The 57,671-nt window shown below is 45.1% G+C and carries 44 protein-coding genes; 21 read left to right on the forward strand and 23 right to left on the reverse strand.

Annotated elements, in window-relative coordinates; all coding sequences use genetic code 11:
- Positions 1-682: 682 nt before the first annotated feature.
- The 7 genes from ACLGGO_RS17410 to ACLGGO_RS17440 form a co-directional block, all read right to left on the reverse strand.
- The gene (locus ACLGGO_RS17410) at positions 683-1,216 is read right to left on the reverse strand and encodes a chemotaxis protein CheW (RefSeq protein WP_446337565.1); all 534 of its coding nucleotides are present in this window, start codon (positions 1,214-1,216) and stop codon (positions 683-685) included.
- Between the two features lie 68 nt (positions 1,217-1,284).
- Entirely contained in the window at positions 1,285-4,602 is a 3,318-nt protein-coding gene (locus ACLGGO_RS17415) for a response regulator (protein ID WP_446420254.1), read from the reverse strand.
- Positions 4,603-4,829: 227 nt separating this feature from the next.
- A complete protein-coding gene (locus tag ACLGGO_RS17420) occupies positions 4,830-7,688 on the reverse strand; it encodes a methyl-accepting chemotaxis protein (protein ID WP_446420255.1) in 2,859 nt (952 codons plus the stop codon).
- Between the two features lie 354 nt (positions 7,689-8,042).
- Positions 8,043-8,618: a chemotaxis protein CheW gene (locus ACLGGO_RS17425; protein ID WP_446345340.1), complete on the reverse strand. Its 576-nt coding sequence runs from the start codon at positions 8,616-8,618 to the stop codon at positions 8,043-8,045.
- 138 nt (positions 8,619-8,756) lie between these two features.
- Positions 8,757-9,122, reverse strand: coding sequence for a response regulator transcription factor (locus ACLGGO_RS17430; protein ID WP_446350164.1), 366 nt, complete (start codon positions 9,120-9,122; stop codon positions 8,757-8,759).
- A gap of 138 nt (positions 9,123-9,260) precedes the next feature.
- The gene (locus tag ACLGGO_RS17435; protein ID WP_446420256.1) at positions 9,261-9,632 is read right to left on the reverse strand and encodes a response regulator transcription factor; all 372 of its coding nucleotides are present in this window, start codon (positions 9,630-9,632) and stop codon (positions 9,261-9,263) included.
- Positions 9,633-9,722: 90 nt separating this feature from the next.
- Positions 9,723-10,922: a response regulator gene (locus ACLGGO_RS17440; protein WP_446420257.1), complete on the reverse strand. Its 1,200-nt coding sequence runs from the start codon at positions 10,920-10,922 to the stop codon at positions 9,723-9,725.
- A 400-nt stretch (positions 10,923-11,322) separates the two neighbouring features.
- Here ACLGGO_RS17440 and ACLGGO_RS17445 point away from each other — a divergent pair, with 400 nt between their 5' ends.
- The 3 genes from ACLGGO_RS17445 to pirA all read left to right on the forward strand — a co-directional run bounded on the left by ACLGGO_RS17445 (position 11,323) and on the right by pirA (position 13,319).
- Entirely contained in the window at positions 11,323-12,177 is an 855-nt protein-coding gene (locus ACLGGO_RS17445; RefSeq protein ID WP_446420285.1) for a lipoate--protein ligase family protein, read from the forward strand.
- Positions 12,178-12,266: 89 nt separating this feature from the next.
- Positions 12,267-12,860: a cysteine hydrolase family protein gene (locus ACLGGO_RS17450; RefSeq protein ID WP_446420258.1), complete on the forward strand. Its 594-nt coding sequence runs from the start codon at positions 12,267-12,269 to the stop codon at positions 12,858-12,860.
- A 297-nt stretch (positions 12,861-13,157) separates the two neighbouring features.
- The gene (gene pirA, locus ACLGGO_RS17455; RefSeq protein ID WP_446334352.1) at positions 13,158-13,319 is read left to right on the forward strand and encodes an arginine synthesis PII-interacting regulator PirA; all 162 of its coding nucleotides are present in this window, start codon (positions 13,158-13,160) and stop codon (positions 13,317-13,319) included.
- Here the strand turns inward: pirA and ACLGGO_RS17460 are convergent.
- Positions 13,311-13,550, reverse strand: a complete 240-nt coding sequence (locus ACLGGO_RS17460) for a hypothetical protein (RefSeq protein WP_446420259.1) — start codon at positions 13,548-13,550, stop codon at positions 13,311-13,313. The genes pirA and ACLGGO_RS17460 overlap by 9 nt on opposite strands.
- Positions 13,551-13,758: 208 nt before the next feature.
- Here ACLGGO_RS17460 and ACLGGO_RS17465 point away from each other — a divergent pair, with 208 nt between their 5' ends.
- The 4 genes from ACLGGO_RS17465 (at position 13,759) to ACLGGO_RS17480 (ending at position 17,363) form a co-directional block, all read left to right on the forward strand.
- Positions 13,759-14,400: a DUF1361 domain-containing protein gene (locus ACLGGO_RS17465; protein ID WP_446334345.1), complete on the forward strand. Its 642-nt coding sequence runs from the start codon at positions 13,759-13,761 to the stop codon at positions 14,398-14,400.
- Between the two features lie 121 nt (positions 14,401-14,521).
- Positions 14,522-15,262, forward strand: a complete 741-nt coding sequence (locus ACLGGO_RS17470; RefSeq protein ID WP_446334344.1) for a cytochrome c biogenesis protein CcdA — start codon at positions 14,522-14,524, stop codon at positions 15,260-15,262.
- A gap of 4 nt (positions 15,263-15,266) precedes the next feature.
- Positions 15,267-16,673, forward strand: coding sequence for a cytochrome c biogenesis protein (locus tag ACLGGO_RS17475; protein ID WP_446420260.1), 1,407 nt, complete (start codon positions 15,267-15,269; stop codon positions 16,671-16,673).
- A 105-nt stretch (positions 16,674-16,778) separates the two neighbouring features.
- A complete protein-coding gene (locus tag ACLGGO_RS17480) occupies positions 16,779-17,363 on the forward strand; it encodes a Uma2 family endonuclease (RefSeq protein ID WP_446420261.1) in 585 nt (194 codons plus the stop codon).
- 333 nt (positions 17,364-17,696) lie between these two features.
- On the opposite strand, the gene ACLGGO_RS17485 is transcribed toward ACLGGO_RS17480, so the two are convergent.
- Complete coding sequence (locus ACLGGO_RS17485) at positions 17,697-22,616, reverse strand: nSTAND1 domain-containing NTPase (RefSeq protein WP_446420262.1); 4,920 nt, start codon at positions 22,614-22,616, stop codon at positions 17,697-17,699.
- 149 nt (positions 22,617-22,765) lie between these two features.
- Between ACLGGO_RS17485 and ACLGGO_RS17490 the strand changes: the two genes are divergently transcribed.
- The gene (locus ACLGGO_RS17490; protein ID WP_446420263.1) at positions 22,766-23,866 is read left to right on the forward strand and encodes a hypothetical protein; all 1,101 of its coding nucleotides are present in this window, start codon (positions 22,766-22,768) and stop codon (positions 23,864-23,866) included.
- Positions 23,867-23,931: 65 nt separating this feature from the next.
- Here the strand turns inward: ACLGGO_RS17490 and ACLGGO_RS17495 are convergent, their stop codons facing one another.
- The 8 genes from ACLGGO_RS17495 to ACLGGO_RS17530 form a co-directional block, all read right to left on the reverse strand.
- Entirely contained in the window at positions 23,932-25,155 is a 1,224-nt protein-coding gene (locus tag ACLGGO_RS17495; protein ID WP_446420264.1) for a DNA cytosine methyltransferase, read from the reverse strand.
- Positions 25,152-26,525 (reverse strand): ATP-binding protein, encoded by a 1,374-nt coding sequence (locus ACLGGO_RS17500; protein ID WP_446420265.1) that lies wholly within the window; start codon positions 26,523-26,525, stop codon positions 25,152-25,154. Before ACLGGO_RS17500 ends, ACLGGO_RS17495 begins: the two co-directional genes overlap by 4 nt.
- Positions 26,526-26,646: 121 nt before the next feature.
- Positions 26,647-27,864 (reverse strand): glycosyltransferase family 4 protein, encoded by a 1,218-nt coding sequence (locus ACLGGO_RS17505; RefSeq protein WP_446334337.1) that lies wholly within the window; start codon positions 27,862-27,864, stop codon positions 26,647-26,649.
- 385 nt (positions 27,865-28,249) lie between these two features.
- Entirely contained in the window at positions 28,250-29,467 is a 1,218-nt protein-coding gene (locus ACLGGO_RS17510) for a glycosyltransferase family 4 protein (RefSeq protein WP_446420266.1), read from the reverse strand.
- A gap of 202 nt (positions 29,468-29,669) precedes the next feature.
- Positions 29,670-30,629 (reverse strand): GDP-mannose 4,6-dehydratase, encoded by a 960-nt coding sequence (locus tag ACLGGO_RS17515; protein WP_446420286.1) that lies wholly within the window; start codon positions 30,627-30,629, stop codon positions 29,670-29,672.
- A gap of 191 nt (positions 30,630-30,820) precedes the next feature.
- Positions 30,821-31,753 carry a glycosyltransferase family 2 protein gene (locus ACLGGO_RS17520; protein ID WP_446334335.1) on the reverse strand — a complete coding sequence of 311 codons (933 nt, stop codon included), beginning with the start codon at positions 31,751-31,753 and terminating at the stop codon, positions 30,821-30,823.
- Positions 31,754-32,270: 517 nt separating this feature from the next.
- Positions 32,271-33,251: a glycosyltransferase gene (locus ACLGGO_RS17525; protein ID WP_446420267.1), complete on the reverse strand. Its 981-nt coding sequence runs from the start codon at positions 33,249-33,251 to the stop codon at positions 32,271-32,273.
- Positions 33,252-33,364: 113 nt separating this feature from the next.
- Complete coding sequence (locus ACLGGO_RS17530) at positions 33,365-33,562, reverse strand: glycosyltransferase (protein ID WP_446420287.1); 198 nt, start codon at positions 33,560-33,562, stop codon at positions 33,365-33,367.
- Positions 33,563-33,730: 168 nt separating this feature from the next.
- On the opposite strand from ACLGGO_RS17530, the gene ACLGGO_RS17535 reads away from it, so the two are divergent.
- The 4 genes from ACLGGO_RS17535 (at position 33,731) to ACLGGO_RS17550 (ending at position 38,222) form a co-directional block, all read left to right on the forward strand.
- Complete coding sequence (locus tag ACLGGO_RS17535) at positions 33,731-34,744, forward strand: Npun_R2821/Npun_R2822 family protein (protein ID WP_446420268.1); 1,014 nt, start codon at positions 33,731-33,733, stop codon at positions 34,742-34,744.
- A gap of 28 nt (positions 34,745-34,772) precedes the next feature.
- Positions 34,773-36,221 (forward strand): Coenzyme F420 hydrogenase/dehydrogenase, beta subunit C-terminal domain, encoded by a 1,449-nt coding sequence (locus tag ACLGGO_RS17540; RefSeq protein WP_446420269.1) that lies wholly within the window; start codon positions 34,773-34,775, stop codon positions 36,219-36,221.
- 45 nt (positions 36,222-36,266) lie between these two features.
- Positions 36,267-36,956, forward strand: a complete 690-nt coding sequence (locus ACLGGO_RS17545) for a class I SAM-dependent methyltransferase (RefSeq protein WP_446420270.1) — start codon at positions 36,267-36,269, stop codon at positions 36,954-36,956.
- 114 nt (positions 36,957-37,070) lie between these two features.
- Positions 37,071-38,222: a polysaccharide pyruvyl transferase family protein gene (locus ACLGGO_RS17550; protein WP_446420271.1), complete on the forward strand. Its 1,152-nt coding sequence runs from the start codon at positions 37,071-37,073 to the stop codon at positions 38,220-38,222.
- A gap of 87 nt (positions 38,223-38,309) precedes the next feature.
- Here ACLGGO_RS17550 and ACLGGO_RS17555 read toward each other — a convergent pair whose 3' ends face one another.
- On the reverse strand, positions 38,310-39,548 hold the full coding sequence (locus ACLGGO_RS17555; RefSeq protein ID WP_446420272.1) for a glycosyltransferase family 4 protein: 1,239 nt from the start codon (positions 39,546-39,548) through the stop codon (positions 38,310-38,312).
- Positions 39,549-39,851: 303 nt separating this feature from the next.
- Between ACLGGO_RS17555 and ACLGGO_RS17560 the strand changes: the two genes are divergently transcribed.
- The 5 genes from ACLGGO_RS17560 (at position 39,852) to ACLGGO_RS17580 (ending at position 47,758) form a co-directional block, all read left to right on the forward strand.
- Positions 39,852-40,811 (forward strand): glycosyltransferase, encoded by a 960-nt coding sequence (locus ACLGGO_RS17560; protein WP_446420273.1) that lies wholly within the window; start codon positions 39,852-39,854, stop codon positions 40,809-40,811.
- A gap of 140 nt (positions 40,812-40,951) precedes the next feature.
- A complete protein-coding gene (locus ACLGGO_RS17565) occupies positions 40,952-41,938 on the forward strand; it encodes a glycosyltransferase family 2 protein (protein WP_446420274.1) in 987 nt (328 codons plus the stop codon).
- Between the two features lie 198 nt (positions 41,939-42,136).
- A complete protein-coding gene (locus tag ACLGGO_RS17570; protein WP_446420275.1) occupies positions 42,137-42,991 on the forward strand; it encodes a hypothetical protein in 855 nt (284 codons plus the stop codon).
- Positions 42,992-43,158: 167 nt separating this feature from the next.
- Positions 43,159-45,198: an AAA family ATPase gene (locus ACLGGO_RS17575; RefSeq protein ID WP_446420276.1), complete on the forward strand. Its 2,040-nt coding sequence runs from the start codon at positions 43,159-43,161 to the stop codon at positions 45,196-45,198.
- Between the two features lie 10 nt (positions 45,199-45,208).
- Complete coding sequence (locus ACLGGO_RS17580; protein WP_446420277.1) at positions 45,209-47,758, forward strand: DNA translocase FtsK; 2,550 nt, start codon at positions 45,209-45,211, stop codon at positions 47,756-47,758.
- 98 nt (positions 47,759-47,856) lie between these two features.
- On the opposite strand, the gene ACLGGO_RS17585 is transcribed toward ACLGGO_RS17580, so the two are convergent.
- Together ACLGGO_RS17585 and ACLGGO_RS17590 are read right to left on the reverse strand one after the other, a co-directional pair.
- Positions 47,857-48,531 carry a DUF4276 family protein gene (locus tag ACLGGO_RS17585; protein ID WP_446420278.1) on the reverse strand — a complete coding sequence of 225 codons (675 nt, stop codon included), beginning with the start codon at positions 48,529-48,531 and terminating at the stop codon, positions 47,857-47,859.
- Entirely contained in the window at positions 48,528-49,631 is a 1,104-nt protein-coding gene (locus tag ACLGGO_RS17590) for an AAA family ATPase (protein WP_446420279.1), read from the reverse strand. The genes ACLGGO_RS17585 and ACLGGO_RS17590 overlap by 4 nt, the downstream gene beginning before the upstream one ends.
- A 298-nt stretch (positions 49,632-49,929) precedes the next feature.
- Between ACLGGO_RS17590 and ACLGGO_RS17595 the strand changes: the two genes are divergently transcribed.
- Positions 49,930-50,793, forward strand: coding sequence for a ParA family protein (locus tag ACLGGO_RS17595; protein ID WP_446420280.1), 864 nt, complete (start codon positions 49,930-49,932; stop codon positions 50,791-50,793).
- Positions 50,794-50,950: 157 nt separating this feature from the next.
- On the forward strand, positions 50,951-51,889 hold the full coding sequence (locus ACLGGO_RS17600) for a ParA family protein (RefSeq protein ID WP_446336460.1): 939 nt from the start codon (positions 50,951-50,953) through the stop codon (positions 51,887-51,889).
- A 19-nt stretch (positions 51,890-51,908) separates the two neighbouring features.
- Here ACLGGO_RS17600 and ACLGGO_RS17605 read toward each other — a convergent pair whose 3' ends face one another.
- From ACLGGO_RS17605 to ACLGGO_RS17615, 3 genes are all read right to left on the reverse strand, one after another.
- A complete protein-coding gene (locus ACLGGO_RS17605) occupies positions 51,909-52,178 on the reverse strand; it encodes a YciI family protein (RefSeq protein ID WP_446336461.1) in 270 nt (89 codons plus the stop codon).
- A 48-nt stretch (positions 52,179-52,226) separates the two neighbouring features.
- Positions 52,227-54,677, reverse strand: a complete 2,451-nt coding sequence (gene pheT, locus ACLGGO_RS17610) for a phenylalanine--tRNA ligase subunit beta (protein ID WP_446420281.1) — start codon at positions 54,675-54,677, stop codon at positions 52,227-52,229.
- A 77-nt stretch (positions 54,678-54,754) separates the two neighbouring features.
- Positions 54,755-55,006, reverse strand: coding sequence for a hypothetical protein (locus tag ACLGGO_RS17615; protein ID WP_446420282.1), 252 nt, complete (start codon positions 55,004-55,006; stop codon positions 54,755-54,757).
- A 284-nt stretch (positions 55,007-55,290) separates the two neighbouring features.
- Here ACLGGO_RS17615 and ACLGGO_RS17620 point away from each other — a divergent pair, with 284 nt between their 5' ends.
- Positions 55,291-56,916 (forward strand): protein kinase domain-containing protein, encoded by a 1,626-nt coding sequence (locus ACLGGO_RS17620; protein ID WP_446336463.1) that lies wholly within the window; start codon positions 55,291-55,293, stop codon positions 56,914-56,916.
- A gap of 358 nt (positions 56,917-57,274) precedes the next feature.
- Positions 57,275-57,670, forward strand: a complete 396-nt coding sequence (locus ACLGGO_RS17625; RefSeq protein WP_446420283.1) for a DUF1816 domain-containing protein — start codon at positions 57,275-57,277, stop codon at positions 57,668-57,670.
- Position 57,671: the final 1 nt, after the last annotated feature.

Below are 57,671 nucleotides of genomic sequence, written 5' to 3' on the forward strand. Positions count from 1 at the left end.
CCCCACAAATTCTCCCGCCATTCCTCTCGACGCCGACAAGCGCGGTACGGCGCGAGGCTCCTGGCGGTTTAGCTGAACGCCCGATGTTGGTTTTCATGTTGGCGTTAATGTGTAAGGTTTCTGGAAAATGTCTTTTTCTGGATTCACTCGCCTCAAATGGTTGCCTGTAATTTGGTATTAGGGTGAGCCATCAAACTCTTTATCAAATAGCGCTTCGAGAAAGGCTAAACAGCCGACTAAGTAAGCCATCAAAATCAGTAGTTCTAACATAGTCACAATCTCCTTGATTTACTGACTCCAGTTTTAGGTTATTTGTTCTACACCCTCATCTTCCTTTAGTATGGGGATAGATGCCGTGCGATCGATCTATGAAATTGGTGATTTGTTTGGCTGCAAAGAAGTGATGGTGAGCAACAATCCATGTGATCAAAGTCCGCTAATCTAATGAGATGTATCACGGGTTACATTAAAGGACAGAATGTAGCTCATTCACAGGAATAAGACGCGATATGTCACGTCTGTTAAAAAGTAAAACAACCCTCGCCATTACTCGTTTCCAGGTGGAACCTGGAAATGCCCCTTGAGCGGCTCCAGCCGCTACTCACCGGAGGCAGAGCCTGCCAAGGAGCATTCCTAGGCAGAGCCTAGGAACGAGAGTGAACGAACGAGAGTGAACGAGAGTTCATACTTTACTCGTTAATATGCCAATTTCTTGGAAGATTGGCATCAGTAAATCGACATCCAGTAAAAATACAGTAATCGATGCTTTGTCTTGGGGAATGACGGCTACATGACTGGCAACTTCTAGGGTATCTGCTCGCCGATAGGATTCGGGAAGTAGGCGAATGGCTGATAAGGGTATTTCCATTAAAATGGGTGTGTCAGTTACCGGAATTCCATATAAGTCACCTGTCGTGTTTCTAACCACAATCAAATACCCGCCAGTGCCCGATTCCTGAATCGGGCTTTGCTTAAAAAATCGCCAATACAAGTCTACAACCGTTACTTCGCGATCGCCTAAATGAGCAACGCCGACATGATTGAGCCCACTACTGTAGATTTGGGTGTGATCTACGACTTTATAGACTGACTCAATGCGTAAGGCTAGGTGCAGATTCCCCATGCTGAAAACAATGAATTTTAGGGATGGAGTAACCTGTCTAGATTGGGATAAATCAGTATCGTTGGGTTGAAATTGAGTAACTAATGTTGTCATTTGTCATTCGTCCTTTGTCATTCGTTTCACTGATAACTGATAACTGATAACTGATAACTCTCACCCCCTCAAGAGGGTTGCAATTGCGGCTGTTGTGACTTATCCTGAATCAAAATTTGTTCGATCGCACCCAAAAATTCTTGCTCTAGATAGGGTTTGGTAAAGTACGCATTTGCCCCTAAATGCCGTGCTAACCAGCGATGTTTATCGTTACTGCGGGAGGTTAACATAACCACGGGAACTTGGGAAATCTGGGGATCTTGGCGACGTTGACCCAGAAATTCAAACCCGTTCATGTTGGGCATTTCAATATCACACACGACTAAATCAACAGCAGAACTTTGCCGCAATTGTTCTAGTGCTTCCCGCCCATCTCGTGCTTGCAATACCCGACATCCGGCTCGTTCTAAGGTGAGTGCTAGTGTCCGCCGTAATGCTACCGCATCATCCACTACTAACACGGTGGGGGCTTTCGCTGTTTGAGCTTTTGTCTCATTCTTGTGAGCAGAACGGGACTCCGTAATACTCACAAGAGTGCGGTTGTTGGATGTGATCGAGATTGACTGGCTACTTTGACCCAAAAGCTGATCCATTAAGACTGCACCGTCAATCACTGGGATTAAACTGCCGTCCCCTAAAATAGTACAACCGTAAGTAAAACTAGGCGGCGCGATCGCACTACCAAAGGGTTTAATCACTAATTCCTGTTCTGTCACCAGACGATCGATTTCTAGGGCGAGAACATAGTGATCTTGACGCAAAACCAGCATCGGTAACGCCCAATCTGTCGGTGATGGAACAGAAACTAAGGCTTGACTAGGACAGGTTTCGGGTAAGGGACAAGCATAGTCCAATAAATCCGTTAACCGATAGGTGGGGACAATTTGACCGCGCCAGCGTAAAAATCGCTGTTCTCCGGTGGTTTTCACCTGATTGCCTTTGGGAATGACAATTTCTTCTACACTGTCTGAGGGTAAAGCCAAGGCGGTGGAACCGACGAAACAGACGAGTAACTTCCCAATGGTTAGGGTTAAAGGCAGACGTAAGGTAAACGTTGTCCCCACTCCAGGGGATGAATGAACCGAAATCGTCCCTTTTAAGGATCGCATCTGCGATCGCACCACATCCAATCCTACACCTCGCCCCGACAGTTCGCTCACTTGTTCCGCCGTGGAAAATCCGGGTTCAAACAGGAATTCAAATAATCGATTCGGCGTCAGCGTCGCCAATTGTTCCGGTGACACAAATCCCATCGCAACCGCCTGCTGAGTGATGCGTTCAGTATTCAATCCCTGACCATCATCTTTGACCTCAATAATAGTTTGACTTCCTTGGTGATAGGCGCGAATTTCAATTTGCCCGACTTCCGATTTCCCCTGCTTACGCCTTACCTCTGGCGATTCAATCCCATGGTCAAAGGCGTTGCGAAGTAAATGCATTAGCGGATCATAGAGTTTTTCTAATGCCGCTTTATCTACCAGAACATTCGTCCCATTCAGTTTCAAATTAACAGATTTTTCATAGCGAGTAGACAAATCTCGGATTACACGGGGATAACGGTTGAGAACCTCACCCAAAGGCAACATCCGCGCCCACATCAACTCATCTCGTAAACTGGTCAGCATTTGCCGTTGCTGTTCCAGGGTTTGATCCGATTGCTTGGCAAATAGGGCTACATCATCCACCGATTCTTCTACCTGCACCATATTTTCAATGAGCTGTTGCAGTCGGGAGTTGAGGATACTATAGTTATCTAATTCCAGGGAATCAAACTCTTCGGTGCGACTGACAAATTCACTCAGTTGATTGAGCAGGGCGATGTTGATCTGGGGGTTATAGCTCTCAGGTGAAATCAGCATCTTGTCCGAGAGTTCCCGCAAATGACTCACCATGGTTTGCACTCGGCTAAATCGCTCTAATAACTCTCGTACCGATCGTTGCAGTTGTTGGTGTTGCAGGGATAAGCCATTCCGGTTAATCGCTAACTCACCCACCAAGTTATTCATGCGTTCGAGTCGTTCGGAGTCAACCCGCACGGATAGGTGAGGTGTCGCCGTTTCTTTAGGGATTTTCCGGGATACCGATTGAGGTTCTTGTTTCTCTGATGTGGGTTGGGCAGATGGATGAGTGGCAGAGAGTTCCTTAGCACCGGGTTTTGAGTAAACGAGGCTACTGGAGTTAAGGGCTGGCATCGCGTCATCACTCGCCGCAGGTACAGGCAATTCCTCAACCGCAGGTAATTCTTCAAACACTTGCCCAATAGATGCGATCGCGTCTTCCAGGGTTTCTGGTGCAGGTATACTTAGACTCGATGCCGATGCTGCTGTTAATTCCTCCTCTGGTTCTACTTCTGGTTCTACTTCCTGCCTTCTTTCTGTTTCTATCTCACCAAAAACATCCTCTAACGAGGGAACCGCCTCTTCTAAATCGGTTAAAAGCGGTTCAGCATCAGTATCCAAAGACGAAAAAGACAGCGAGTCGTCGGATGCTGGGAAACCTAACCCAGGGGTCTCAATACTGCTCGGATAAGCTCTAAATTTAAATTCTTCTCCCCCTGCTTCCCCTGCTTCTCTATCCCTTGCAGGAGGGGTCTCATCAGCCACACCCGCTAACGCCATTAACTGAGGCGATGGCTTACCACCTTGGCTGCGATCGCCATTAAGTACCGCCAGTCTCCCCGCATCAAAATCAGCCAGGGCGAGTTGAGTAATCTCCAAAGCCTTGTCTGGGTGGGCATTTAGCGCCGTAATTGCCATGTTTGCGATCGCGCCAAATCCGGGTAGATTTAAAAGTTCGGCAAAACCCGCAAATACATCCGCTTGCGCCCGTAGTTCTCCGGCTACCGGATGATGTTCTGGATCTGCCACAACTTGAGACAGTAATTCCAATCCTTGTTCCACATCCACTTCAAAGATGGATAATGCCATATCCACCCCTAATTCTGACGAACTAGGAATAAAATTATCTGCCTGAGTTAACGCATCACCTAAGCTTGCTTCAATCTGTTCAAAAATCGGTTCAGCAATGGCTAACGCTTGCTCTTGATCAAACTGATTTGTGGCAATCTGCTCCATCAATGGTAGACGCAAACAGTCATAAGCTTGCAGCAATTGACTCTCTAAGTCTGTATCAATTTCAACGGTTTTGTCATAGAGTGCCTTAAAAATATTTTCTAGGCGATGAGCGATAGTCTTAATCGCATCCAATTCTACACTCGCTGAACCTCCTTTTAAGGAATGAGCTGCTCGCATCATTCCATGGACATTTGCCGTGCTCCGATCCAGGCGGATTTTAAGCAAACCCGCTTCAATATTCTGGAGAAGTTCCGGTGCTTCTTCAATAAAGAATTGATAGGCTTGATCGCGAATATCGGGGTTGAGTGTCATTTGTCATTCGTCCTTTGTCATTTGTCCTTTTTCTGCTGTAGGGTGGGCACTGCCCACCCACCTTAAATCAGTACCATTCAACTTAAAGGCGTAACAACTTATATTGGGTTGAATAAAGGGCGACCCGATCAAATTGAGTGGACACAGTTGTTGATTCATGCCAGCGGGTCGCCCCTACTCTCTGAAACCAAGGCGGTTAATGAAACGAATCAACAAATGACGAATGACTACTTCAACTTAAACTTACCTACGTCAGATTGTAGGGTTTGTGCCACTTTTCTTAGTTGTTCAAACGAGGACGAAACAAAACCCGCTTCTTCTGAGGTTCGGGCAGCAATTTGAGCCACATTCGTCATGGTTTGGGTCACATCCTCGGAGGCTTTGGATTGGATCACCGTAGCTTCGGCAATAGCTTCAACTAATTGGTTAATCTGGTTAGAAGCCGTCGCAATTTTGTTCAGAGAAGCACGAGTTTCGTCCACTAATTTTGTACCCGTAACTACCTGTTCTGTACCTGCTTCCATCGCTGCAACCACTTCATTCGTTTCCCCTTGAATTGCCGCCACCAGTTTTTCAATTTCCGCTGTCGCTTCTGCTGATTGCCGTGCCAAGGCACGTACTTCGTCCGCAACCACCGCAAACCCTCGTCCCTCTTCTCCAGCGCGGGCTGCCTCAATAGAAGCGTTCAGCGCTAGCAGGTTGGTTTGGGCGGCAAAGGTGCTAATCAGGTTAACAACCGTGGAAATCTTTTGTGACGATTCACCCAAGTGTTTGACCTTTTTCGCTGTTTCTGCTACCGTTTCACGAATAGCCAGAATCCCTTCAACCGTCCGGTTCATGTTGTTGTCACCTTCTGCCACTGTCTGAGACGCCTCACGCACCGCCATTTCTGCTTGTTCAGCGTGGGAAGCAACCATGCGTACCGTTTCTGCCATTTCTTGGGCGCGGCTGAGGGCGCTGGAAATTTGCTCGGCTTGGCGCAAGGCTTCGTGGGATAGGGATTGAACCGCAACTTCGTTGTTACTCGTGGTTGTCGCTACTTGGGTGGCGGCGTCTTGCACCTGTTCGACAATCTTGCGTAAGTTTCCTACCGTGGCGTTGTACGAGTCGGCAATTGTACCAATTTCATCCGCTGTGACTCGCGCCCGAATGGTTAAGTCACCTTTACTAATCGGGTCTACTTCCTTCAGGAGTTCTAAAGCGCGTTTTTGCAAGCCTTCTTTCAATTCCCGTTGTTCTTGCGCCAGTTTGTCGGTAGTTTCTAGGAGCATTACTCGGTCGATTACCAGTCCAATCTGACCCCCTAACTGTTTAAAGAAGTTGACTTCTGCCGTTTGCCATTCACGGGGAACCGAACATTGGTGCGCCATGATCAAAGCATAAGGCTCACCTTCATGGAGAATCGGCACTTCTAAATTAGCTTTAACACCCAGACGTGCCATTAACTTCTGTTGTTCAGGGGCAAGATCCGTTTCAAAGACATGATTGGTAGCGACAACACGGGCTTCTTTATACGTCTGGCGTCGTTCCTCAGACAGAGTGAGTTCTTCCATCTTGTCATTCAGGCTACGGGGCCAACCCATTGCCACTGATTCAGCCGCAACATAGCTGCTACCATCAGGGTTAAATTGGAAGATCATCACTCGTTCAGCCTTAAGGATTTTACGGGTTTCCTCAACCGCTTTCTGGAACAGATCGCGGATTTCCTGGGATTTCAGGGTGCGAGAACCTGTAATATCTGCCAGTAAGCGGGCTTGTTCAGCAGCGAGTTCTTGTTCTTGAATAAAGACCTCTAACTGACCCGCCATATCGTTAATGTTTGCACCGAGAGTAGCCAGTTCGTCATCTCCTTTAACTTGTAAGCGAGTATCCAAGTCACCTTGACCAATTTTTGACACCGCACCGGCTGCATCCACAATCGGTCGGGTAGCGTTCCCAGCCACAAACGTCGCGATCGTACCAACCATTAAGACGGCACCACCGGTCCCTAAGCCCAGAGTCCAGAGCATATTCCGTTGCGGTGCAAACGCCACCTCAGTGGGACGAACAATAATTAGCGCCCATTTCAGGTTATACCGTTCAGCTAGGTCTTCTGTGGGAGAGTAAGTAATAACGTCTTCCCGTCCAGTTCGCTGTTCAACAATGGTCAAGATTTCTTCCTGGTTTTGTTGAACTTGACTATACGTCTTGGGAAACTTTTCCTCAAATGTTTGACCCACATCATTAGGATCGTCTGCAGCCACCACGTTACCTGACGAATCAATCAGGTGAAATTCTTGTTGCCGGTCTTGGGTTACACCGAAAATTTCATTCACTCGTTCCATCGGCTCACGGGTGCGGATAACACCAATGGTTTTACCTGTCACGGAATCCTTAATCGGTGCGGTTATATAGATACCGTACCTGTCAGTCGTTTCAGAGAGCCGTGGTTCCGTGATGTAGACCTGATTCGTTCTCAATACTTCTTGAAAATAGTCTCGGTCAGAGTGATTTTCGAGAATTTCTCCAGAGTCTGATTGGGCAAGAACGTTACCCTGGAGGTCAAACACACCAATACTGTCGTAACTGCCGTACAGTTTCTCATAGGCATTGAGCAGACGTTCCTTTTCTTCCTTGGGTGTAATCTTAGCAAGTTCAGCATTATTCAACACCGGAAGTTCTGCCATGACTTGAATGTCACTGTAGCGTTCTGCCATGAACGCATCTAATTTGTCTTCCAAGTCGAAGGTGTTCGTTTGTTCGTTGCTCACCACTTGTTTATACATCCCGCTACTGGCTGTGAAGTAGGCGGTTGCACCCACGGCTAACACGGGTAACGTTCCAATGGCTAGCGCTAAACCAATCGCTTTACTTCGTAGACTAGACAGAAACCAGTTACGGTTTGATCGCTGTTCTGGTGTTTTTCCCATCGCCTCAAGTGACGACAATTTGGGTAGAGGTTGATCAGCAGTTCCAGACATCCGATAAGGCATCGATGGGGGATAGTCACTCGAATAGGTTTGAGCCTCAATCGGTAGATTTTGCGAGTGGGAACCACGACCATTGGTATCGTGATGGGAACCAGGTTTGGGAGAAAGTCTAGTCATGAATCGAACCTCTTTAATACAAAATACGGAGGAGTTGGCAAATTGCTCAAAACTGGACTTACTCGAGTCCATGTCCTACGATTTGCCTCCTAACCTATTTCCATTGGCAGGGGGTTCTACGATAATGGGATATGGAATCGTATAAGCTTTTGGGTAGAAATCTAACTGCAACTAAATGCGAGGCAGTTTTATTCAAGAATCGGTCATGTAAGTCCAGTTAACTGAAACAAAAACAAGTTAATCGTGGAAATGTAGATCACCCTGATTCATAATTGATGAGTTAGAACGAAAACTGGGAAAACTTAAAACTTGGTCAGGGCAGGTTTAGGTCTAATAATGGACTCCCTTCACCCCTTAAATAGATAGCTTGGGCATTGATGCAATAATCGCATTTCCATCAACAATCACGAGCATTTCACCATTATTTTTCAACCAATACCCACGCAAGAAAGGCACTAATTCCGGAGTCACACTAGCGGAGGGAGGAGATTGAATCCAATCAGCATTACACCATTCAATATCTTCAACTCGGTTGACCACAAGTCCTAACATTTCGCTGTTGGCTTGGGTGGAGGTTGACGATTTGGTTTTGGCTTGCAGCACAATTGCCGTATACGCTGAACTATTAGCCGCCTGTTGATACCAGGGTGTAAGTCCCACTAAATGACCTAAATCAACCATCCATAAGACTTCACCCCGCCAATTGTAAGCCCCCATCACCCAACCTGGCATTTGAAAAATTGGGACAATTTGACCTCTAGGAATGGTTAATACTTCAGTCAGTTGATGAATGGGTAATAAAGCGGTGGTATCGGGTAACAAATGAAAGCGTAAAAACTGTTCATTTGCTTGGGTAGGAGAACCCGACAATTGTTCTTGGGTTGGGGTAGTGGGTAAGGAAGGATTTGAGCTGAGTAAAACGTTGGACATTGATATTCTCTACAAGTTAGGTAGTGTGAGTATCTGACTCATGGACTTCTCTAGGCGAGAAAGATAGTTACGCTTGGCGTAGGTTTTGCCAATGCACCGCTGTTGCTAAAATGAGATACTCCTACTTTCTCGCGTTGATCAGGCTCGAATTAACTGTTTCACTGTACGTAAAAGTTCTGCCTGATCAATCGGTTTACCAATGTAGGCATCGGCACCTTGTTTCATCCCCCAAAATTTATCCATTTCGCCACTTTTGGTCGAGCAAATAACCACAGGGATGCTTTTGGTATTAGCGGCGTCTTTAATGTCACGGCAAACTTCAAATCCACTCCGACCGGGTAACACAACATCCAGAACAATTACATCAGGTTTTTCGCTGCTAAGTTTGGCAAGTGCTTCTTCACCACTGTCAGCCGTTATAACTTTGATCCCATCTTCCTGTAAGCAGCGCTTGATAATTTGCAAATCTGTCAGGCAATCTTCAACGACTAAAGCAGTCCCCATAGTCTTGACCTCATGAAAAAATGAATGGGATTTGGTGAGTCTAGATTAATCATTAGGGTTTGGATTATTTTTCGGTATATCTCAGGATTGATTCACTTAAACTCAATCCAGTAATGACCAATCTAGACCGAATGGACATTAAGCCGATCTCAGCGTCAATTGTTTGACGGTACGCAGCAACTCATCTTGATCAACGGGTTTAGAGAGATAGGCATCAGCACCTTGTTTCATCCCCCAAAACTTATCCATCTCACCGCCTTTAGTTGAGCAAATCACAATCGGGATTTTGCGGGTATTAGCAGCGGCTTTTAAATCACGACAGATTTCAAACCCACTGAGTCCGGGAAGCACAACGTCTAGAACAATCACATCAGGTTTGTGGTTATTCAGTTTTTCTAGGGCGGCTTCACCACTGTCAGCAGTCAATACGTTGATACCTCCTTGCTGTAAACAACTGATGATAATTTGCATATCGGTGGCAGAATCTTCAACAACTAGGACAGTTCCCATGACAGTTACCTCGTGTAAAACAATAATGGATGGTTGTGATTGAGTACTCGTTGTTAGTCCGTGGTTTTCACTAAGACAAATGACGAATGACTAATGATTAACAACAGTCTGCTTAAGATGCTTGCTAATAACATTGAGTACAATCCCGGCATCAATGGGTTTATTCAAGAAATCTGATGCACCGACTAATTTGGCTCGAACGCGATCGACAATGCCATCTTTTCCGGTCAAAATCACAATCGGTGTATTTTGGAATGCTTGCAATTTGCGTAATTTGGCGCAAATCTCATAGCCATTAGTATTTGGCATCACCAAATCGAGAAAGATTAAATCCGGTTTACGAGCAATTAAAAGCGCGATCGCCCGCAAGCCATCGTCAATCACTAGCGATCGATAACCACTGGCGTTGAGGAGTTTTTCCATGGTGTTGCAAACCAAGGGACTGTCATCCACACAAGCAATCAGTGGCTGGGTGGATTGGGTGGTGGCGGGTGGATTTTCTGAACTCTCTTGCTTGACGGGACTCGGTAAATCAGGGATACAAATCAACTCCACTAATCCCCAGCGAATATAAGGCAACAGAGAACGAGTCACTTGCAAGACATCCCGCTTCATCTGCACCGCCACATCCCGCAACGTATGTTTCCCGTCTAAAAGTTTACTCAGCAGGTGGTAAACCGCCTCTGACGTGCGGGCTTCCAAGGCTTTGGGTTGTCTAATCACCGGAGCCAGGTTGGGAGAATAGTCCGCCACCAAATCGTGATGCCAAGCCTGCCATAACTGATTTGCTTCTGCGATCGCTTCTTCTACATCAATGACCGGAAGTTCGGTGGATAACGTATTATCTTGTTTAATTTGGTAGGTGGTTTGCTTGGCGTGAGCAATATCAAACAAGACTTCTGTAATTACCGATTGAATTAGGTGAGTCACCTGTTCATCTGTGATTTTCTGTTGCTTTGCCCATAAACTCAACAGGTAATATTGCCAAGAGGTTTTACAGTCGGCTTGATTAAATCCGGCTAAATCACGCTGTATGGCTAAGCGATCTGCCTTTAAATGAGGGCTATGGGCGGCTACATTTCTCAGCCACCTTCTCACCGGATGAGTTCCACCGGTGGCATACATCAGATGACCTTGGCATAGAAAAAACAACCATTTTTGATTGTCTGGACTCGTCAATATCAGATGACCGCTAAAGCGAATCCGTTTTAATGTTTGAATAAATTGAACTTGTTTAGACGCAGTAAACAAGCTAAAAGAAACATTCGGGTTGAGGACTTTAACGGTCATGACGGCACTATATTTATGACGAGTTAATGGATCTAAGACTGCTCTGCTACACCCTATTCACTATTTCGACTTATCCTGATTCCTGGCTATTTAATTAATAGCACTTTGAATAGGGTCTTGTGGGCAAAGCTCTAATAGTTTTATAAAAACTTTTTTCCCTTTTCAATAGAGGAAAAATGTCATACATTATTTTTATGTATTACGCTTATCTATTTACTTTGGTAGTTAGATATTCTTTGATGTAATTATGTCCATAATTCATAGATTTCTCCTAGAATTACTTTGTATTAAATCGTATGACGTTTTGGGGAAAACAAGATAAAACGAGAGGGAAGTGGCAAAATACAAATGTAAACTTTTGTCTAGTGTATGACAACGATTGCAAAGATTCGATGAAGCGATGAACCCAATCCTGACGAGCCAATCACCTTGGCGTTTAATTCCCCCTCTGTGCCTCCCCGGACAGCTTCAGATGGCAATTGACCAATGGCTTTTGGCAAAGCAGCAGGAGTGCAAGGTTGTAGGGGCGGGTTTTACCGATAACTTGGCTAAACCCGCCCTTGTAGGGAACCAAGAGGGCAAAGATGCTGGGGAGAGTTTGCCGCTTTGTACTCGGAATTCTCCAGTGCTGCGGTTTTACACTTGGGAATCCGCCACAATTTCCCTAGGGTATCATCAATGTCGTTGGTCTCCGGCTTGGCAAAATCTGACCTGGAAGGGAAAACCGATTCCCCTAGTTCGACGCCCGACGGGAGGACGAGCTGTGCTACACCAAGGTGATTTAACGTATACGGTGGTGACTTCAGGACTCAGCAATAAGCGCCTTGAGGCATATCAGCAGATTTGTGAATTTTTGATTCAGGGATGGCGATCGCTCGGTGTCGATTTGCACTATGGTAAGGCGGGACGAGATTATCGCCACAATCCAAATTGTTTTGCCACGGCTACTGGTGCCGATTTGGTAACAACTGAGGGGTATAAACTGATTGGCAGCGCTCAGTTGCGACGCAGCAATGCTATATTACAACATGGTTCGATACGCTTAGAGCCAGATGCTCAGTTATTTGCTCAGGTGTTTGGTGAACCTTATGCTGTAAATTTACCTCTGACTCAGCGAGGGGATGATTTAAGGCAAACGGTGATAGAAGCGCTGACGCAAGCCGCAGCAGATTGTTTTGGTGTGGAGTTTGTTGTACAACCGTTATCGGATCTGGAGTGGCAAGAAATTTTAGCTACATATCCGGGGCGGGTTTAGTCGCATCCCTTGTGAGGCAAGTAAACGATAATAGTAAAACCCGCCCCTACACAGGCGCCATGATAGATAAAGCGAAAAAAAGATGACAAATGGTTGATCGAAACTGGCAGCAATTTGCCTTACTTTTAATTGATGTGCAACAGGATTTCTGGAATCCGGAATTAGAGCAAGGGTTTCCAGATTTCCAGTCAAATATTGCTCGTCTGCTCCGCTTCTGTCGTCAAGAGGGACTAGAGGTGGTGCATCTGCGGGAAGTTTTTAACCCCGATGGTTCAGATTGGTTACCACGATATCGTTTGCGGGGACGTGCGGTTTGTGTGCGGGGAACGCCGGGAGCCGAGGTGTTAAGTGTGGCGGCGGCGCAGTCTGGAGAAATGGTTATGGAAAAGCAAACCCAAGATGGGTTCCATCATCCTCAGTTGCTGGATTATCTGCGCTCCCAGGGAAAAAAATACATCCTGACGGCGGGATTGGTGACATCGGTTTGTGTTCTGTTAACCGCCGCTTCCGCCTCTCAGTTGGGGTTCTTGGTTACCGTGATTTCTGATTGCTGCGCCGATTATCCCGAAGCTCACGAGATCGCACTCCGTCGTTACCAAGGCTTTATGCTTGGGTTAGCCCGTCTTGACGAACTCCCAAAACGGTGGGAAGAGTGGGTTGCACAAATTGAGCAGTTAGCTTGACAGCAGGGATGCGGGGGATTGCTAGGGAAACGCGATCGCCTTCTGATACCATGTCCGTCTCAACAATTATCATTTCCTTCTACCTTGCCACCTTGCTCCTTACCTTCTGCCATCTGCCTTAGAAAATACCACAGTGTAAGTATTCAACCCCAGATGATATAATGCGCTGTGCGGTTATCCACCTCAAAACTTCACAAATTTCTGTATCAAATACTACTCTTAGGGGAGCATTTCTGCTTTTGTTCGTGGTATTTTTGAAGTAGGGGTAATACCTCAAGTGAAGCCAAAGGAGTTTCGATGAACAAAGACCTACAAAAACAAGCAAAAGAAGCCGCAGCTATCCATCGCCAAAGTCTGCAAAAGAACTTGCAACATCGTCTAGAAGTTGCTAGAGCCAATGGCAATGACGCCTTAGTTCGTCAGCTAGAAGTCGAAGCCAGCTATTTGCACCTAAGCTAAGAGACATATATTAATTAATCCTGACATGAGAGAGACTAAACGTCTGGGAATGTCAGGAAAATTTAACAAACCTACCCAGAAACCCTTTTTTGACCCTTCGCGATCCTCAAGGGTATGCTTTTGAAGCTTGGGTGGGTTTTGTTGATAAGTTAGCCCGTTTAGCCGCCCCCGAAACGATATGGCGGTTTGCTCGCTTTGATCCACCAAAATTTCCACATAGTCAGGTGACATGCTCCCTCCCAATAAGGTGCGATCGCACATTGCAACTGTTCCTGCATTACTATCTCCACAGCCTTTCTATAAACTTATTTTTTATATCTTAAGTCTATTGACAAAAGTTCGCTGATAGCGAGTCACGAAAAACGACTCACGGCGTCTTAAAGCCATTAGCTATACTGGTGAATAAGCGATTCCCTAGCAGACTTATACCCGTAAAAACATGTCTTTCAGATTTCTCCTAAATGATGCCTGGAAAGCGTGGCATCGTCATAGCGGTTGGATGGCTTGGAATTTATTTCTGGCGTTTATCCCCTTAGCCTTAAGCGTTTGGCTCTTTCGTCGCTCATCTGGAAACCGTAACCTTTTGTGGTGGGCGGGTTTAATTGTTTTCATTGTTTTCTTACCCAATGCACCTTATCTGCTGACCGATATCATCCACCTAATTGATGCCGTTCGCCGTAACTACTCCGTATGGGTTATTACTTTAGTCCTAATTCCCCAACATCTTAGCGTTATTCTACTTGGGTTTGAAGCTTACGTTATATCTTTAATTAATTTAGGATACTATTTACAAAAGCAAGGAATGGGTAAATTTACCCTTCCGGCTGAACTCATTATTCATGCCCTATCTGCGGTTGGCATCTATTTAGGGCGGTTTAAACGATTTAATAGTTGGGATTTAGTCACACAACCCGATGATTTAGCCCAAACCGTCGTTGACGACTTAACTGCCAAACGTCCCTTGTTTGTCACCTTTGTCACTTTTATCGTGTTGACTGTATTGTATTGGGTGATGAAACAAGTCACCCTTGGACTAATCCTCAAAATGCGTCATAGAAAACTTTTCCACGAATCTGATTAAATTCATTTGTTCGTCAAGCATTTGCCGCTATCAAACCAGCGTTAAAGACGGTACTTACAATGAACCAAGTACCATACGTTAAAATGCTTGGCATACAGGCATTCGGTGAATTACCCAGCCCATGATTGACACCTTACAAACTCAACTGTACCAACTGGAACAATTTGCCAATAATCTGGTTGGCAATCAGCTTACCCATCTGAGTGCATTAAGCATTGGCATTATCTTTGCGGCTGGGTTGCTGACTAGCCTCACTCCTTGTATGCTATCCATGCTGCCAATCACGATTGGCTACATTGGCGGCTATGAAGCCAAAGGACGCTTGCAGGCTGCTACTCAATCTACTTGGTTTGCACTGGGTTTGGCAACCACCCTAGCCGGATTGGGAATTTTAGCCGCATCGGTGGGACGAGTTTATGGTCAAGTGGGTATTGGGTTACCCATAATTGTCAGCCTGATTGCGATTATCATGGGGCTAAACCTACTCGAAGCCTTACCCCTGCAATTACCGTCTTTTGGGGGAATGGAGTGGATTTCCCCAGATTTGCCCAAGGGGGTACGTTCTTATCTGATTGGTTTAACCTTTGGTTTAGTCGCCTCTCCTTGCAGTACTCCGGTTTTGGCAACCTTACTGGCTTGGGTAGCGAGTACACAAGACTGGGTATTAGGTGGGGTTCTGCTATTATCCTATACGGCGGGTTATGTTACCCCGTTGATTGTGGCAGGTACATTTACCGCTTCGATCAAAAAATTATTAGAAGTACGCCAATGGTCGAGTTGGATTACACCCGTGAGTGGGGCTTTATTAGTTGGATTTGGTGTCTTTTCGCTACTGTCTCGGATTCCTGGGGGAATTTTTTAATTAAATGACGTTAGATAATCAATCTGTGGCTAATCCTGTCGGACGTTGGTTCCGACGTTATATCGTGTCATTTCTGGCGGATTTGCGACTCGCGATCGCACTCCTTCTAGCGATCGCTCTTTTCAGTATCAGTGGCACTGTTATCGAACAGGGTCAGTCTCTCGCCTTTTATCAAGCCAATTATCCCGAAAATCCCGCTTTATTTGGTTTCTTAACCTGGAAAGTTCTCCTATTCTTAGGATTAGATCATGTTTACCGGACATGGTGGTTTTTGTCAATCCTGGTTCTCTTTGGCAGTAGTCTCACCGCTTGCACGTTTACTCGCCAGTTTCCCGCTCTCAAAGCCGCCCGTCGCTGGAACTATTACCAAGAACCGCGTCAGTTTCAGAAATTGGCACTCAGCGCTGAACTAGAAACGGGTTCCCTGAATTCTTTATCCCAACTGCTACAAGCCAAACGCTATCGGGTATTTCAAGAAGGAGATAGCCTCTACGCCCGCAAAGGAATCGTGGGGCGGATTGGTCCGATTGTGGTTCATGCCAGTATGTTGATTATTCTGGCTGGATCAATTTGGGGCGCGATGACGGGATTTATGGCACAAGAACTGGTTCCTAGTGGTGCAACCTTTCACGTCAGAAACATTATTGATGCCGGTCCCTGGGCAAAATCTCAGGTTCCTCAAGATTGGGGCGTTCACGTTAATCGCTTCTGGATTGACTACACCCCCGAAGGCGGAATTGATCAGTTTTATTCCGATTTATCGGTGGTGGATAACCAGGAACAAGAAATTGACCGAGAAACCATTTATGTGAATAAACCCCTGCGCCATCAAGGAGTCACCTTCTACCAAACCGACTGGGGAATCGCGGCGGTGCGCGTGCAGTTAAATAACAGTCCGATTTTTCAGTTACCCATGGCGAAACTGGATACCCAGGGGAATGGGCGCATCTGGGGGACTTGGATACCAACGAAACCGGATTTAAGCGAAGGTGCTTCGCTGCTGGCAAAAGATTTACAGGGGACGGTTTTGGTATATGATGCCCAGGGACAATTAGTTTCCACGGTTCGTTCTGGAATGAGTACCCAAGTGAATGGGGTAACATTGCGCCTGAAGGAATTAATCGGCAGTACAGGCTTACAAATTAAAGCTGATCCGGGCATTCCGATTGTGTATACCGGCTTTGGTTTGCTCATGGTGGGTGTAATTATGAGCTATGTTTCCCATTCGCAAATTTGGGCATTACAAAAAGGCGATCGCTTTTATGTGGGGGGGAGAACTAACCGCGCCCAGGTATCCTTTGAGCGAGAAGTGATTGAGATTTTAGATCGCTTGCATGAGGATAAATCAACGCCTGACGTTCCGTTACAAGATAGCGAAGGTGAAAGCCCCTATGTTTCAGTCAGGGGATGAGGGTGAAAAGCTCCCCCTGTATTAGTTTTCACCTTAAGTTGACACCAATGGGCACTACTCCGGGCGGGTTTGCGGGCTTATTCAATGATTAAGAATTAGCTATTTATGATCACTCAACTTGAGCAAAAAACCTATACCCCTGAAGAATATTTAGACTTTGAAACGGCTTCCACAGAACGCCATGACTATATCAATGGAGAAATCATTCCAATGACAGTTGGAACTCCTGACCATAATGAATTATCCATCGGTCTGGCGGCGTTCTTGAAATTAGCATTACGAGGGAAAAACTATCGCATCTTTGCTACAGACCAGCGACTGTGGATTCCCGATGCTAATCTCTATACGTATCCCGATGTCATGGTAGTGGAAAAGCCGTTGCAACTACAAACGGGACGCACTGACACGATTGTTAATCCCTGTTTTATTGGTGAGGTTTTATCCAAGTCAACCCAAGACTATGACCGTAGTGGTAAGTTTGTCGCCTACCGCACGATTGCCAGCTTTCGGGAATATCTGATTATTGATCAGTATAGGATTCATCTGGAACATTATGTGAAAACGGCGGCGAATCAATGGCTGTTGTCAGAGTATGATGATCCCACAGTAACACTGTCGTTGAATGTGTTTGATTTTCAACTTAAAATTGCTGATCTCTATGAGAATATTGAGTTTAACGACTTAAGTTGAATGGCACTGACTTAAGGTTGGTGGGCAATGCCCACCCTACGCTATATCAAGAGTTTTGGCTCGCCAAAAATGCTTATTTTAGTGCCATTTGACTTAAGCTAGTTTGTAGTTGCGCTGTCTTCGCCATAAACACTCCCATGGGAGTAGAGCGGGAAAGCACAAAATGTTCAAGCTCTCCCAAGGAGTTGGGTTTCGCTATCGCTCTACCCAACCTACAAAGGTGACTGATTTCGCGGATTTTTATGAGTGTTGAGTATGTAGGGGCGGGTTTCACGACCATCGTTTTGGTTGCGCCCAGATGTGACTAAACCCGCCCCGACTCAGGTTTCTGCCTTATTGTTCCATCCTCCCTAATTCCCCTGCACAAAACTCATCAATATCGCTGACATCGGGATGGGTGCGGAGATAGTCCCGTAACCAGTCGCAACCGCGAACCAGCAATTCGTCTAATGTCTCCACGCGCCACAACCGCACAGTTTTGTCCTCTGAAGCGCTGGCAAGAGTTTTTCCATCTGGACTAAAGGCGACACTCAAAACTCTATCCCGATGACCTTGCAGGACAGCTAACTGATTCCCCTGACTATCCCACAACCGCACGGTTTTGTCATGGGAAGCGCTGGCAATCTGCTTCCCGTCTGGGCTATACGCCACACTCATAACCCAACCCTCATGACCTTGCAGGACAGCTAACTGATTGCCCTGGCTATCCCACAACCGCACCGTATTATCCCCGGAAGCGCTGGCAATTTGCTTCCCATCTGGGCTATACGCTACACTCCTAACCAGACTATCATGACCTTGAAGGACAGCTAACTGATTCCCTTGGCTATCCCACAACCGCACTGTATTGTCATCAGAAGCGCTGGCAATCCTCTTCCCGTCTGGGCTAAACACCACACTCCAAACCCTATCCTGATGACCTTGAAGGACAGCTAACTGATTCCCTTGGCTATCCCACAACCCCACGGTGTCCCCGGAAGCACTGGCAATTTGTTTCCCGTCCGGGCTATACGCCACACTAAAAACCCAACTCTGATGACCTTGGAGGACGGCTAACTGGTTCCCTTGAATATCCCACAACCGCACGGTTTTGTCCCCGGAAGCGCTAGCAATCTGCTTCCCGTCTGGGCTAAACACCACACTAAAAACCCAACTCTGATGACCCTGGAGTACAGCTAACTGGTTCCCTTGGATATCCCACAACCGCACGGTTTTATCATCAGAACCGCTAACAATCCTCTTCCCGTCTGAGCTATATACCACACTCAAAACCCTATCCTGATGACCTTGCAGGACAGCTAGCTGATTACCCTGGCTATCCCACAACCGCACCGTACTGTCCCAGGAAGCGCTGGCAATTTGCTTCCCGTCTGAGCTATACGCCACACTAAAAACCCAACCCTGATGACTTTGGAGGACGGCTAACTGATTCCCCTGGCTATCCCACAACCGCACCGTATTATCCCCGGAAGCGCTGGCAATCTGTTTCCCATCTGGACTATACGCTACACTCCTAACCAGATTATCATGACCTTGCAGAACAGCTAACTGATTCCCCTGGCTATCCCACAACCGCACCGTATTGTCCCCGGAGGCGCTGGCAATCCTCTTCCCGTCTGGGCTAAACACCACACTCCAAACCGAATCTTCATGACCGGAAAAAACGGCTAAGTGGTTGCCCTGGCTATCCCACAACCGCACGGTTTTGTCCTCGGAAGCGCTGGCAATCTGCTTTCCGTCTGGGCTATACGCCACACTCATAACCGGACTTTCATGACCGCGAAGTATGGCTAACTGATTCCCCTGACCATCCCACAACCGCACGGTTTTGTCCCCGGAAGCGCTAGCAATCTGCTTTCCGTCTGGACTATACGCCACACTCTTAACTTTATCCGCATGACCGGAAAAAACGGCTAAGTGGTTGCCATGGCTATCCCACAACCGCACGGTTTTGTCATGAGAAGCACTGACAATCTGCTTTCCGTCTGGGCTATACGCCACACTCATAACCGGACTTTCATGACCGCGAAGGACGGCTAACTGATTCCCCTGACCATCCCACAAGCGCACAGTTTTGTCACCAGAAGCGCTAGCAATCTGCTTTCTGTCTGGACTATACGCCACACTCATAACCGGACTTTCATGACCGCGCAGTTGATTTCGCTCCCGAATTTGATCCAAAATCTGTTGCAGCGCTAAGAGGGGACTATAGGCAGGATACTGATCAAGTGGTCGGTCTTTAACAATCGCTTTTAACTCCTTAGCCGCTCGCATCGCAGTGAGTAAGGCTGGAATTTGAGCATAGTTAAATTGTCTGAGAGCCAATATACCCAGCCGCTCCAGTTCTGTCCCTTTTAAGGCTTCTTCTCGTTCTTTTTGAGCTTGCGCCAGATACTTCTTTGCTTCTCTAACCTCCAGGATTACCCGTTCTCGTTCCTCCTGAACCAGGCTTAACTCTCCCCGCACCCGTTCAATACTCCGCTCTAACTGCTGACGCTGTTCCCGTTCCTGATTCAGTTGGGCAATAATTTCTTGTATCTTTGGCTCTTGCTGCTGGCGAATAAAGGACACTAAATAATCATGTACCAACTGATAACGGTCATCGGGGGTATCGGGAACAATAAAGATTAACCCCGATAACACTAAAATCTCTAGAATTAAATCCAACTGACTCGCCGCTACCGTGACAAAATCCTTTAACTCCTCCTCCAACTCCCCACGAGTTTTCAGCAATCGCCGCTCTTTCTCATCGGTCAACAAATACAACAGCAACTCCGCCACGGGCTGATTTTCTTCCCCGCAATCCTCCACCACTTCCGCCAGATAGCGCAGCACCAATTCTTCTTTAGTTCCAAACTGTTGATAGTCGGCTAAGGTTCTAATTCCCTCGGCTTGCAGTTGCGCCCCGACAACCTGTAACTCAATCGGGCGTACTTTCTTATAATCTCCGGCTAAATCCTTAACCAGTTGTTCAATTAACGCTGATTCCAACTTGAAATTAGACCGCTCTGTAAGTTGTACAATTAGGTTTTGGGCTTCCTCTGGGGTAAAGTTGGTAATTTTATAGAGGACATTCTTACTCAAAAGGTCATTGCCAATTGCCTCCATCCCTGGTCTATCAACTAAATGATGAAGATAATCCCGACGGATAGAAAAAATTATCTTAACAGGTAAAATGTTCAAACACTTGCCCAAAAACCTAAATAATTCATTTCTTAAACCTTTTCTATTCGCAACAAAAAAGAACTCCTCAAACTGGTCAAAAATTAACACAATTCGCACCTGCTGAGTTTCACTCTGGCGCAAGGCGTCTAGAATCGCAGTTTGAGAATCAAGGGGTTGAGTAAGCTGTATCCTGTGTCTCTCTAACGCAACCGTTAATTGCTGCCCAATTTCCTGTAGCCAATCAGTATAAACTTGGATCAAAATCGGAATAATTCGTTGTCCGCTGGCGGTAGTCTGGCGTAGGGTTGGCACTAATCCCGCATTAACTAATGAGCTTTTACCCACGCCAGAGAAACCGTGAATGACAATAACTTTATGATCATTCCGTGTCACCCGTTCCACCAATTCCCGCACATCCTTTTTTCGTCCAGAGGCGATGATTTCTGGGGCGATGAAACCTAACCCCCCAGCCCCCTTAAGAGCAAGGGAAGGGGGAGTATTCAGGACAGAATGTGGAGAATTAAGGACAGAATGTGGAGAATTCAAAGCCTCTCTCCTTGCAGGAGAGAGGTTTGGAGAGAGGTTTGCCCCAACAATCGATGGAACGCGACTCGCGCCAATAAACGCTCTTAATCCTAATTGGGTTTCAACGGTTTGCCGTTCCTGCTTAATTTTAAAGGCTTTTAGATAGTCTTTTGTCTGCCAATAGAGATGATGTAAATCCGCTAAAATATCTAAGTAAAGCCGAGGATTCGATAAGGTTTCACTGATACCATGGGCAATTTCTAACTGTTCAATCGCGGCAGAACATTGACCTAAATTAACGTGCGATCGCGCTTTAATCCAGTAACATCGGCTGATTAGTTCTACATCAATCCCATTAATCAGCATTGGCGAATGGAATTCGCGGCTAGACAAACCAAGTCCGCCGGCGCGGACTAACAACAAATTCGCGGGTTTCGTTTGTGTAGTTGCGGTTTCAACCGCCCCACTTAACGCCGCTTCCGCTAACTCCTTCGCGTCTTGCCAACGTTCTTCAGCCAACGCAACATCCGCCAAAAACGTATAATCCAACGCCAATTTATCTCGTCGATTTTCCCCTTGGTCAAACGCCAACGCTTGTTCCGCCAACTCTTGTAACTGTTGCCAATCCTGGAACTCCCGCAAAACCACACCAAACACACCAAGGGAATCCGCCATTAAATCCGGACGTTGCGCCCGATGAAAAGCAGTTAAGGCTTCCTGAATAGAGTCTTTAAGTTTCTGTTGAATCTGATTATATTCATGACTGGGAATTGTCGCGGGTTGAATCCGATTAATTTGGCAGAAATAACCATAAACCATCTCCTTGAAAACAATGCCTTGATAGTCGAAACGCTGCAATTCCTGCCAACCTACTAACGCTTGCTCAAAGTAATGAATCGCTGCCTGAATATCTGCCTGTTGCTCTTGACAAATCCCTAATAATGTGAATAACGACGCCGCTAATTCCGGTTCTAACCCGTTATCCTCTACCTGTAACTCCCCTTCAGCCGCCTCTAATTCCGCCTTCAGTTCAATGCAGTCCGCCTCGGTTAAATTCAACCCATCCGCCAACCATTGATTTGCTTTCTCCTTAATAAACGCCGCCAACTCTTCACGGCTAATATTAAACTGACTACTCACGCCCCAACTTTGCAGATTACGGGCAAACTGCATCCATTGAAACTTAACCGAATCCGTCACCCAAACCACAACCGGAAACGGACAATGCTTACGAAACTCTTCCCGCACCAAATCAGCCCCCGCCAGCATCGTCTCCAGGGATAGCACCGACTCCAACCCCAAAACCATCAACGCCCCCGGTTTATCCCCCTGCAATTCCGTCTGAATCCGTTGATATAGGGCGGTATCATCAGGGTTTAGCGTAATCGTGCGAATGTCCGCCAAAGAGGAATCCTGGAGGCATTGAATCAGACGCGATCGCAGACTGTCATAATTACATCGGGCAAAAATCAGCAAAAACTTACCCTGAAAGGCTTCCAGCGCCAACGCCAGTTCCTCTAATTCCGTTTGATTCTCCGGTGTAATATCAGGTAGCTGCGACATCGTTTCCTTCGTTCGCTCGTAGTAGGCACTTTAGTACCCTAATCGCTTCAACACTTACCCTAAAATTCTAAGCAACATTATCCGACATTGGGGATTAAGCAAAGGGCGACCCGATAAATTGAACAAATACACCGCTAGTTTAACTTCAAATGACACGAAAACCTCACGATCAATTTGCCAAGCAATACCTAGAGGAATTATTAGCCCCTCTAGGAAACGTCGAAACCAGTCGGGAAATATCCCCCGAAATCCGCCAAGTTGATGTTTGGTTTGTGCCAACACCATCACCAGCAACAGCACCCGAAAACCTGGGATTACTGGGGCGAATGGCAACAACCGCCTGTCTATTGGAACCCTTCCGCAATCCACCCAGCCCCGCCGAGATACTCGACTGCCAAAGCAAGTTAAACTCAGTACGCAGTGAAATGCGGCGAAAAGCCAGACGAGAACGGACTTCATTTCCCGAAACCGATTGGCCCCACTTGTGGATTCTCTCACCCTCTTGTTCCACAAGATTATTAAACGGATTTGGTGCAAGACTGAATCAGTCAGGAAACTGGGGAGACGGTGTATATTTTCTGCCAGAGTTCCTGAAAACAGGATTAATCGCCATCAACCAACTGCCTGTCACTGAAGATACACTATGGTTAAGGGTTTTGGGAAAACGCGGAACTCAGAAGCAAGCCATCGATGAATTGGTTGCTTTACCCCAACAGAACCCCTATCGGCAGACAATTTTACAGATTCTGGCAAACTGGCGTATCACTATCAACGAAAGCGACAATTTAAGTGAACAGGACAGGGAATTGCTCATGAACTTATCACCAGCTTATTTAAAATGGCAAGAAGAAACCTTAGAACAAGGCAAGCGGCAGGGGATACAAGAAGGCAAGCTTGAAGGGCAACGCCAAATGGCGGAAAACTTCCTGCGAGTGCGATTTGGGGAACTTGACCCCGAATTAGCCAGTGCGATCGCACCCATGTTACAATTACCCCCTCAAGAGTTGACTCGGCTGTTATTTAACCTTGAACGTGAGGAACTCTTACTCTGGTTTGGTAATCTGCCGATTCAAGACGATACCTCACGACAAGAAACCGTAGAACGGTTTCTGAGAGTACGATTTGGGGAACTTGACCCAGAATTAGCCAGTGCGATCGCCCCCATGTTACAGTTATCTCCTCAAGAGTTAACTCCCCTACTCATTACTCTTTCCCGTGAGCAATTGTTAGAGCGATGTTCTCTCCTTTGAGAGCGCGATTAACTTCCTGAATTGTTGTATCCAGTGATTCCCTTAATCTGGCGCGTAATTCTTCTTTAGCAAGCATCGTTTAGAGAGAAAAGTGAGAGTTGTTCAAATTTAGGTGTTTTGAGTTGGACAATCTTATTTTCTAAGATACAATCCATCACCCACCCAGCCATAACAGGAGGAATGGCATTTCCGAAAAGAGCATATTGATCATAGATAGATATCCCAGCACAATGTTCATCTGGAAAGCCCTGAATGCGAGCATATTCTACATTAGTCAGACGGCGGAACTGATTGCCAATTTTATAACGCTCATAGTGCCGACTCGTTGTTGAAGTAAGCGTAGGTGCAACACCATCAATACCAAAGACGGTATAACCCATTCGCGCTCCTCCACTTTGATTGTAGAGAATTTGTACACCTTGAACGAAATCATTCACTGGGGTACTATTTTGTAAACGGTCTAACGTAGACTCAGTAAAATCAAATTGGCTATCGACATCTGACTCAAGGACTGCCCGTAAGGGTACAATAGGTGTAGCTGGATAAAATTGGGTAAAATCGTAGCCGAAAAAACGACCGGCTTGTGCTAGTCCCCACGTCGGAAATCTAGTGCCGTGGTCTTTGATTTTTGTCCACCATTCAACATTAGTCAGGGTTTGAAACGTTGAGTAGGATAACTCAGCGATATTTTCAGTTGAGACAAGTCGGATATTGGGTAAATTATCCTGTGTATCCTTTTCTAAAGCACCTAAAATGACCACTCGCTGACGATTTTGAGGTAAACCAAAATGCATAGCGTTGACCAAACGCCACTCAATCCTATAGTCTAAATGAGCTAACTCATTGAGTATCGTGGCAAAATGCGTCCCTTCCTCCATAGACAGTAAGCGTTTAACATTCTCTAAGATAAAAAACTTGGGCTTGTGGTTTTGCAGGACATCAATAATCACTTGAAAAATATGACCGCGTGGATCTCGAATTCCCTTTTTTTTGCCAGCACTACTGAACGGTTGACAGGGAAAACCAGCCGTTAACAGATCATGAGGCGGAATTTTATCAACGACTTGATAAATATCACCCGGATGTAGTGATGTATCTCCAAAGCGATCGCGGTATACTTGACAGGCTTTCGGACAACGATCATTTGCCCAGATTGTGCGTAAAGTTCTCTGATCCGCTGCTATCCGGAATCCTCCAATCCCGCAAAATAACTCAACGGTTGTACAGATAGGTTGCTGAGGCATAGAATGAAGGTAAATGGTACTCTTGACAAAGGATAAATGACTCATCCCCTTAATTCCTTGGCATCTGCCAAAATGGGATTAATATCAAACCAAGACTCGCCGCGATCGCGATATTCAAACACCAACCGACTATAAATTAATTTCTGATACCCATCACCCCCACTTACTTTCTTCCGTTCCCGAACTTTTCGCAGTAACCCCCATTCGTGATCATCAATGGGAAGCGTCATTTCATTGCGACGGATGCGAATCAAAACCTCTAACGTTTCACGAGTCAACCGCCCTTGTTTGAGATCCTTCTTCAACCACTGGATCAACAGTTGTAATAAATCCCGCACATGACCACCACTGACGCGACACAAGCGGTCTAAACTATCCGGATGGTCAAAAATGTCATTCACGCGATTTAATCGCCCTTGTGCGTCCAAATCCGGCAACGCTCGCGCCAATACCATCTGTCGCAGCAATGCCATCCCTTCGGTGCAGTCACTCCCATCTACCTGCTGCACCTGTACCATGGGCAAAACTTTGGGTTCTTCCTTGTATCGCTGGGTTAACCGGGCATACTCATCAGAAAACTTTAACGCCAAGGGCATGGTATAAACCAGATGGCAGTTAAACTTTTGCAAATATTCCGCCTGATCAATAAAAATATATTCCTGTTGCGATCGCCCCCAACCTTTGGTTTGACCCTCAACCCGATCCAGGTTATCCACAATCACAACTAACCCCTGCTTCCCCTGCTGTTGCAACTGCGCGATCGCAGGTTCAATTAACTCTTGATTAATCGCCGCTAATAACTCAGCTTTCTTGGGTCCCAAAAACTGATTCAGTCGTTCTCGCAATCCCGAATCCGCTCGTGCTTTAGCCGTAATCTTACCAATCCCGAACGCCAAAGACAACGCCCCTTTATCATCTGCCTTCATCTTCACATCGGGAACCCCTGGCATTTTCGGCAAGCCTAACTCCACCTCGGATAAATCATACTCCGTCTGCAACAATTCCGCCGTGCGTTTCAGTAACTGCTTCAATCCCTTGGGTTCAGCGATCGCCACATCTGCTAAACTTTGACTAATCCGCCGTGCGATCGCCAGTAACACATCCGCAATATCCACATCTGCCATTTCCAAGTCATCACTCGACTCAAAATAAACCACATGGAACCCCTGCGCCTCCAATTCCGCCTTCAGCCGCAGTAACTCCGTGGATTTGCCACACCCGATATGTCCAGTAAACAAATCACAACTCGGCTGATTGGTATAGAATATCGTAATATTCTCCTTCAACTCCTCAATAATAGTCCCACCCCGGACAGGAGAGAAATCGATATAATATTTGCGATCATCCGGATCAGCGATATTAATCGTCTGACCGGGATTTGTCGCCTTAAAAAATGCTAGTAAATCTACACTCATACCAAAACACTGATTTCACTGATTTATAGCAGAGATTGGGGTGGAGGTGGGAGAGTTTTGTCACACTGATGACACAGAGGTGTTAGTTATCAATGAGCAAAGGATAAGGGTCATATTGATATCATTTTCCCATCAATACCTTTTCATATAGTTCCCCCGCCCGTTTCCAGGTATATTTCTGCTCAACCAGCGATCGCCCATTTTCTGAGAGTTGCTTGCGAAGCTGACGGTTCTCAAATAACCGACTCACGGCGTACACATATTCGGCAGTTTCATTTGCCCGTAATGCCCGCAGGGGGACATCTCCGCCATCGACGGGCAATCCTTCTAAGCCGCGATCGCTCGCCACCACAGGCACACCTGCTGCCATTGCTTCTAGGGTTTTGTTTTTAATCCCATAGCTAGTCCGCAGGGGAATCACACAAACTGTTGCTTTATGCAAATAGTCTACGATTGAACTCACCTGACCTGCCACCGTAATTCTCGGACGTTCCTGCAACTCTAACACCTCAGGTACAGGTCTGGCGCCCACAATTTCTAGGGTTGCTTCTGGATACCGTCGTAAAATCTCTGGAAACACGTCTAAGCTGAAGAAACGCACCGCATCAATGTTTGTCGGGCTATCCATAAGACCCACAAACACTAATCGATGTCCTCCAGGATCAGAGACACGCTTCGGAAATTGCTTAAAATCGACCCCATTGGGAACTAATGTGATCTTACCCTCTGGTTCGTAATCCTCAATCTGACGCCGATCGGTGGGAGTAGCGACGACAATATTGGTAAACTTGCTGCAATATCGCTCTTCATAGCGGCGCAGTAGGGGTAAATTTAATTGCTCTCGTAGCTGCTTATCCGCTGGTTTCCCGTCTAACTGATGGCGCTGCTTCCGATAGAGGGAACTATGAATATTGACGACGGTTCGCAACTTCTCTCGCCATTGGGGGCGAACATAAATTTCATTCATACTATGTTCGCAGGTAATGACTTCAAAGTTTCCTGACTCGATTGCCTGATTAACCCATTCCTGCATCTCAGGAGAGTAGTGCTTCAAGACACTCTGAGGCGTTCCTTGTTGCAAGAATGTACTCAAGCGCTGCATTGTTGATCGCAGTCCGCCGTTGCTCTCTGAGAGGTTGGGTTGAGGGAAAACGACGAGTTCTTCGACCCACTCCTGCAATTTTTCTAAGTTAGTCTCTGGAATATCATCAGTGCGTTGAGTCACCAGGGTAATCTGATGACGCTCACTGAGCGCCTTGAGTAAGTTAAATGTTCTAACCTCAGTTCCGCTGCTGGTGGGTGGATAGGGAAATTTGGAAGAAAGGATGAGAATTTTCATAAAGCTTCAGATTCCCGCTAAAATAGTCATAAATTCGGTTTTATCGGGATTAATGATGAATTGAGATGGCATTTATTAAATTTTCCTAATGGATTATATCTATTTCATCAAACAGCTTTACCTGATTATATAAGCATTTTCAGATTTTAATCATAAATTATTTATATAGATAATTTATTGTTAATTTTTGATCACAAATTATTGATTGCTCATTTCTTGAGGCGGATATCTTTACGCGAAAATTAAATCTATTTGTACGCCCCTCAAGATGTTGGCGCTTTGTGTAGGCTGTGCTGTTCTCACTACTCTATCAATCCCTTCTGCCCTAATTGAATCAAGGGCGCAAGAGTGGTGCCCCCACGCACGGGTATTTGGGGTAGGTCGTTCACTTTCCACAAATGACTTGTTCATAAAGCTGGGCAGCTTGCTCCCATGTATAATTATTCTCAATAAACTGACGCCCATTTTGTGATAATTCCTGTCTCAGTTGAGACTCTTCAAATAGGCGAGTCACAGCATCGACATACTCAGAAACCGAGTTTGCCCTCAATGCTCTTAGTGGTACATTGGGACTATCAACCTCAAGTCCTTCCAAGCCGCGATCGCTCCCTACCACAGGTACGCCCGCAGCCATTGCCTCTAGGGTTTTGTTCTTGATCCCATACCCCGTTCGCATTGAGACAACGCATACCGTGGCTTGATGTAAGTAGTCTGCCATAGAAGGAACCTGTCCCGTTACCGTAATACCGGGACGATTTCCCAGCGCCAATACATCAGAGGTTGGACGTGCGCCAACTAGGCTTAAGGTTGTGTCTGGATACTGTTGTTGAATGGTGGGGAATACCTCTAAACTTAAGAACGTCACTGCATCAATATTGGCTAAATTATCCATCGCGCCGATAAAAGTCAAGCGATGTCCACCGGGATCAACAGTTCGATAAGGGAATTGGCTAAAGTCTACACCATTGGGAATCACGGCAATTTGACTGGAGGGATTAAATGCCTGAATCTGTTGGCGATCATCATCCGTTGTAACCACAATATGGGAAAATTTAGCACAGTAGCGCTGTTCATAGCGATAAAGCAGAGGCAGATTCAAGCGATCGCGCCAGAGATTTTCACTTGTACCCGTTTGCAACTGATTACAGCACGAGGCGTACACCGAACTGTGGATATTGACAACTGTTCGCAGTTGTTCTCGAAACTCCGGACGCACATAAATCTCGTTAACGCTATGTTCGCAGGTAATCACATCAACCTTACTCTCCTTGACACACTGATCAACCCAATCTTGTAGTTGTGGAGAATAAATCGAGAGGACGCTGGGAGGAATCCCCTGCTGTAAAAACTGACCAAAGCGCTGTAACTTTCCCCCTACTCCACCCTTTAAATGGGTTTTTTCCGGACGGGGAAATACGACTAATTCCGCCACCCATTCTTGCAACGCTTCGATTTCTGTATCTGTGACATCATCCGCCCGTTGAGTCAGTAACCTAATTTCATGAAGCCCACTCAGGTGCTTGAGTAAATTAAATGTTCTAACCTGGGTTCCTCCTCGGGTAGGGGGATAGGGGAACGTAGCAGAGAGCATGAGGATTTTCATTATTCGTCATTAGTCATTGGTTATTGGTCATTTGTTACCGCTATTGCTATCTGTTCAATCTACATACTTAATTCATTTTCGATATGCCCAATAATTCTTAAAATCAAAACTAGGTCGGGGCGGGTTTTGTCACATTCATTGTGAGGTTAGAAACGATAATAGTGAAACCCGCCCCTACACAAATTTCACAATTTATTACTTTTTACTTATTTCTTTTTTCTTCAACCATCATCCGCACAATATCAGGCATTTTATACTGGGCTTGCCATCCGAGTTTTTCTCTAGCTTTGGCAGGATTCCCACGACTGACCGCTAAATCGGTCGGTCGGAACAAACTCCTATCCGTTATTACATAATCTTGCCAATTTAAACCGACGCAATCAAATGCCGCGACCACAAATTCTTCTAAAGTGTAACTCTCTCCTGTGGCAATCACATAATCATCGGGTTCCTCTTGTTGCAAGATTTTATACATCGCCTCGACGTATTCAGGCGCCCATCCCCAGTCTCGTTTAATGTCAACATTGCCCAGATACAGCTTTTCTTGGCTACCTTGGGCAATCCGAGACACTGCCGAAACAATCTTTTGTGTCACAAATCGTTGGGGTCTAAGGGGAGACTCGTGATTGAAAAGAATCCCCGAACAAGCAAACAAGCCGTAAGCTTCCCGATAATTTGCAACTTGCCAAAAGGCAGCTGATTTTGCCACCGCATAAGGACTTCTGGGGCGAAATGGGGTTGTTTCATCAGCCGCTTTTGTACCAATATCCCCAAAACATTCACTCGAACCCGCATTATAAAATTTAATGGGTTCACCCGTAAAACGAATCGCTTCTAAAAGATTTAACGTACCAATAGAAATACTTTCTAGGGTTTCTACGGGTTGCTCAAAAGATAACCCCACTGAACTTTGTCCCGCCAAGTTATAGACCTCATCCGGTTTATTTTTCATCAGGACTTGCAGAACGCTGCGAAAATCGGTGAGGGCGGCGGATTCTAGTTTCACTTGGTCACGGATACCCAAACAAACTAGATTTTTAAAAGACGACATTTGAGCATCCCGTGACGTACCACAGACGCTATAACCTTCATTGAGGAGTAATTTAGCTAGATAAGCCCCATCTTGACCCGATACGCCGCAAATTAGTGCTTTTTTCATGATTCGTCATTTGTCAATTCAAAACTAGGTTCCCTTGAGCGAAGCGAAGGGTCAACACTCTCGCACTCAGTCAGGGCGGGTTTAGTTACATCTGGTGCAAAGGAAACGATAGTAGTGAAACCCGCCCCTACAGACACGCTATGGCACGTCTCTACATTGCTCCTGTGCGCCTGTGTTCCCCGTTCCCTCATAATTCAGCTCTCATCTTTGGGTTTGATTAGCATAGCTTGAATGGCGGCACTTAAGTAACCAATCTGCCCATAAGCATAAACTAGATTATCAAACCGTTTAGCTGGGTCGGTAAAATATTTCGCTGATTTGTAGAGTCCGCGCACAATTCGCTCTCCTCCGCGTCCGAGTTGACCCATACCTGTTCGACCAACAAGTTCTTCCCGGTAACATTCACTAATCCCTTGCCACCAGCCACGCTGCAAAAACCAGCTCCGTTTGAGGCGTTCTGGGGCAACATTGTGGGCGGCGACAGCATCGGGGATATAGGCGACTTGCCAGCCCTGTTTGAGGGCGAGTTCAGTCATGTACAATTCTTCGTTGGATAATAATTTTTTGCCTTTGCGCCCTAGATTGGGATCAAAGCCGCCAATTTGTTCCAAGAAGGTACGCCGGATGGAGTAGTTTAAGCCTCTTGGGGTTAGACCGGGTTCTTTGATATAAACTACGCTATCTCCGAGATCATAAAGTCCGAGATTGCCTGCGAGTTCTGGGGATATCCAGTTGGGGGGTTCGACGCCGGGGGGCCAGATTAGGGTGACTTTACCGCCAGCTATTGCTAGTTTGTCATTCTGTTGATAGGCATCTAGGAGAACGCTCAGCCATTGGGGACTAGCGACGGCATCATCATCTAAATAGGCGAGAATAGGAGCAGTGGTTTCTTTTGCGCCGGTATTGCGTGCCACGGAAAGACCGATGACGGGTTCGTAAACGTATTTTAGCTGGGGATGGGAGATTCGGGCTTCAACAATCTCACGAGTGCGATCGCTAGAGGCGTTATCGACCACTACAACTAAAAAATTATCACAATCTTGGGCTAATAGGCTATCGATGGCAGCGCCTAAGTAAGCATCTCGGTTGTGAGTACAGATAATCGCAGCAATCTGAGGCGTTGGCATAACTATCGGGGTGAGTCGTCGCTAGGGAGTCTAAATAGAATGGTACTGAAAATTTACATTTTGGGAGCATCAAAACCCTTGATATACTGTCGGGTGGGCCCTTGCGAAGTCGAAACCCACCAGCATACCAGTCAGTGACATTCAGTCTAAATAAGTAGGTAGGCACAATAAAAGTTAACGGTGGAGAACTCGCTTCGCGAGGAGCAAGCTACGTCCTTTTTAAGAGTTTGAGGCTTATTTTCATAACTTAATACGGTTAAGTTTATTGCCACCAACCTCCTTAGCTCTGTTGTAACACAAGAATCCGGCACATCGGCAAATAGGCGTTACAGGATAAGCGATGGTGCAGGCTCCCTCGCGATTTATCCGAGGGATGAAACCGAATGAATTTCGACAAGCTCAATTGCCCCTCGGCGTTTAGCCTAGCAACTTTAGTTGCTTTTCTCCTTTCTCGCTGTGTTATACTAAACGATAATGGTAAAATCCACCCCTACACCCTTAAAAATTTAAAAAATCTTTACAGCCACTCAATTTCATTCGCTTTTTCATCCAGGTGAGTTTGTTGTTGTCCGATGTCACGATACCAGCCGCCGTACAGATTAATGGGAGTCTTAATTACATCCACAAAGGAGGCTTTGCCTGTAATAATTTGTCCGCTAGTTATTGGTAATTCTTTGAGCAACCAACGACTGATTAAATATAAAGATTTTTTTGAGGTTAATTTTGGTTGAAATTCGACGCCGTGCAGTTCGTGTAAGTATTTATTAGAGCGCCCATAGCGTTGCCATTGGCTGCGGAATTCCCGTAGGTTGGCGCGGTGGCGGTGTTGAACAATGGCTTTTTCAGCAAAGTTAAGTTGCCATTGAGTCTGGCGCTGAATTCGCCAACAAATATCAGCATCTCCACCCGTTGTCATGTAGGGACGGAATAAGCCTACCTCTTGTAATGCTTGGCGACGAATGGCTAAATTAGCGGTTTGACCGTAGGGGCAAAAAGGGTGTTCTATGGTATGTTTTTGGCTTAAGATTCCTTGACGTTCAGCATGTTTTTCGAGCCAATTTTTACCGGGTAGGGCGGAAATTTCCCCCACGACTAATCCGATTTGGGGATTGGTAAAGGGTTGAACCAAGAGACTCAACCACTGGGGAATGGGGCGACAATCGGCATCGGTAAAGGCTAGAATTTCACCAGTGGATGCTTTTATGCCTGTATTGCGAGCCGCGTAGGAACTTTGAATCTGGTTTTCGCTGAGGGGGTGAAGGGTGATACCTTGAGCTTTGGCGTCTTGAGCGGCTTGTTGCAGTATCTCAGGTGTGCGATCGCGGCTATTATTGTCTACGAGTAGGTATTCTACCTGATCCTTGGGGTAAGTTTGGCAGAAGAGACACTGGATTAAGTCAGGTATGTCGGCTGCACCGTTGTAGATGGGGACAACTACGGATACCTTGGGGACAAAGGAGGGATAGGGTTGGCTATCGGGGGTGCGATCAGAACACATAATTTTATACGATTTAGCTCAAGGCTGGTCACATTTTAGCAAGGGGTTGCCGTCAGGGCTTTATTTAAATGAATCGTTAATTAAACTTATGAATTAGTAATTTTTCGAGCAATTTAGTACAAGACATCAAATGTGCGATCGCGGCTATTATTGTCTACGAGTAGGTATTTTACCTGATCCTTGGGGTACGTTTGTGAGAAGAGACACTGGATTAAGTCGGGTATGTCGGCTGCACCGTTGTAGATGGGGACAACTACGGATACCTTGGGGATAAAGGAGGGATGGGGTTGGCTATCGGTGGGTGGTGCGATTGGGCGGGGTTTATACTTTTATCAGGAATTGGTATCCAACTATACCAGTATCGAGTCAGATCAGTTCCTAGCATTGCCTGGACTACTTCTAAGTGTATTCGACTTCAACCACGCTTCCCCAAAATGGGTTAAGCTATTGAGAAACTGTTACAGTGAGGACTTTTATCTATGCCATCCTTTGGTATTTATACCCTAGCTAATGATGCAGTTTATGACCAACTTGTTGCCTTACTCAACAGCATTGAGGTGAATGTCAGTCCTGATATTCCAGTTTGTGTGATTCCCTATGACGAACGACTCGAACGAGTAAAGCCGGAAGTTGATTCCAGAGCCAATGTCACACTGTTTGATAATCGGGAATCGATTCAACGTTGGGAAGACTTTGCCACACAGGTTTGGGCAGCTTATCCAGCCGCCAAAAAGAAGGCGATTACTCGCCCCCCCTGGGGCAAAGGTCATCATAGAAGGTTCGCGGCTTTTGATGGGCAGTTTGAAAGGTTTGTCTTTTACGATGCTGATAGTCTAGCCATGAAGTCGGTGGAGGATGTGTTGGAAAAGTTAGACGCCTATGACTTTGTGTTTGATGATTGGGAACACAAGAAATCGATAGATTCGGCAGCACTGGATATTCCTCTGATTGAAGGAAGTGGCATTTATAAAGAAGAACAGATCCGACCCAAACTGCATTGTTCTAGCTTTTTTGGTTCAAAGCAAGGAATTTTTGATGAACGAGAACTATCACTTTTGAAAGAGCAGCTTATTGAACGGGAAGAAGTAGCTTGGGTATCTCGTTGGTGGGATGATGCATTTTTGTTTAATTATATGACGCTTCGGTGCGATCGCCCGTTATATAACTTCACGCTCAGCCCCAACGGGCAAGATCGTACAGGTAACTGCGCGGATGCCGATTCCTTCGCGAATATTGATCAGGTTCTCTATAATGAGCAGGGATTAAAGCCGATTCATCGCATTCACTACATGAACTACTCGTCTAAGGATTTCGCCCGTTTGTGTAAAGGAGAAGATGTTGATATTCGTTACAAAGATGTATTTCTACATTATCGTTTCATGAAACAACCCGATCAGAAACCTAAGCAGCTAAAACCAGCGAGTTTATTCGTGAAGACCAACCGAAATTTGCAAAAATTTGTGCAAAAAGTTAAGAAAATATCTGTCAGTTGATTTGGTATACTATTATTAATTATTGATTATGAGTAGCTCGGCAAACATCACTGTCCTTAATGAAAACTCACAGCTAGGAAATCTCTTTAAGACTGTAGTCAAGGGCGGCTATTGCATAGGCTGCGGTGCATGCGCCGCAGTCAGCGAATCTCCAATTCAGATGCAGATGGACGAGTACGGCAAGTTCACTGCTACTATTAATCCATTAGCTGAACAGTCGTCCTTTGATCTTCCCGTGGAGGCTGTATGCCCATTCTCAAGTCGCGCACAAAACGAAGATCAGATAGGTCAGGAACTGTTTGGCAAAGACTGTCAATACCACAACAAAATCGGCTATTATCAAGCTACCTATGCAGGTTTTGTGTCTGAGGGAAATTTTCGCGATCGCGGCAGTTCGGGTGGAATGGGTACTTGGATTGTGACTAACCTAATGCTGGAAGGTTTGGTTGATCGAGTGATTCACGTCCAGCCTCGTCACCCTTCTGAGGATGATCCTAGGCTATTCCACTACCAAATATCCACGACAATCGAACAGGTGAAGCAGGGGGCAAAGTCTCGCTACTATCCCATTGAAATGTCTGAAGTTATTCGGCAAGTCCGAGAACAACCAGGACGCTATGCCATTGTCGGGATACCCTGTTTTCTCAAAGCGGTTCGTCTCCTGATGCGTCAGGATGCTAGATTAGCGGAACGGATCAAGTTTTGTGTCGGGCTAGTTTGTGGTCATCTCAAGAGTAGGCGGTTTGCTGATATGTTTGCATGGCAGTGTGGCATTGAACCGGGTAACATTCTAGAGTTCGACTTCCGTAAGAAGATACCCGGTAGAAATGCTAATAGCTATGGAATTGAGGTAGTGGGACTAAAAGAGGGTCAGGTAGTTACTCAAACCAGTCCAGTTGATCAACTTTACGGTAAAGATTGGGGGCTAGGCTTTTTTAAGTACAAAGCCTGCGATTATTGTGATGATGTGGTTGCTGAAGCAGCAGATGTTAGTGTTGGTGATGCTTGGTTGCCTCAATATGTTCGGGACAGCCAAGGTACAAACGTAGTAGTTGTCCGCCATCCGAAAATCCGTGAGTTATTGGAACAAGGGATGGCGACTGGCAAGTTAAAGCTTGATTACATTGATGCTGAAGAAGTAGCTCGTTCGCAGGAATCAGGATTCCGTCATCGGCGGGATGGGTTAGCATATCGTCTCCTCATAACCAAACGTCGGGGTGAATGGTATCCTCCGAAGCGTGTTCAGCCTAGGATTGACCGTTCCAGACCTTTATTCAACAAAGGGCAAAAGTTTCGTGTTTTGTTAGTACAACAAAGTCATATTGCCTTCAAAGAGGCAGTAGAAGCTCGTGATTTTTCTCTATTCGTTAAGAAGATGGAACCTTTAGTTGAGGCATATAGAGCATCCTATCATCCACCTAAATGGATGCAAAGGGCGCAGCGTGCTAAGCAGTTTTTGAGGAGATTAATCGGTTAGCCAAATCAAACATAGGAAGGTAAAATTCAGGCATTTATTAGAATTATGAAAGAAGAAAATCAATTGATGCTCTCAGTAAGAAATAGGCAGAAAGACATAGAAGAATTTGTTTATCTAAAACTTCTGCCGAAGGTATTTCAAGAAGATATTCGTAAAACAAGACATTTCCGTGAATGGTTTAGAGTCCCCATGAATTATCCTAGAATCATAGAATTACCGTTGACAATTGAACTTCTTGACTTAAATCCTAATAATTCGATTTTGGATATTTCTAGCCCCAAGCTATTATCTTTGTATTTAGCAGAAAGGGGGTATAATCAAATCACAATATCTGACATAGAAGATTATTTTATGGAAGATTTCAAAAAATATTCAAAAGCATTTAATATATCACCTAAAATTGATGTATTTGATGCGACAAATATACCTTACAAAAATAATACGTTTGATAAGGTTTTTTCTGTTTCGGTCTTAGAACATATACCAGATTTTGGAGATGTAGAAGTTGTTCGAGAAGTGCTGCGAGTGCTTAAGCCAGGGGGGTGCTTCGTATTCACATTGCCAGCTTACCATGCTTACTTAGAAGAATGGCTAAAAAAACCAACATTTTACTGGGCATCAAAAAAAAATCAAGAAGGAGATACATTTTATCAACGCCGCTATCATTACCTGACAAGAAATCCCGAAGATAAGAATATACGACAAGTGGCAATAAAACTCTTCCGTGCTGTGTAGAATCCAAAGAGCATGAAACGACTAATACTATCCTGGTTACTAACAATTTACAACACTATTTTGCGCCTAATGCGAACTGTGGGACTCCTTCAAAGCGTGGAGTCATCTGCTCTCGTGTTACCCGCAGCGGCACCCGGTAATCTTGGCGATGAAGCTTTGGTGGCTGCAACAGTCAATTATCTTCAGCAAAAAGGTGTAAACCACATTGGTTTAATCTCTTACAATCCTGATCGCCAGTGGGGAGGCTTACATTCAGTCAATGAAGTTATTGACATGAAAGACTATTTCTCTTATGGTTCATGGCGTTCCTGGAAAGCTTTGTTCCGCCTTGTGCCTATTATTGTCAGATATGAGCAATTTTATTGCCTTGGTGCTGACATGATGGATGGTTATTATTATCCTCCAGCTACGTCTAAAATGCTGAGTATGATTTCAGTCGCCGCGTCAATAGGACTTGATACTACTGTTATTGGGTTCAGTTTTAATGAAAAACCAACACCTGATTCTGTGCAAAGTTTGCGGAAATTGCCATCCAATGTCAAATTATGTGCGAGAGACCAAATTTCCCAAGAACGATTGGTTAAACATACAGATAGAGCCATTAAACTTGTAGCAGATGTAGCATTTCTGCTGCCTCCTTCTGTAGAGTCCGAGGCTGTTTCCGAAATTTGGGAGTGGATTGCTCAACAACAAAACAATGGTCGTATTGTAATAGGCTTCAATCCTTACAACCAACTCACTGAAGGGGCTGGTATTCAAACCTTTGAGCAGCTTGTTAGAATCTATGTCGATACCTTAGTAGAACTGTATTCAAAAAATCAAACAATTAGTTTTGTTTTAATTTCTCACGATTTTCGGACTTACAAAAACAAGTTCAGTGACCTTGCCATAATTGAGGCAATTTTCAAGGCACTTCCTGCCGAAATCCAGTTTCCTTCTCAAAAAATAAGCGCAACTTGCACAGCAGCTAATATCAAAGCTATAGTTGGTAAGCTTGATCTGGTTCTAAGTGGTAAATTTCACCTTTCTATCGCTTGTTTAGGTCAACAAACACCAGTCGGCTGTATTACATATCAGGGAAAATTTGAAGGTTTGTTTAAGCATTTTGAGCTAGAAGGTATGATGATTGAGCCACAACAAGCTCTTCAGTCAAATAATTTAGTTAAATTTTTGGTGCCCCTGATTGAAAATAGAAAAGATATTTGCCAGCAAATTCAAGCAAAATTACCTAAAATTCAAGAACTGGCACGCGCCAACTTTGTGTAAAGAGTACAGGGTATTTTCAAGTTAGTCTTTGAGGATTATAAAGTCAATAATGCTATTCAGCATATTGCTTAATTTAATCTTTTGCCTTCAAAATAAATCTTGAATAACCTGATCTACCTTTCTCCCAACAGCTTCCCAGGAGTACTCTGACTTGACCAGCTCATAGGCAGAACGAGCTAGTTTCTCACCCAAGGCAGGCTCTGCCCAGAGTTGACACACACCCTCGACGATTGCATCAACTTCATTCCGAATCAGCAAATGTTCCCCATCCTTCGCTTTCAACCCCTCAGCCCCCTTTGCCGTGCTGACGACTGGACAACCAGCCGCAAAAGCTTCTAGGATTTTCAGACGAGTGCCTCCCCCCTGAAGCAGTGGCACAATCACAATGCTAGCAGCAGCTAGATACTGCAGTACATCTGGAACCCCTCCTGTGACTATGATTCCAGGTTCTCGTTTGGCAGCTTCCTGCATCTTTTGATTCGGATTGCGTCCGACTAACAAAAGACGACAGTCCGAGTCAATCTCTCGTAAGCGAGGATAGATTTGGTCTATAAGTAATTCCGCCGCCTCTGTATTGGGTGCGTAGGAGAGTAAACCCACAAATAATAAGGTTCGGCGAGTATCTTCTAATCCACTGGGAGGGCGGCATTGACCCAAGCGCACAGGGTCATACTGAGCCACATTCATCCCATTGGGTATAACCTGAGTATGAGATACCGTTCCATATAAGGTCTTTATCAGGGAAGCGTCATCATCACTGCATACCCAAACTTGGTTGGCTTGACGGACGAAGTCGCCCTCAATGGAGGTGAGATGGGAAAGCTGAATAGTTGCTTTCGCTCGTGATCTGAGACCCTCAAATGAAGGATATTTCTGCTGAAAAAGCGGTGCTTCTATGTTATGCTCGTCAAAAATAATCCGACATTGATGGCGCTTGACCACACTCAGGTAGGGATAGAGCCACACCTCCTCAAAAATTACCAGATCAGGCTGAAATTTTGTTAAGAGTTCGTCTAATTCCTGAGCCGCCCTATTGGAATAAGCCCAATCCGCATCTGGATGTCTGCGGCGGCGCAGCCACCACAACCGACGTTGTCGATTTTCCCAACCTGAGCGTTGTGTGGTAACATTAGTATGCTTCCATAGGACAACACCGGGTAGAGATGAGTGCTTAGGAGTCCAGTTTGAAGCGGAGAAAACGGCAACAAGACCAAACTTCATCATGATGTTGATGTTTTGCCAGTTCCGTAGAGATACTCCACCCTTGGGTGGGTACGGCACTTCCTTAGTGATGAAGAGAGTCCGAATCGAGGGAGCGATCGCCAAATTATACCTCCTTGGAGAACCTGCTCATATTTTAGGCTGAATCGCATTGAGGCTAATGTGAGTCCAAACTATTGCAGTTTGCAGAATTCTTTGCTCAACTCGATAAAATTATACCAAAATTTCGCTACAGAAAGAGTGTAACACTTTGTGTGTCTATCGAACCCAGTAGGAGGTAAAGCGCTGAAAATCTCACTAAGCCTGATTTGATTGTTGAATTTTATCCTTTATTTCAAAGGCTATTCTAATCTATATAAATCGATTATTTAACTTACTGGATTGACTATGAAGCGTGTCAATATAATAATGGTAGATAATAACTTTGGTTTAAGTCGAGACGCAGGTATTCTCACTGAAATCTTGCAAAAGTCTAATTTCAAAGTTACTGTTTTTGAAGTCGGCAAATCTACACTTGACCATAAAATTCAGCGTCTATCAACCTATGTCGAGCGGTTTACTAGCGAATTGAACAACAAAAATCCCCCCTATGATATTAACCTGTTTTTAGAGTATGTTATCCCCTCTTGGTTTCCTTATGCTCGCCTCAACTGTTTAATCCCAAATCAGGAATGGTTCCGAGACGAGTGGCGTCCTTTTTTAAATCAGTTTGACTACATCCTTTGTAAAACTAAATTCGCCCAATCCATTTTTGACAAATTAGGCTGCCAAACTAAATTTATTGGCTTTACCAGTCTTGACCAATTCAACCCTCAATCCAGCAAAAATTGTGATAAGTTTTTCCATCTGGCAGGTAAAAGCGCTCAAAAAGGCACAAATACAATTATCAACCTATGGCGGCATCATCCAGAGTGGCCCCCCCTAACTATCCGGCGGAATTGGCAAGAGCCTGACTCAATGAGTACAACTAATATTGAGTATATTACTCATTATCTGGATGATACAGTATTAAGGGAATATCAGAACAGTCATGGTATTCACCTGTGTCCTTCAGAAGCGGAAGGTTTTGGTCATTTGATTGCCGAAGCGATGAGCTGTCGTTCAGTAGTAATTACGACCAATGCACCACCGATGAATGAGTTGATCGCAGCAGATAGAGGGATTTTAGTGGATTATTCTCTGGCAAATCCCCAGTGTTTGGGGATCAATTATTACGTGGATTCCCAGGCATTAGAACAAAAAATAAACGACGTTTTAGGAATGGATTACATGACAAAAAAAAGATTAGGCGATAATGCTCGTGATTGGTATCAACAGAATGATAGTTTTTTTCGGCGCAGAATTGTTGATGTCCTCAATAGTATTTAAATGAATGGCAAAAAATGGCTTGGCATCAGGTTAGCCATGTTACGAAGGATAAAAGAGTGATTTGTAACCGGGCAAAACTCAGATACCTCTGCTCAAGCTATTCCCTGTAGCCTAGTCCCTATTCCCTTACCGAATCTATTATGTCTAAAGTTAGTGTTTGTATTCCCACTTACAACCGTGCCAACTATCTGGTTAATTCGGTTAATAGTGTTCTGAGTCAAACCTATAAAGATTTTGAGTTAATTATTTGCGACGATGGTTCAACTGATGATACACCGACAGTTGTCAGTCAGTGGGATGATTCCAGGATTCGCTATGTTCGCCATGAAAATAATATAGGGCGCAGTAAAAATATGCGTTCTGGATTTGATGCCGCACAGGGAGACTATTTTATCAAATTTGATGACGATGATGCCCTGACACCAGAATTCCTAGAAAAAACGGTGGCAGTATTAGAGGCGGAACCAACAGTGGATTTTGTCTGTACAAATCACTGGGTTATTAATAAACACGGCAATCGCGATGAGTCAGCGACGAAAGAGAATGCAGCGAAGTGGGGAAAAGATAAGCTGAAGCCCGGTATAATTCCTGATTTAATGCGGCAAACGTTTCAATATCAAAGTTTGCAGGTGGGTTCAACGCTGTTTCGTCGCGCCTGTTTGCAGGATGTGGATTATATGCGCCCAGAAGCCGATGGTTGCGAGGATTTTGATTTACTGGTAAGATTAGCGATCGCGCAGAAGCAGGGGTATTTTTTGCCAGAGTATTTGATGGAGTATCGTTTCCATGGGGGACAGACAAGTTTAAGGCAGAATTTGCATTTTCTCAAGGCGAAGGTTTTTTGTATTGATAGTTATCGATTTCCAGATCAGGAATTAGAGAAACTAAGGATACAAAAATTGGCATGGACAAAAGAAGCTTTGGGGTTACGGTTAATTGAAAATGGGGATACGGTTCAGGGACGCCAAATGCTGCAAGATGTAGCGGAAGTGATTGGCAGTTCTCGGAAAGCGCAATTGGGAGTAATTTTATCTTATTTACCCCTCAGTTTACGCCATGCGGCGTTGCAAGTGTTTCGTCAAATGCGTCCGAAAGATTATACCGATCAGGTGCGAGAAGTGGGTTAAGCCTTTCTGGGGAATGGAGAGTGCGATCGCACAGTTTGTAGTAAGCGCTTCAGCGCTGCTAGCACTAAAGTGCTGACGACAAACCTAACTGATGAAGCTAGGATGGAGTTATATCCTTTGCCGATGCCTTCGTGATGTTAGTAGTGGGAACATCTTGTTCCCTAAAATTTTGGACGTTAATTAAATTAGGTTGATTATATGGACGTTAAAGAACTGAAGTTTCTCTTGAAACTATTGGGAAAACAGGATTATCGAGCATCGATTACGGAACTTAAGCCAAATTCTAAAACGTCAGCTTCAGAACGCGATCGCATCTGTCGTCAGCTACGGGAACGGGATTTGGTTGGCTATAGTGAGGAGATTCAAAAGCTGAAAATTGCCCCTCCCGGACAATCCCTGCTGAAACTAGATCCGGCGGGATTACCCATAACCCCGCAAGAGTTGAAAATTCTCCAAGCTTGCGAGAAGGGCGCGATTACTCCCGGCAAAACCAACATCACCCCAGCTAAAACCCGACAGGCACTCATCGATAGTTTGGCACATCGGGGGTTTATTGAGCCGGCACAGACACGGATTAAAGATGTCTGGCTGACGGAACCGGGGAAGGAGTATCTACGGGAGGAATACACGCCTCTGGGTGCGGGTAACCTAACCATGACTAAAGCAATGCTGGCAGATTACCTGCGCTTTATGCGGAAATTCCTGCGCCGAGAGTTACAAGCCGTTACCGCGTCACCAACGCCAGCGACAGCCGCCTTGACAAGTAGAGACGTGACATGGCGCGTCTCCAGTGATGAAGAGATTTTACAGATAATTCAAGATTTAGATCGGCAATTGGGGACAGACAACTATTTGCCGATTTTTTATTTGCGGGATAAGTTACAACCGCCCCTATCTAGGGAAGAATTAGATCAGGCACTCTATCGCCTAGAACGGCAAGATAAGATAGAACTTAGTGCTTTACAAGAAGTGAGAGCTTATACCCCAGAACAAATTGAGGCGGGAATTCCTCAAGATATTGGGGGATCATTGTTCTTTATCATCGTGACTTAACATCAATGGTACTGACTGGCATGCTGGTGGGCAATGCCCACCCTACAGTGTATCAAGGGTGGAGGCGAGCCAAAAATGCACGCTTTTCAGTGCCATTCGACTTAATAACCTACCCGCTAATTCTATTTCTTTATCCCGGCAGTCTCTGAGTAAAACCTGATTTTAGCATGACACCCATAGATCAAATTATTCGGCAAGAGATTAATCCCTTTGACCCAGTAACCTTTCAGACGGGTAACTTTTGGCAGGAACGGCAAGATCAAGCGATCACTGTTGATTCAATTCATCAAAGTGTGATTACTCAGATAGAAGGGGTTCTGGATCAAGTTACCCAAGACCATTATCCGCGCACTTTATTATTGGCGGGAGATTCTGGTTCGGGTAAGAGTTATCTTTTAGCACGGCTGAAACGCACGCTTAACCCTAAAGCCTTTTTCGCTTATATTGAACCGTGGCCCGATAGCGATTATATCTGGCGTCATATTCTGCGGCAAACGGTCGATAGTTTGATGCATGTCCCAGAAGGTCAAGAAGACTCTCAGTTGCTGCTATGGATCAAGAGTTTACCTGCTTTAAAAAACAGTAGCTTAATGAAACAGCTACTGGGTGAGCAGAAGAAATTTATTAGTGATCTGACAGCAAGCTATCCTACAGGACTCTATAATCCTAAAGAGTTTTTCAAAGTCCTCTATCACCTGACTAATCCCGAATTACAGCCTCTTGCCTGTTATTGGTTGCGCGGAGATGAATTAGATGAAGACGATCTCAAAGAATTGGGAGTTAGACGTTTAATCGATACTGAAGATGCGGCTCAGAAGGTATTAGCTAACTTTGGTCGAATTTCAGCAAGCAGCCAGCCGATTGTCCTGTGTTTTGACCAATTGGATAACATCCCGCGCTTTCCTGACGGTTCACTGGACTTACAAGCTTTATTTAATGTAAATTCCAGTATTCACACGCGCTATCCGCAAAATTTATTGGTGATTATTAGCATCATTAATAGTACTTGGCACAATAATAAAGATCATATCCAACCGGCTGATATAACTGAAGGTCGAGTCAATGGAGCGCTTTCTCTCAAACCGATTACATTGGAACAAGCCGAAGCACTTTGGGCAACTCGACTTTATCCCTTACACCAGCAAGCTGAGCCTCAGCCTAACTCGCCGATTTATCCTTTAACTCGGCAAGCTTTAGAAGACAAATTTCCCCGTGGCAAAACCAATCCTCGCTATGCTTTGAGATTAGGGCGTCAGCTATTTCAAGAGTACAAAGCTCGTTTAGTTAAAGGCGAAGTTCCAGTAACGCCTAAGCTGAAACAAGAGACTCCTCCAACTGATCCGTTGGCTGCATTTGATTTAGTCTGGCGCAAGGAATTCAAAAAAACGCAGCAAAAAATTGATAGAATCCCTAAACTTGGCTCACCGGAACTGATTCAAATGTTGCAAGAAATTCTGGCTGCATTACAAGTAGAAGGCATTGATCCTGGACTTTTGCAGAAAACTAAATATTCGATTTATTCGTTTAGCTATCAATTATCAGAACAGACAGAACGAATTGGCATTCTTTGGAGTGAAGAGGCTAACCTGAGAAGCTTTTCTTATCTCATGAAAGCTTGTGAAAAAGCGCTGAAGCAAAAGTTATGTGATAGTCTAATCCTAATTCGGGCTGCCCAATTGGGTCAATCGAATAATGCTGGTTACAGACTGTTTAAGCGTATCTTTACAGGTTCGCCCCATCGTCACATTACCCCCCATTTAAACTCAGTACATTACCTGGCAACGTATCACAGTTTAGTGAATGCGGCTCTGGGTGGGGATTTAGTTGTAGGCGATTTAACTCCGAATTTAAAGGAGTTGGAAGCATTTATCCGTGAATCTCAAATTTTGCATAACTGTACTTTATTACAAGAGTTGGGAATTGTTCCGGCTGATACGGGAAATGGAGAAGCAGAGGATAAGGATGATGAGCTAGAAAAAGTACGGCAAGACGCCAAAGATTATTTAGTAACACTTGTGCGAAATGATGGCATGATGTTAGGGCGAAAAACTTTACTGGAAAACGCCAACCGAGAATACTCTCAGCTTAATGAATCTCAGTTAAACCCCTTAATTGATGAACTGTGCCAAGAAAATAAACTTCAAATTCCTAATCTAAACGAAAAACTAGAAAAACAAGTCGTTTGTCTAGTGATGTCACCTCAGTAATTAGTTAAAAATGACAAATTCATTAACTGCTACAGATATTCGGGTTGCTGTTGAATGCCCTCGCCTATTTTATTTGTCAAAAAAACTGGGCGGCAAAACCGTGTTTCTTCCTCCAGAGAGTTCATTGGGGATTGGCAGTACCTTTCATAAACTGGCAAATCAGTTTGTCAAACTTGCTTGTCAAAAAAGTCAGTTCAAACAACTGTTTGAACCCGACGCAGAACAACTGAAAAAAGATGCGATCGCGACTCAGATGGAACAGTTGTTTTATCAACTCGCTTTTTATCCTTATTTCCAAGAAATTACCCAAAATGATCCCGGAAAAGCACAGCCCTTATTTCAAGTGTGGCAGGGATTACGGGGATTAATTCAGCGTTGGGCAGAACTCCTAATTAAAAATCGTCACTATCACAGTGCAGCCGAGGTTATTGGTAAAACCTTTATTGATCCTGATCCGAAACTCATTCAACACCAATTTACCTTACCTGATGGGACAAAACAACTCGTTAAAGGTCAATTTGATAACTTAATTGTCGATAGCGAACGTCAGCGTCTTTGTGTTGTTGAATATAAAACTTATGAACCTGTTGATCCATCAGCCCAGTTAGCCCAAGTTGCTGTTTATAGTTATCTACTCTGGGAAAAGACAAAGCTACCTGTTGACTCAGCTATTTATTGTGTTTTACCCGAATTTAAAGATTATTACTATTCCTGGGAACAGCTTGAAAATACCGTGCATCAGCTTATTCCGCCTAAATTACAGCAGATGCAAGAATGGTTAACCTGGGAACCTGGACAACCTTATCCACCGCCGCCAACCTCCCAGCCTCACCTGTGCCAAATTTGCCCCCAGCAGGAAAAATGTCAAACCTTTTTTGATGATGCTGAATCGAATCATTATCTAACCAAACCCGCTGAGATTAGAGCCGTTATCCAACAATTGACTACGGCTAAAACTCTCTGGCTTGATACAGAAGTGGCTGATTGGAATACTCCCAATCCTCGATTATCTTTGATTCAGGTGTTAGCCAATCCTACGGATAGAATCGGAAAATATGCTTACATTTTCGATGTTTTGGAACAGCCGGATGTGGTGAATGATTTTATTGACCAAATCATGGTAAATCCCAGCATTGAAAAAGTCTTTCACAACGCCAGCTTTGATCTAAAGTTTTTGGGTAAAAAACAGGCTGAAAATGTCAGTTGTACCTATAAGATGGTGAAAAAGCTGACGAGACGAAATCGTGCTAATCCGCTGGAAGTCTCCAACAAGAAGCTGAAAACCCTAGCGGTAGAACTTTGCCAATTCTCGAATGTGGATACAGAGGAACAGCAAAGCGACTGGGGACAACGCCCCCTGACGGAAAAGCAGATAAACTATGCTAAGATGGACACGGTTTATCTGGCTCATGTTCATCGCCATTTATTAGAATTCACTGAAGCAACGCCCACTCAAACGTCTCAAACTATCCCCTCTCAGCCTACCCCTGAGACGGTGGAAACTCCCCAGCCCGAACCAGAAACGACTCCTGATGCTGATGCGATCGCGCAACAGTTAGTCGAGACGCTACAATCCTTTAAGATAGACGTTACCTGCGTGGGAACCGCCGTTGGTCCAGCTTTTATTCGGGTGAAACTGAAACCGAGTCTGGGGGTAAAGGTTAGTGCTTTGCTGAAATTATCCGCCGATTTACAGGTACAACTAGGGATTACCAATCCCCCCCTAATTGCGCCCCAACCAGGATATGTTAGCGTCGATTTACCTCGTCGAGATCGGCAAGTGGCGCGGCTTGAGGATTATATCACATCCCGGACGTCATCAGTCCATGCTCCCGTAAAAATTGCCATTGGTGTGGATTTAGATGGGACACTGGTAGAAGCCGACTTATCCGATGCGAATACCTGTCACTTTCTCGTCGGGGGGACAACCGGAAGCGGGAAGAGTGAATTTTTGCGATCGCTGCTGCTATCCTTACTCTATCGCCATTCGCCCCAACAGCTTAAAATCGCCCTGGTTGATCCTAAGCGTGTCACCTTTCCCGAATTCGCGCAAATCCCCTGGTTGTACGCTCCTATCGTCAAGGATAGCGAAGATGCGATCGCGTTGATGGAAAGTTTAGTCACAGAAATGGAACGGCGTTATCAGCGATTTGAGCAAGCCGGATGTTCTCACCTCGATGCTTATAATCAACAGAATAACTCACCCTTACCCCGTCTTGTCTGCATCTTTGACGAATATGCTGACTTTATGACCGAAAGAGATATCCGTAATGCTTTAGAATTGAGTATCAAACGGTTAGGTTCAATGGCGAGAGCGGCGGGTATCCATTTAATTATTGCTACTCAACGCCCAGAAGCGAGAGTGGTTACTCCGATTATCCGTTCAAATTTGCCGGGGCGAGTGGCGTTGCGGACAGCTAGTGAAGCGGATTCTGAGATTATTTTAGGCGGGAGACAATCGGAAGCGGCTTATCTTTTGGGGAAAGGAGATTTACTTTATCAAGTTGGGGCAAAGTTGCAGCGGTTACAGAGTTTATTTGCTAAAACGATTGAATTGTGAAGGGGGAAGGATATTTTTTAACGCAGAGGTACGCAGAGGTTTTAACGCAGAGGTACGCAGAGGGAGTGCGAGAGTTTTGTATCTAAAATTGAGTTTATCTACCTTAACTGCTCTAACTGGGATATCCAAGCATCAAAATGAGGACATTTCTGTCGGATGGCTGGTAAACCAATTTTTTTAGCTATTAAAGGAGCCACAGAGACTTTTGTATCTTCATAACCAGGAATAAATTTGTTAATGCGTTTAGAAGGAGCTGTAGTTGAGCCATCATTAATGAGTTCTGGAGACGTAAAGTTTTCACAATCCGCTAATAGTTTTTTTATGTTTACTTGATACTCAGGAAATCTCTCAGTTAATTTGTTGGGATCAGATAAAATTAAAGCTTCAAATTCATGCAATTGAATGTAAGGAATAAAACGAGGGTCATTAATTTCATTTCCCAAAGCTGCTTCTAGTTGTTCAACTTTTTGATAAGGATCAGACTTATTTTGAGATTCATCAAACTTAGGAAAATCATTCGGTAAAGCATATAAATCTAACATTGTTGTAAATCTTGCTTCCTGACTCCTATCTTGCTTGAGCCAGAGCATAATATCTTTTTTGATTTTTCCATAACTGACGGCTCCACCTCGATAAACCTTCTTTTTCGTTCGTTTAGTTGTCACGCAATGCACATCAGTTGAAATATTCAAATATCCTAAATGTTCCCTTAAAACAGACTTAATAAATTCCTCTTCTGTTTGTCCCTCCCCAATAATATGTAAACGAATCATCGGCTCGGTCTTCCTCCCATAATATTTTTATTCCATAGCTCAGACAATGAATACTCTTCTAGCCAATCTTCAAGTGTTTCTGTTTCTTGTCTATAAAAATAAGATTGGCGATTTTTGCGTTCGACAACAATAATATCTTCGGGTTCAAAACAATCAATTAACAGGGTTGATTGAGTGGCTAAGATAACTTGACTCTGAATAGAAACACTATTAATTAAACCACCGATGATATTAATCGCATAAGGATGTAACCCTAACTCAGGTTCATCTAAAATCAGAACATCCGGTAAATCAGTTTTTGGTTGTAATAAAAGGGCAACTAATGCCATTGTTCTCAATGTACCATCTGAGGCTTGATCAGCACTAAACGTTAAATCTGTCCCCCTTTCCCTCCATTGTAAAATAACGGCGTTATTGACGGGTTCTAAAACAAAATCGGCAAAAAATGGGGCAATTTGATTCAATGTATCGACGATTATTGTGTAGTAAATTGGTTCTGTTTCTTTGAGACGCAAGAGAAAGGGAGCTAAATTGGCTCCATCTTCTCGTAGATATCGGTTATCTTCTATATTCCATCGTTGTCTAATCCGAGCCGTTTCTGATGTGTTGTGAAACTGATAAACAGCACAACTTTGCATCAGTCTAAAAATGGTTCGAGCCGTGGGATTACCTGAATTGGCGATGTCAATTATTTGGGCTTCTCTGTGACCGGCATCCAATGAAATCCAATCTGCCAATCCATTAAATGTGTTACGGGAAAAGCGATATTTCTCTTCGGCAAAGATGAATGTATCTGAGGCAGCATGAAAAAGTCTAAAGAAGTAATCGTTCCGTCCAGTGTCTGTCTCAAAAAGAAGTTCTGACTCCATTTGTGGCGTGACGGATGCGCCATCAAACAACAAAGCATTGGCTCCTCCTGATTTGCCAACAAATAGTTGTAGTTGTCCAGGCGTTTGCATCATCCAACGTAACAGTTTAAAAAAAGAAATGAGGTTAGATTTTCCCGCACCATTCGCCCCAATTAAAATATTTATTGGCGCTAGTTGCAATTCCATGGCTTGAATAGATTTATACCCTTTAATTTTAATTTTTTTTAACATAATCTATCTCGGCATTAAATTAGACATTCGTTTAATGGTATTGGTATTTTATCCCCTAGTCCTTACCTGTATATCTTTTGGTGTAAGGGAGAGTTTCACTCTTATATTTTGCACGGACATGACTTGAGGTTTACTCATACCTATATGGCAGTGCAACAAAAGTTGAAATGATCACGGTCTAAAGTATAGCATTTCGTTTTGACCCAGATGCGACTAAACTCACCCCGATTAACGTCCCCCATCTCCACCGTATAAGGCAGATTAGAGTATGATAGAATCATCGTCAATACAACCATGAATGGGACAGGTTATTTCAATCGTCAATATGAAAGGCGGTGTGGGCAAAACAACACTCACCGTCAACTTGGGGACAAGCCTTGCTAAGGAACATGGGATGCGAGTCTTAATCGTGGATCTCGATACCCAGATTAATGCTACTCTTAGCCTGATCCCTCCCGTGCAATTTACGCAGCGCCGCAAAGAAAAGCGCACGCTACAACAATTAGTTAATCAAGCCTTTCAATCTCATTCGTTGTCATCCTCCGCCATTGAGGATGTGATTATCCCCAACATTTGTCAGGTGAATGGATTGAACTTGATCCCCGGTAATATCGAACTGTACAACGATTTCTTATTAGCCACCCAGATTTATGTACAAACCCATAGTAATCAGCAAGAATTTGAAAAAAGCTGGAATCATCTGGAAGATGGGTTAGTTAAACGGATTATTCAACCTGTGATTAAGAATTATGATTGGATTCTGCTGGATTTTCCGCCAGGAGATAATTTACTGACACGCAGTGGTATGATTGCCAGTGACTTTTATCTGATTCCCGCTAAGCCTGAACCCCTATCGGTTGTGGGAATGGGTATTTTGGAGGGTCGCATCAGAAAACTAAAGCAGAGCGATCGCGCTACACTCAATCTACTGGGTATTGTCTTTTCCTCCCTGGGTCATGCGACGACGATGGCGGCAAAAGTCAAGAAGCGAGTCCGTTCTGATTTTGGTGATGATAAAGTCTTTATCACCGAAATCCCCACCAATGTAGCCATTGCCAAAGCCGTTGATGAGTTTCAACCCGTTGTTCTTACTGAACCCGCTTCCACGGGTGCTAAAGCATTCACCGAGTTAACCAAAGAATTTCTCCACCGGATTGCCTAGTGTAAAGATGGGGAAATGGGGGAGATGGGGAAGACAAGATAGATTACTATAATAGACTATTGCCAAAAGCTAGGTAAAGTCCAGACGCAATACAGCGTTTATCATCTAGGTTGGCTGATACCTAACCGGGTAACGTTTCTCCAAGAGGATTTTATACATGGGATTTGTCATTGCCACAGTTAATATGAAAGGCGGCGTCGGAAAGACAACACTAACCGTCAACTTGGCAACGTGCTTGGCGAAACATCACCAAAAACGGGTTTTAGTGGTCGATTTAGATACCCAAATCAGCGCCACACTCAGCTTAATTGCCCCTCAAGATTTTGCTAAAGCCAGAAAAGGTAGACGCACGTTAAATCAGTTAATTGATAAGGCAATTCGCCCCCATCGTCACGGGAAATTGGTGATTCAGGATGTTATTCAATCTTACGTTTGCTCGTTAAAAGGACTAGACTTATTACCGGGAGATATCGATCTGTATGATGAGTATTTAGTCTCCGAAATGTTGCATCAAGAAGCCAGCCGCGAAGAAACGCCCAATTTTAGTCAGGTGTGGAATCGGTTTGAGAAGCTATTGATTAAAAGTATTTTGGAACCGATTATTGATAACTATGACTTTATTATTTTAGATTGCGCTCCTGGCTATAATCTTTTGACCCGTAGCGGTATTGTTGCCAGTGATTTTTATTTACTCCCGGCTCGTCCTGAACCTTTATCGGTTGTGGGAATTCAACTTTTGGAACGGCGGATTGCCAAATTGAAAGAGAGTCATAAATCGGGCAGTTCTCTCGACCTAAACTTATTAGGCATTGTCTTTATTTTATCAGGAGGATTGCTGGGTCGATATTATAAGCAGGTGATGAATCGGGTAACGGAAGATTTTACACCGACGCAACTGTTTAAGAATCGCATTCCGATGGATGTTAATGTGGCTAAAGCCGTCGATAGTTTTATGCCTGCTGTTCTGGCTTCTCCCAGTTCTGCGGGGGCAAAAGCGTTTATACGGTTAACCGAGGAATTTGTCCAAAAAATAGCTGCGTATAAGAACGAATCTGAGAATAACTCTAAGAAAATGAATTTGGCAAACTTGGAGTGATTTGTTATTGGTTATTGACCTAAAATGCCTGAATCCATTCTTTCACGTCGTACTCTGTCCAAATCCCATTTTGCCAATAGGGATCAGCTTCAATCAATTGGCGCACTGTGGCTTCATCTTCCGCTTCATAAATGCCAAACACTTTGGTCAAATCTTTGGTTGGACCAATCGTAATTAATACGCCAGATTCTTTTTGCTGAGTTAAACCATCCAGATGGGCTTGGCGATGAGGAGCGCGTTTTTCTAATACGTCCTCACAGTAGCTTCCCCAGATTACGTATTTAGGCATGACAAATCAACTGTGAACAAAGGACATAAGACGAATGACAAATGACACTTAACTTCTCAGGCTAACGCCAAATTTTTCCAACAAGGCGTCTCGAACTTTCTGGTGGGCTGATTCCACTTCTTTGTCCGTCAGCGTGCGATCGCCTGCTCGATAGATCAGCCGGAAAGCCAGACTCCGCTGTCCTTGTGGCACTCGTTCCCCGCGATATTCATCGAATAATTGCACCGATTCCAATAAGGTTCCGGCGGCTTTTTGGGTGGTGCGTTGAATGTCAGCGACTGAGACGGTATCGGGGACAAAGAAGGCAATATCTCGATCTGCTGCTGGAAATGTGGAGTAGAGGGAAAATCTGGGCGTCAAGTTTTCATCTTGGGCAAGAGCATTTAACATAACATTCAGATCCAACTCAAACCCATAAACTTCATCAGGTAAGCTCAATTGAGCTCTAAGCTGGGGATGCAGTTGTCCGAATCTGCCCAAGCGATCGCCTTGTATCCATAAGGAAGCTGTGCGCCCTGGATGCAGGCGCGAATCCTGGCGATCGGGTTGATATTCCACGGTTAAACCTAAACGCTCAAAGACGCTTTCGACAATCCCCTTTGCCTCATACCAACTCATCGGCGCCTCTTGTCCGCCTTTCGTCCATTTCCCCTGACTGGGATCGCCGCCCAAAATTCCCGCCACGCGATCGGTTTCGGCAAATCCGTCTTCGTCGCGCCAGAAGACTCGCCCGATTTCAAACCCATTTAATACTCCATTCCCTTGTTCGATATTGTACTGGGCTACTTCTATCAATCCCGATAGCAAGTTAGTCCGCAGGGCGGAATATTCGACAAATAGGGGATTCGAGAGGCAAATTTGCTCCTCTTTTTCTTCCGGTTTCACTAGGGAATATTGCAGCAATTCCGTTAATCCAGCCGCGCGGAAGGTTTCCCGAATCTTGCGGGTTAAAACCTGGTCAATCGATAGATAACCGGGTTCAGTTTTGGGGGGTAAATCTTCACAAAACTGATCATAGCCGTAGAGACGGGCAATTTCTTCAATCAGGTCAATTTCCCGTTCTAAGTCTCGGTAGCGATAGGGGGGAACCGTGACGCTCCATTTCACCGCTTCGTCGGATTCCATCGGCTGAAGTTGACATCCCAACGCCGTGAGAATGCGTTCAACGTCATCGGGCTGAATGTCACCAATCTCATCACCCAAATCCACCGGACCTAATACCTGATTCACACGCTCTAGGCGTAATTCAATCGAGCGCACCCAACTCTCTGGATCAGGGCGGGTATCGGCACTTTCTTGCACAATCGGCTTACCCTGGGCGAGTTCCTGAATTAACGCGATCGCTCGTTTAGCTGCGATACCCAATTCTGCTTGATTGACACCCCTTTCATAACGGGTGGATGCCTCAGTGCGTAAGCCTTGAGAGCGGGCTGAACGACGAATGGCGACGGGTTCAAAGAGGGCGGCTTCTAGAACCAGATTCTCTGTGCCATCATGGACTTCAGTTTCCTCTCCACCCATCACTCCTCCTAGCGCCACGGGGCGATCATTGGCTGTAATTAACAGAGTTTGGGATTGAAGGGTGCGAGATTGACCATCTAGAGTGGTTAAAGATTCGTCTTTATGAGCGAAGCGAACGCCGATGGTTAAGGATTTGCCGCCTGCTACTTGTTGTAAGCGATCGCGATCAAAGGCGTGAAGAGGCTGACCCCATTCCAACAGGATATAGTTGGTAATATCCACAACATTATTAATCGGTCGCACGCCTGCGGCTTGTAAACGCTGTTTTAACCACGTCGGCGACGGTTGAATTTTCACCCCTTCAATAACCGTACCGATGTAAGCGGGACAGGCTTTAGGGTCAGCAATTTTCAACGTCAACCCACCGGTTCCTTGAGGAATTGTCAGCTTTGGCGTTGCTGGCAGGTTCAAGGATGCCCCTGTCAGGGCGGCAACTTCGCGGGCAACCCCAACCATACTCAAAGCATCAGCCCGATTCGCCGTTGCCGTCAAATCCAGGATCACATCCGTGAGTCCGAGGAGGGGACGAGCATCACTCCCCACAGGTAAAGTCTGTGCCTCAAAGATGTGAATTCCTTCCGACTCTTTTTCTAAGCCAACTTCTGCCAAGGAACAAATCATGCCCTCGGAACGTACCCCCCGCAGTTTTGAGGAGCGAATTTTCACATCAACCGTTGGCAGGTAAGTGCCTACCGTTGCTACCGGGACATAAGCCTGTGCGCGAACATTAGCCGCGCCACAGACGATGGTGACAGGACCATTGGCGTCTCCAATATCGACTTGAGTAACTCTGAGCTTATCGGCATTGGGGTGGGGCTGCACATCCAGAACCTTCCCCACAACTACGCCATCGGCTAACTGTCGCTGATCCTCAATATCCTCAACCTCAAATCCAGCATTAGTGAGAATTTCCGCAATTTCTTGGGGAGCTAGGGTCACATCCACCAGTTCCCGCAGCCAATTTAAAGAGATACGCATTAATTTCTTGCTTGTACCGACCTCAGCTTATATGCAGTTCCGTTACTGTTATCTAACTATACCCGATTTGTTATTCGTCATTTGTCATACTCGCTTCCCTTGAGAAGCAAGCTACGTCTTATGTCATTTGTTGAAGGTGACTTACACTCTAATCGGGGCGGGTTTAGTGATATCACGGTGACAACCTTCCCGTTAATGGTAAAACCCGCCCCTACAGGCTCTCCCTCTGCTTCCCCCGCTCCCCCTGCTCCCCCTGCTCCCCCTGCTCCCCCTGCTCCCCCTGCTCCCCCTGCTCCCCCTGCTCCCTCTGCTCCCTCTGCTTGCCACACTTTACCGATTCTTCACAAGCACAGGAGAATCTTTATCAATACTTTACCCAAAAACGACTCAAATCAATGCGTTATTGCGGCATCTGTGTCTAAACGGTAGGGAAAATTAAGATATCCTGTAGATAGACAAGATTGCTTGCCAAGGCTTACCAAAGCGAGGTTGCATTCGGCGGTGCGTTTCCCACTAATGTCCACTATAGATCTTATAGATAAGCCGGGTGCTTCGATCACAATTGAGAAAGCTTTCGTCCTAACCCGGACAAACGCCCTATTGGTGATGCTGAATGAGCTACTGCCTAAATCCTGACTGTCCTCAGCCCAAAAATCCGCCGCACGCCACTACCTGTCAGGCGTGTGGTCATTCTATTATGTTGCGAAATCGCTATCGTGTGCTAAAAGCCCTCGGTCAAGGCGGATTTGGCGCTACGTTTTTAGCCAGAGATGAGTCTCTTCCTGGCAATCCCAGTTGCGTCATTAAACAACTTCGTCCCGCAACCACTACATCGCAGGTTCTGGAAATGGCTCAGAAGCTATTTGAGCGAGAAGCCAGAACCCTGGGTAAGATTGGCAATCATCCTCAAGTTCCCCGACTGTTGGATTATTTTCAAGACAATCACCAGTTTTATTTGGTACAGGAGTATATTAGTGGACTCACGTTACAGCAGGAAATTAAACAATGGGGTCCACTCTCAGAAGCTGGGGCTAAGCAATTTTTGAGTGAAGTTCTCCCCCTGATTAAATATATCCACAGCCAAGAGGTGATCCACCGGGATATCAAACCGGCTAATTTAATTCGACGAGAGCAAGACCGGAAACTAGTCTTGATTGACTTTGGCGCGGTTAAAGATGAAGTCAACCAAGCCGCCGTTGCCAATACTTCTGATCAAACCGCCTTGACAAATTTTGCTATTGGTACTCCCGGTTTTGCTCCGCCGGAACAAATGGCATTGCGACCCGTTTATGCCAGTGACATTTATGCCCTAGGCGTGACTAGTGTGTATTTGCTCACCGGGAAATCACCAAAAGATTTAGATTACAATCCCTCAACCGGTGAAATGGTCTGGCGCAAATATGTCCAAGTCAGCGATCATTTTGCTAATGTTTTGAAAAAAATGCTGGAGGCTTCTGTTCGCCATCGTTATCAAACAGCAGAAGAGATTCTCAGAGCCCTAGATTTAGAACCTTATTTTGATAGTTTGGCTCAAGGCTTGGCAACGCCGACCTCTGGGCTATCGAATCCAAATGGCAATTCCCTTGAATCTAAAGAGGTAGACTCGCCCAGTTCTCCTTCATCGGCAACCCAGAAGTTAGCGGCGGCGATTCGCAAGCGCCGTGAACGACGAGAACGCAGCCGTCCGGGTTCTCCCCACACCATTGGTAATGGCAATCCCCACAGTAACTTTATATCTGAGTCAGTGACAGCCATTCATAAGGGGGATATCCCATCGAGCCAAAGTTTTGCCGCCAGTAAACCCAAAAAGCTTGATGCTAATGGTGTTTTAACGGCATATATGAAAGGTCGGAGAGATTTTGCTGCTCATGATTTAACTGGGTTAGATTTGCAAAAATCGGATTTGTCAGGCGGAATTTTTTACCAGTCAAAGTTAACTCGGATTAATTTACAAGGCGCTGATTTATCCAGTGCTGATTTTGGTCAGGCAAGTTTAAATCGAGCGAATTTGCGAGATGCCAATTTAGGACGGGCTTATTTGAGCAATTCGGATTTAGAGGGGGCAGATTTACGCGGGGCAGATTTAAGTTTTGCTTATCTGAATCATGCCAATCTTAAGGGGGCGAATCTCTGTGGTGCGAATCTTGCCAATGCCAAAATTACGGAGGAACAGTTAGCCTTAGCTAAAACTAATTGGGCAACAATTATGCCGAATGGCAAGCGAGGTCTTTGGTCTTGACAACTCCCATCGCGCTCAAGCGAGGGATTCTTCTTTCGTTGTTCAACGCCTTACGCCTCTACAAGCTCCCCCCGCTCGCCATAGTTCAACGCCTTACGCCTCTACAAGCTCCCCCCGCTTCCCCATACTCCTTGTCTGGAAAAAAGTAGTGACAATCCCCTGGGGATCTGATAACAAATATTGGTGGCGGTGATAGGTAAAACTGGGCGATGTGAGACATCCTTGTGGAGAATGCTCACAACTCCCATAATCAAAACCTTCCTCCCCTGTTTCTGATATCCCCTACCTATCTTCTGATTAGGGTGGGGAGTTAGGACTGTTCTTTTCAAGTGTTGCTGGCTTAACAGGTAGTATCTTGGTGGATAATCGTTATTTTATTTATGAAGTCGTCGGTTTGCGTCAGAGTGCAGCCACCGACACCCTCAGCTACCCGATTCGTCGGAGTAGTTCTGCATTTATCAGAGTTCCGTACAGCCGCATGAACCAAACGATGCGGCGAATTTCTCAATTAGGGGGCAAGATTGTCAGCATACAAGCCCTAACTCCTGACACAGAGCAAGAGAGTTCCTTCGCTTGGTGGGTAGAAATTGTCACCGCAGAACCTGCGGTCACTTACTACTTTGGACCTTATGATAGCCCTGAAGAATCCGCGTCTTATGAAGCAGGTTACATTGAGGATCTAGAACTTGAGGGCGCTCAAGGGATCGCCGTGACGATTAAATGGTGCAAGCCCGAAAATTTAACAATTTTTTAAG

The organism is Coleofasciculus sp., from assembly GCF_046565525.1.
In the GTDB taxonomy this organism is placed as follows: Bacteria; Cyanobacteriota; Cyanobacteriia; order Cyanobacteriales; family Coleofasciculaceae; genus Coleofasciculus.

Bases quoted from the DNA above. Each gene is read 5' to 3' on its own strand.
- ACLGGO_RS17410 (WP_446337565.1), bottom strand. From the start codon at position 1,216: ATGACAACATTAGTTACTCAATTTCAACCCAACGATACTGATTTATCC.
- ACLGGO_RS17415 (WP_446420254.1), bottom strand. From the start codon at position 4,602: ATGACACTCAACCCCGATATTCGCGATCAAGCCTATCAATTCTTTATT.
- ACLGGO_RS17420 (WP_446420255.1), bottom strand. From the start codon at position 7,688: ATGACTAGACTTTCTCCCAAACCTGGTTCCCATCACGATACCAATGGT.
- ACLGGO_RS17425 (WP_446345340.1), bottom strand. From the start codon at position 8,618: ATGTCCAACGTTTTACTCAGCTCAAATCCTTCCTTACCCACTACCCCA.
- ACLGGO_RS17430 (WP_446350164.1), bottom strand. From the start codon at position 9,122: ATGGGGACTGCTTTAGTCGTTGAAGATTGCCTGACAGATTTGCAAATT.
- ACLGGO_RS17435 (WP_446420256.1), bottom strand. From the start codon at position 9,632: ATGGGAACTGTCCTAGTTGTTGAAGATTCTGCCACCGATATGCAAATT.
- ACLGGO_RS17440 (WP_446420257.1), bottom strand. From the start codon at position 10,922: ATGACCGTTAAAGTCCTCAACCCGAATGTTTCTTTTAGCTTGTTTACT.
- ACLGGO_RS17445 (WP_446420285.1), top strand. From the start codon at position 11,323: ATGAACCCAATCCTGACGAGCCAATCACCTTGGCGTTTAATTCCCCCT.
- ACLGGO_RS17450 (WP_446420258.1), top strand. From the start codon at position 12,267: ATGGTTGATCGAAACTGGCAGCAATTTGCCTTACTTTTAATTGATGTG.
- pirA (WP_446334352.1), top strand. From the start codon at position 13,158: ATGAACAAAGACCTACAAAAACAAGCAAAAGAAGCCGCAGCTATCCAT.
- ACLGGO_RS17460 (WP_446420259.1), bottom strand. From the start codon at position 13,550: ATGTCACCTGACTATGTGGAAATTTTGGTGGATCAAAGCGAGCAAACC.
- ACLGGO_RS17465 (WP_446334345.1), top strand. From the start codon at position 13,759: ATGTCTTTCAGATTTCTCCTAAATGATGCCTGGAAAGCGTGGCATCGT.
- ACLGGO_RS17470 (WP_446334344.1), top strand. From the start codon at position 14,522: ATGATTGACACCTTACAAACTCAACTGTACCAACTGGAACAATTTGCC.
- ACLGGO_RS17475 (WP_446420260.1), top strand. From the start codon at position 15,267: ATGACGTTAGATAATCAATCTGTGGCTAATCCTGTCGGACGTTGGTTC.
- ACLGGO_RS17480 (WP_446420261.1), top strand. From the start codon at position 16,779: ATGATCACTCAACTTGAGCAAAAAACCTATACCCCTGAAGAATATTTA.
- ACLGGO_RS17485 (WP_446420262.1), bottom strand. From the start codon at position 22,616: ATGTCGCAGCTACCTGATATTACACCGGAGAATCAAACGGAATTAGAG.
- ACLGGO_RS17490 (WP_446420263.1), top strand. From the start codon at position 22,766: ATGACACGAAAACCTCACGATCAATTTGCCAAGCAATACCTAGAGGAA.
- ACLGGO_RS17495 (WP_446420264.1), bottom strand. From the start codon at position 25,155: ATGAGTCATTTATCCTTTGTCAAGAGTACCATTTACCTTCATTCTATG.
- ACLGGO_RS17500 (WP_446420265.1), bottom strand. From the start codon at position 26,525: ATGAGTGTAGATTTACTAGCATTTTTTAAGGCGACAAATCCCGGTCAG.
- ACLGGO_RS17505 (WP_446334337.1), bottom strand. From the start codon at position 27,864: ATGAAAATTCTCATCCTTTCTTCCAAATTTCCCTATCCACCCACCAGC.
- ACLGGO_RS17510 (WP_446420266.1), bottom strand. From the start codon at position 29,467: ATGAAAATCCTCATGCTCTCTGCTACGTTCCCCTATCCCCCTACCCGA.
- ACLGGO_RS17520 (WP_446334335.1), bottom strand. From the start codon at position 31,753: ATGCCAACGCCTCAGATTGCTGCGATTATCTGTACTCACAACCGAGAT.
- ACLGGO_RS17525 (WP_446420267.1), bottom strand. From the start codon at position 33,251: ATGTGTTCTGATCGCACCCCCGATAGCCAACCCTATCCCTCCTTTGTC.
- ACLGGO_RS17535 (WP_446420268.1), top strand. From the start codon at position 33,731: ATGCCATCCTTTGGTATTTATACCCTAGCTAATGATGCAGTTTATGAC.
- ACLGGO_RS17540 (WP_446420269.1), top strand. From the start codon at position 34,773: ATGAGTAGCTCGGCAAACATCACTGTCCTTAATGAAAACTCACAGCTA.
- ACLGGO_RS17545 (WP_446420270.1), top strand. From the start codon at position 36,267: ATGAAAGAAGAAAATCAATTGATGCTCTCAGTAAGAAATAGGCAGAAA.
- ACLGGO_RS17560 (WP_446420273.1), top strand. From the start codon at position 39,852: ATGGTAGATAATAACTTTGGTTTAAGTCGAGACGCAGGTATTCTCACT.
- ACLGGO_RS17565 (WP_446420274.1), top strand. From the start codon at position 40,952: ATGTCTAAAGTTAGTGTTTGTATTCCCACTTACAACCGTGCCAACTAT.
- ACLGGO_RS17570 (WP_446420275.1), top strand. From the start codon at position 42,137: ATGGACGTTAAAGAACTGAAGTTTCTCTTGAAACTATTGGGAAAACAG.
- ACLGGO_RS17575 (WP_446420276.1), top strand. From the start codon at position 43,159: ATGACACCCATAGATCAAATTATTCGGCAAGAGATTAATCCCTTTGAC.
- ACLGGO_RS17580 (WP_446420277.1), top strand. From the start codon at position 45,209: ATGACAAATTCATTAACTGCTACAGATATTCGGGTTGCTGTTGAATGC.
- ACLGGO_RS17585 (WP_446420278.1), bottom strand. From the start codon at position 48,531: ATGATTCGTTTACATATTATTGGGGAGGGACAAACAGAAGAGGAATTT.
- ACLGGO_RS17590 (WP_446420279.1), bottom strand. From the start codon at position 49,631: ATGTTAAAAAAAATTAAAATTAAAGGGTATAAATCTATTCAAGCCATG.
- ACLGGO_RS17595 (WP_446420280.1), top strand. From the start codon at position 49,930: ATGGGACAGGTTATTTCAATCGTCAATATGAAAGGCGGTGTGGGCAAA.
- ACLGGO_RS17600 (WP_446336460.1), top strand. From the start codon at position 50,951: ATGGGATTTGTCATTGCCACAGTTAATATGAAAGGCGGCGTCGGAAAG.
- ACLGGO_RS17605 (WP_446336461.1), bottom strand. From the start codon at position 52,178: ATGCCTAAATACGTAATCTGGGGAAGCTACTGTGAGGACGTATTAGAA.
- pheT (WP_446420281.1), bottom strand. From the start codon at position 54,677: ATGCGTATCTCTTTAAATTGGCTGCGGGAACTGGTGGATGTGACCCTA.
- ACLGGO_RS17620 (WP_446336463.1), top strand. From the start codon at position 55,291: ATGAGCTACTGCCTAAATCCTGACTGTCCTCAGCCCAAAAATCCGCCG.